This is a genomic window from Streptomyces sp. NPDC006430, from assembly GCF_040612395.1.
In the GTDB taxonomy this organism is placed as follows: domain Bacteria; phylum Actinomycetota; class Actinomycetes; order Streptomycetales; family Streptomycetaceae; genus Streptomyces.
Genome location: NZ_JBEXQA010000013.1, coordinates 24,187 through 81,857, shown reverse-complemented (window position 1 = coordinate 81,857; position 57,671 = coordinate 24,187). Strand labels below are relative to the sequence as shown.

42 protein-coding genes and 3 pseudogenes (1 of these 45 running past the window's edge) are annotated in these 57,671 nt (G+C 73.7%); 27 read left to right on the top strand and 18 right to left on the bottom strand.

Going from position 1 to position 57,671, the window contains the following annotated elements; all coding sequences use genetic code 11:
* The 4 genes from ABZZ20_RS20430 to ABZZ20_RS20415 all read right to left on the bottom strand — a co-directional run.
* Positions 1-297: the 5' portion of an acyltransferase gene (locus ABZZ20_RS20430; RefSeq protein ID WP_356871417.1), read on the bottom strand. 915 nt of this gene lie to the left of the window's left edge; the window shows 297 of its 1,212 coding nt (coding positions 1-297); its start codon is at positions 295-297; the stop codon falls past the left edge of the window.
* Positions 294-1,337 (bottom strand): alpha/beta hydrolase, encoded by a 1,044-nt coding sequence (locus tag ABZZ20_RS20425; RefSeq protein ID WP_356871415.1) that lies wholly within the window; start codon positions 1,335-1,337, stop codon positions 294-296. Before ABZZ20_RS20425 ends, ABZZ20_RS20430 begins: the two co-directional genes overlap by 4 nt.
* A gap of 122 nt (positions 1,338-1,459) precedes the next feature.
* Positions 1,460-2,140 (bottom strand): response regulator transcription factor, encoded by a 681-nt coding sequence (locus tag ABZZ20_RS20420; RefSeq protein ID WP_356871413.1) that lies wholly within the window; start codon positions 2,138-2,140, stop codon positions 1,460-1,462.
* Positions 2,137-3,492 (bottom strand): histidine kinase, encoded by a 1,356-nt coding sequence (locus ABZZ20_RS20415; protein WP_356871411.1) that lies wholly within the window; start codon positions 3,490-3,492, stop codon positions 2,137-2,139. Before ABZZ20_RS20415 ends, ABZZ20_RS20420 begins: the two co-directional genes overlap by 4 nt.
* Before the next feature lie 82 nt (positions 3,493-3,574).
* Here ABZZ20_RS20415 and ABZZ20_RS20410 point away from each other — a divergent pair, with 82 nt between their 5' ends.
* Genes ABZZ20_RS20410 through ABZZ20_RS20400 form a run of 3 tightly spaced genes read left to right on the top strand, consistent with a single transcriptional unit; the run spans position 3,575 to position 5,483 of the window.
* A complete protein-coding gene (locus ABZZ20_RS20410; RefSeq protein WP_356871409.1) occupies positions 3,575-4,522 on the top strand; it encodes an AEC family transporter in 948 nt (315 codons plus the stop codon).
* Positions 4,519-5,043, top strand: coding sequence for an HXXEE domain-containing protein (locus ABZZ20_RS20405; protein WP_356871407.1), 525 nt, complete (start codon positions 4,519-4,521; stop codon positions 5,041-5,043). The genes ABZZ20_RS20410 and ABZZ20_RS20405 overlap by 4 nt, the downstream gene beginning before the upstream one ends.
* A gap of 44 nt (positions 5,044-5,087) precedes the next feature.
* The gene (locus ABZZ20_RS20400) at positions 5,088-5,483 is read left to right on the top strand and encodes a hypothetical protein (protein WP_356871405.1); all 396 of its coding nucleotides are present in this window, start codon (positions 5,088-5,090) and stop codon (positions 5,481-5,483) included.
* Here ABZZ20_RS20400 and ABZZ20_RS20395 read toward each other — a convergent pair.
* Positions 5,437-6,354: a trypsin-like peptidase domain-containing protein gene (locus ABZZ20_RS20395; protein WP_356871403.1), complete on the bottom strand. Its 918-nt coding sequence runs from the start codon at positions 6,352-6,354 to the stop codon at positions 5,437-5,439. The genes ABZZ20_RS20400 and ABZZ20_RS20395 overlap by 47 nt on opposite strands.
* Before the next feature lie 11 nt (positions 6,355-6,365).
* Positions 6,366-7,880 (bottom strand): FAD-binding oxidoreductase, encoded by a 1,515-nt coding sequence (locus tag ABZZ20_RS20390; protein ID WP_356871401.1) that lies wholly within the window; start codon positions 7,878-7,880, stop codon positions 6,366-6,368.
* A gap of 301 nt (positions 7,881-8,181) precedes the next feature.
* Here ABZZ20_RS20390 and ABZZ20_RS20385 point away from each other — a divergent pair, with 301 nt between their 5' ends.
* Complete coding sequence (locus ABZZ20_RS20385; RefSeq protein ID WP_356871399.1) at positions 8,182-9,378, top strand: hypothetical protein; 1,197 nt, start codon at positions 8,182-8,184, stop codon at positions 9,376-9,378.
* Here ABZZ20_RS20385 and ABZZ20_RS20380 read toward each other — a convergent pair.
* Both ABZZ20_RS20380 and ABZZ20_RS20375 read right to left on the bottom strand, forming a co-directional pair.
* Positions 9,375-10,031, bottom strand: a complete 657-nt coding sequence (locus ABZZ20_RS20380) for a methyltransferase domain-containing protein (protein ID WP_356871397.1) — start codon at positions 10,029-10,031, stop codon at positions 9,375-9,377. The two genes, ABZZ20_RS20385 and ABZZ20_RS20380, sit on opposite strands and share 4 nt — an antisense overlap.
* A gap of 11 nt (positions 10,032-10,042) precedes the next feature.
* Positions 10,043-11,590 carry an IucA/IucC family protein gene (locus ABZZ20_RS20375; protein WP_356871395.1) on the bottom strand — a complete coding sequence of 516 codons (1,548 nt, stop codon included), beginning with the start codon at positions 11,588-11,590 and terminating at the stop codon, positions 10,043-10,045.
* Positions 11,591-11,701: 111 nt separating this feature from the next.
* Here ABZZ20_RS20375 and ABZZ20_RS20370 point away from each other — a divergent pair, with 111 nt between their 5' ends.
* The 6 genes and pseudogenes from ABZZ20_RS20370 to ABZZ20_RS20345 form a co-directional block, all read left to right on the top strand.
* Positions 11,702-13,273 (top strand): IucA/IucC family protein, encoded by a 1,572-nt coding sequence (locus ABZZ20_RS20370; protein WP_356871393.1) that lies wholly within the window; start codon positions 11,702-11,704, stop codon positions 13,271-13,273.
* Positions 13,274-13,541: 268 nt separating this feature from the next.
* The gene (locus ABZZ20_RS20365; protein WP_356871391.1) at positions 13,542-14,348 is read left to right on the top strand and encodes a GntR family transcriptional regulator; all 807 of its coding nucleotides are present in this window, start codon (positions 13,542-13,544) and stop codon (positions 14,346-14,348) included.
* A gap of 116 nt (positions 14,349-14,464) precedes the next feature.
* On the top strand, positions 14,465-14,671 hold the full coding sequence (locus tag ABZZ20_RS20360) for a hypothetical protein (RefSeq protein WP_356871389.1): 207 nt from the start codon (positions 14,465-14,467) through the stop codon (positions 14,669-14,671).
* Between the two features lie 127 nt (positions 14,672-14,798).
* Entirely contained in the window at positions 14,799-15,338 is a 540-nt protein-coding gene (locus ABZZ20_RS20355) for an NUDIX hydrolase (protein WP_356871387.1), read from the top strand.
* 731 nt (positions 15,339-16,069) lie between these two features.
* A complete protein-coding gene (locus ABZZ20_RS20350; protein WP_356871385.1) occupies positions 16,070-17,020 on the top strand; it encodes a SigB/SigF/SigG family RNA polymerase sigma factor in 951 nt (316 codons plus the stop codon).
* Between the two features lie 246 nt (positions 17,021-17,266).
* Positions 17,267-17,707, top strand: a pseudogene (locus ABZZ20_RS20345) (ATP-binding cassette domain-containing protein); the annotation flags it as partial.
* A 29-nt stretch (positions 17,708-17,736) separates the two neighbouring features.
* Here the strand turns inward: ABZZ20_RS20345 and ABZZ20_RS20340 are convergent.
* The gene (locus tag ABZZ20_RS20340) at positions 17,737-19,977 is read right to left on the bottom strand and encodes an MMPL family transporter (RefSeq protein ID WP_356871383.1); all 2,241 of its coding nucleotides are present in this window, start codon (positions 19,975-19,977) and stop codon (positions 17,737-17,739) included.
* 284 nt (positions 19,978-20,261) lie between these two features.
* Here ABZZ20_RS20340 and ABZZ20_RS20335 point away from each other — a divergent pair, with 284 nt between their 5' ends.
* Both ABZZ20_RS20335 and ABZZ20_RS20330 read left to right on the top strand, forming a co-directional pair.
* Positions 20,262-21,497: a sensor histidine kinase gene (locus ABZZ20_RS20335; RefSeq protein WP_356871381.1), complete on the top strand. Its 1,236-nt coding sequence runs from the start codon at positions 20,262-20,264 to the stop codon at positions 21,495-21,497.
* Positions 21,494-22,183: a response regulator transcription factor gene (locus ABZZ20_RS20330; protein WP_356871379.1), complete on the top strand. Its 690-nt coding sequence runs from the start codon at positions 21,494-21,496 to the stop codon at positions 22,181-22,183. Before ABZZ20_RS20335 ends, ABZZ20_RS20330 begins: the two co-directional genes overlap by 4 nt.
* A 159-nt stretch (positions 22,184-22,342) precedes the next feature.
* Here the strand turns inward: ABZZ20_RS20330 and ligA are convergent, their stop codons facing one another.
* Positions 22,343-24,412, bottom strand: coding sequence for an NAD-dependent DNA ligase LigA (gene ligA, locus ABZZ20_RS20325; protein ID WP_356871377.1), 2,070 nt, complete (start codon positions 24,410-24,412; stop codon positions 22,343-22,345).
* Between the two features lie 387 nt (positions 24,413-24,799).
* Between ligA and ABZZ20_RS20320 the strand changes: the two genes are divergently transcribed.
* Positions 24,800-28,003, top strand: coding sequence for a TIM-barrel domain-containing protein (locus ABZZ20_RS20320; protein WP_356871375.1), 3,204 nt, complete (start codon positions 24,800-24,802; stop codon positions 28,001-28,003).
* Positions 28,004-28,018: 15 nt separating this feature from the next.
* On the opposite strand, the gene ABZZ20_RS20315 is transcribed toward ABZZ20_RS20320, so the two are convergent.
* Positions 28,019-28,582, bottom strand: a complete 564-nt coding sequence (locus ABZZ20_RS20315) for a DUF6817 domain-containing protein (protein WP_356871374.1) — start codon at positions 28,580-28,582, stop codon at positions 28,019-28,021.
* A gap of 218 nt (positions 28,583-28,800) precedes the next feature.
* Between ABZZ20_RS20315 and ABZZ20_RS20310 the strand changes: the two genes are divergently transcribed.
* Positions 28,801-29,706, top strand: coding sequence for a LysR family transcriptional regulator (locus ABZZ20_RS20310; RefSeq protein ID WP_356871372.1), 906 nt, complete (start codon positions 28,801-28,803; stop codon positions 29,704-29,706).
* Between the two features lie 6 nt (positions 29,707-29,712).
* On the opposite strand, the pseudogene ABZZ20_RS20305 reads toward ABZZ20_RS20310, so the two are convergent.
* Positions 29,713-30,975, bottom strand: a pseudogene (locus ABZZ20_RS20305) (MFS transporter); the annotation flags it as partial.
* Between the two features lie 47 nt (positions 30,976-31,022).
* On the bottom strand, positions 31,023-31,739 hold the full coding sequence (locus ABZZ20_RS20300; RefSeq protein ID WP_356871370.1) for a TetR/AcrR family transcriptional regulator: 717 nt from the start codon (positions 31,737-31,739) through the stop codon (positions 31,023-31,025).
* Between the two features lie 407 nt (positions 31,740-32,146).
* Here ABZZ20_RS20300 and ABZZ20_RS20295 point away from each other — a divergent pair, with 407 nt between their 5' ends.
* A complete protein-coding gene (locus ABZZ20_RS20295; RefSeq protein WP_356871368.1) occupies positions 32,147-32,389 on the top strand; it encodes a DUF6158 family protein in 243 nt (80 codons plus the stop codon).
* Positions 32,390-32,465: 76 nt separating this feature from the next.
* Here the strand turns inward: ABZZ20_RS20295 and ABZZ20_RS20290 are convergent, their stop codons facing one another.
* Complete coding sequence (locus ABZZ20_RS20290; RefSeq protein ID WP_356871366.1) at positions 32,466-33,800, bottom strand: tetratricopeptide repeat protein; 1,335 nt, start codon at positions 33,798-33,800, stop codon at positions 32,466-32,468.
* Positions 33,801-33,946: 146 nt separating this feature from the next.
* Between ABZZ20_RS20290 and ABZZ20_RS20285 the strand changes: the two genes are divergently transcribed.
* On the top strand, positions 33,947-35,320 hold the full coding sequence (locus tag ABZZ20_RS20285) for a M64 family metallopeptidase (protein WP_356871364.1): 1,374 nt from the start codon (positions 33,947-33,949) through the stop codon (positions 35,318-35,320).
* A gap of 152 nt (positions 35,321-35,472) precedes the next feature.
* On the top strand, positions 35,473-37,074 hold the full coding sequence (locus ABZZ20_RS20280; RefSeq protein ID WP_356871362.1) for an IS1634 family transposase: 1,602 nt from the start codon (positions 35,473-35,475) through the stop codon (positions 37,072-37,074).
* 134 nt (positions 37,075-37,208) lie between these two features.
* On the opposite strand, the gene ABZZ20_RS20275 is transcribed toward ABZZ20_RS20280, so the two are convergent.
* Positions 37,209-38,360, bottom strand: a complete 1,152-nt coding sequence (locus ABZZ20_RS20275) for a serine hydrolase domain-containing protein (RefSeq protein WP_356871360.1) — start codon at positions 38,358-38,360, stop codon at positions 37,209-37,211.
* A 525-nt stretch (positions 38,361-38,885) separates the two neighbouring features.
* Between ABZZ20_RS20275 and ABZZ20_RS20270 the strand changes: the two genes are divergently transcribed.
* The 4 genes from ABZZ20_RS20270 to ABZZ20_RS20255 all read left to right on the top strand — a co-directional run bounded on the left by ABZZ20_RS20270 (position 38,886) and on the right by ABZZ20_RS20255 (position 42,181).
* Positions 38,886-39,092 carry a hypothetical protein gene (locus ABZZ20_RS20270; RefSeq protein WP_356871358.1) on the top strand — a complete coding sequence of 69 codons (207 nt, stop codon included), beginning with the start codon at positions 38,886-38,888 and terminating at the stop codon, positions 39,090-39,092.
* Positions 39,093-39,292: 200 nt separating this feature from the next.
* On the top strand, positions 39,293-40,267 hold the full coding sequence (locus tag ABZZ20_RS20265; RefSeq protein WP_356871356.1) for a 2-oxoglutarate and iron-dependent oxygenase domain-containing protein: 975 nt from the start codon (positions 39,293-39,295) through the stop codon (positions 40,265-40,267).
* A gap of 118 nt (positions 40,268-40,385) precedes the next feature.
* Positions 40,386-41,579 carry an alpha/beta hydrolase gene (locus ABZZ20_RS20260; protein WP_356871354.1) on the top strand — a complete coding sequence of 398 codons (1,194 nt, stop codon included), beginning with the start codon at positions 40,386-40,388 and terminating at the stop codon, positions 41,577-41,579.
* 68 nt (positions 41,580-41,647) lie between these two features.
* Positions 41,648-42,181, top strand: a complete 534-nt coding sequence (locus ABZZ20_RS20255; protein ID WP_356871352.1) for a GNAT family N-acetyltransferase — start codon at positions 41,648-41,650, stop codon at positions 42,179-42,181.
* A gap of 99 nt (positions 42,182-42,280) precedes the next feature.
* On the opposite strand, the gene ABZZ20_RS20250 is transcribed toward ABZZ20_RS20255, so the two are convergent.
* Positions 42,281-42,562, bottom strand: a complete 282-nt coding sequence (locus ABZZ20_RS20250; RefSeq protein WP_356871350.1) for a hypothetical protein — start codon at positions 42,560-42,562, stop codon at positions 42,281-42,283.
* Entirely contained in the window at positions 42,559-43,293 is a 735-nt protein-coding gene (locus ABZZ20_RS20245) for an HNH endonuclease family protein (protein WP_356871348.1), read from the bottom strand. Before ABZZ20_RS20245 ends, ABZZ20_RS20250 begins: the two co-directional genes overlap by 4 nt.
* Positions 43,294-43,536: 243 nt before the next feature.
* Here ABZZ20_RS20245 and ABZZ20_RS20240 point away from each other — a divergent pair, with 243 nt between their 5' ends.
* From ABZZ20_RS20240 to ABZZ20_RS20220, 5 genes are all read left to right on the top strand, one after another.
* A complete protein-coding gene (locus ABZZ20_RS20240) occupies positions 43,537-44,409 on the top strand; it encodes a DUF4132 domain-containing protein (RefSeq protein ID WP_356871346.1) in 873 nt (290 codons plus the stop codon).
* Entirely contained in the window at positions 44,406-49,370 is a 4,965-nt protein-coding gene (locus ABZZ20_RS20235) for a DNA-binding protein (protein WP_356871344.1), read from the top strand. The genes ABZZ20_RS20240 and ABZZ20_RS20235 overlap by 4 nt, the downstream gene beginning before the upstream one ends.
* 166 nt (positions 49,371-49,536) lie before the next feature.
* A complete protein-coding gene (locus tag ABZZ20_RS20230) occupies positions 49,537-50,703 on the top strand; it encodes an AAA family ATPase (RefSeq protein ID WP_356871342.1) in 1,167 nt (388 codons plus the stop codon).
* Positions 50,700-54,704 (top strand): DUF5682 family protein, encoded by a 4,005-nt coding sequence (locus tag ABZZ20_RS20225; protein ID WP_356871340.1) that lies wholly within the window; start codon positions 50,700-50,702, stop codon positions 54,702-54,704. Before ABZZ20_RS20230 ends, ABZZ20_RS20225 begins: the two co-directional genes overlap by 4 nt.
* On the top strand, positions 54,701-56,635 hold the full coding sequence (locus ABZZ20_RS20220) for a hypothetical protein (RefSeq protein WP_356871338.1): 1,935 nt from the start codon (positions 54,701-54,703) through the stop codon (positions 56,633-56,635). Before ABZZ20_RS20225 ends, ABZZ20_RS20220 begins: the two co-directional genes overlap by 4 nt.
* A gap of 111 nt (positions 56,636-56,746) precedes the next feature.
* Here the strand turns inward: ABZZ20_RS20220 and ABZZ20_RS20215 are convergent, their stop codons facing one another.
* Positions 56,747-57,286, bottom strand: a complete 540-nt coding sequence (locus ABZZ20_RS20215) for an HAD domain-containing protein (protein ID WP_356871336.1) — start codon at positions 57,284-57,286, stop codon at positions 56,747-56,749.
* A 75-nt stretch (positions 57,287-57,361) separates the two neighbouring features.
* On the opposite strand from ABZZ20_RS20215, the pseudogene ABZZ20_RS20210 reads away from it, so the two are divergent.
* Positions 57,362-57,671 (top strand): annotated as a pseudogene (locus ABZZ20_RS20210) (hypothetical protein); the annotation flags it as partial.

The following is a 57,671-nucleotide window of genomic DNA, read 5'->3' as shown; positions in this document are numbered from 1 at the left end:
GACCGATCCCGTGCGGCGTCGGTAGGAGAGCACCGAGGCGTACCCGCCGACCAGGAAGAAGATACCGAGCATCTGGAGCACCCAACTGGCCGGGGCGAGTGCGCCGAAAGCGGAGAGCGGGCTGGCGTTGTGCAGGCCCCCCTCCGCGTCCAGGGTGAACCCGCCGAGCAGCCAGTGCCCGGTCGGCACGGCCAGCAGCGCGAGGGCGCGCAGCCCGTCGACGGCCCGGTCGCGGTGCGCGGGGGTCCGCCGCTCGATCCGGTCCGCCGCGTCCTTCAACAGGGTCGGTGTGCTCATCGGACTTCCCCCTTGGCGATCGCGGCGAAAGCGGCCAGGGACCGGGTGCCCGGTACGAGATAACCGGTGTGGCCCTGCACGTCGGCGGCGGGCACCGGGCGGGCACCGAAGGCGGCGGAGGCCGGATCGGTGCCGTGGCCGATCCCGGCGAACCGCACGTTCGGTACGTCGGCGATCCAGTCGGAGGGGCCGCGGGCGGCCCAGACACGGGCCCGGGTGTGCAGGTCGGCGGCCGTGTCGGCGCGCATGCCGGGGGAGCCGAACACGACGAGGTCGGTGGCGTCCGTGCGGCGGGCCGCCAGGCCGCCGACCACCGACCCGTAGCTGTGGCAGAACAGCACCGGGTCGGGTGCGCCGATCGCGTCGAGGCCTGCGGTCAGCCGGGCCAGCCGGTCCGCCCCCGCTGCGGCGAGCCGCCCGGCGGCCGCGTCCAGACCGACGCCGACGGGGGTGGTGTAGCCGGCCCACGCCACGACCGCGATGTCCTCGCCGGCCGCGGCGCGCAGCGAACGGGCCATACCGGCCGGCCCGGTGTGCGGCGCGCGCTTCGCGTCGTACGTGGTGGCGTCGCTGTCCGAACCGGGCACGATCACCGAGACGTGCGAGGCGCCCTCCAGGTCCCCGAACACCTCGGCCACCTGGCCGCGACCGCGCGGATCGAACGCGAGGACCTGCCGGTGCGGCGAGGCGAGCGAGGCGTAGCGCGCCTCACCGGTGGCGAGGACGGCCAGCCGGTTGGCTTCGTACCGCAGGGCGACCGGTGCTCCGTCGAGATTTCCCACCACCAGCGGGTGGCTGTGCACGAGTTCCCGACGCCCCCGGTCGTCGAGCCCGGCGAAGAATCGGGCCACGTCGTACGGCGACGCGCTCGCCGGGTCGGGAAGCGGCCGGCCGGACGCGGCGTCGGCCCGCCAGGCCGCAGTACCCGGCGGCGGCCCGGTCACCGCCTGCTGGCTGTCGCCGGAGGCCCATCCGGCGGTCCCGGCGGTCACGGTCACCGTCAGTGCGGCCGTGACCAGCGTCCTTCCGAAGCGGCGCATGCCCCTTCTCCTCTCCTCGTGTCGAGGAGGAAGGTAGGAAGGAGGTCCCGGGCCGTACGTCGAACCCTGGAGCCAAGTCGTAGTTCATACCCCAGTAGGGGGTGGAGGAGATCTGCCGGGCGTCAGCCGCTGTCGCCCGGCCGCACCAGCCCGGCCTCGTACGCGAAGATCACGGCCTGGGCCCGGTCCCGCAGGTCGAGTTTGGCCAGCACCCGTCCGATGTGCGTCTTGACCGTCTGCTCCGCCAGCACCAGGTGCCCGGCGATCTCCTGGTTCGACATCCCGCGCGCGATGAGCTCCAACACCTCGGTTTCCCGTGGGGTCAGCCCGTTCAGCCGCAACGACGGGTCCTTGCGCGGGGCCGGCCGCTGCTGGACGAAGTCCGCGATCAACCGCCGGGTCACCGAGGGCGCCAGCAGCGCCTCGCCCGACGCGACCACCCGGACCGCCGCGATCAGGTCGGCCGGCGGCGCGTCCTTGAGGAGGAATCCGGACGCGCCGGCGCGCAGCGCCTCGTACACGTAGTCGTCGATGTCGAAGGTGGTCAGCATCAGCACCCTCGGCCGGTGGACGACTCCCGGCGGCGGGCTGAGGATCTCCCGGGCCGCCGTGAGCCCGTCCATCTCCGGCATCCGTACGTCCATCAGCACCACGTCCGGGTGCACGGTGCGGGACACCTGCACCCCCTGACGCCCGTCCGGTGCCTCGCCCACCACGTCTATGTCCGCCTGCGCGGACAGCAGGGCGGCGAACCCCGCCCGCACCATGGCCTGGTCGTCGACGATGATCACGCGGATGGTCAACTGGGGTCCTCTGTGAGTGCGTTCAGGGGAAGACGGGCGGCGACCCGGAAGCCGCCGTCGGGCAGCGGGCCGGTGTCCAGCGTTCCGCCGGTCAACCGTACGCGCTCCCGCATCCCCACCAGGCCGTGCCCGGTGCCCGAACTCTCCAGCGGCACGACGGCGTCCCGGGCCGGGCCGTTGACCACGAGGACGAGGACCTCCCGGGCGTCGTGCGTCACCGAGACCTGCGTCCGGGCACCCGGCGCATGCCGCACCACGTTCGCGAGGGCCTCCTGCACGATCCGGTACGCCGAAAGGTCCACGGCCGGCGGAGCCGCCTGAGCCGCCCCGGCGGCGAGGGACAACTCGACCGGCTGCCCGGCCCGTACGGTCGCCTCCACCAACTGCTGGAGCCTGCCGATACCGGGCTGCGGGGCCCGCTCGCCGCCCGCCCCGCCCGTCCCGTACTCGCCGTCCGTCCCGTACCCGCTGTTCGACCGGTCACCGCGCAGCACGGTCAGCAGCCGCCGCATCTCGCCCAGCGACTCGCGTGCACTGGCCGCGATCGCCGCGAACTCCTCCTGGACCGGCTCCGGCATGCCCGGCAGCCGGTACGGCGCGGAATCCGCCTGCACGGTGATCACCGACATGTGGTGGGCCACCACATCGTGCAGTTCCCGGGCGATCCGCGCCCGCTCCTCCAGCAGGGTGCGCCGGGCCCGTTCGGCCTCGCTGATGCTCTCCTGCTCGGCGATCCGCTGCTGGGCGTCGCCGAGTCCGCGCACCGCCCCGGTCAGGGCGAGGAAGGCCCCGCTGAGCACGAAGAGCAGGGCGATCGTGGTGGTCACGCCGTCGGGCTCGTAGAAGCCCAACACCACCCCGACCGCACCGGTCACCAGCCAGACGCCGACCAGCGTCCGGATGGACTCGCGCAGCCCCAGGCAGACCATCAGCAGCAGGTAGCCGACGATGCTCATCGGGGTCCACGGCCAGGTGTGCCCGGCCACCTGGTCGGCTTGGGTCAGCACGACCGCACCAACCGTGTCCGCGATCAGGACCAGGCCCCACGCGGGCAGCGGCCGTGTCACGGCCAGCAGCAGCGGAACGGTCTGCGCCACCCCCAGCGCTCCCGCCCAGCCGCCGCCCGCCTTGTAACCGTTGGTCAACACGGTGATGGTCGACGGCAGCAGCGCCAGCACGAAGGCGGTGACCACGGCGTAGGGCAGCACGCGCTGCCATCGCTTCGGCGCCCGTGCGAACAGCGGCTGCGCCGCCCGGGCGGGCGTGCGCAACACCACGGTGAACCGGATCGGTGCACGGGACCCCCGCGCGGCAGCGGACGTACGGGTGCGGGTCTCGGCGCGATCGCTCATGATCGGTCCAGCCTATGCGCCAGCGGCCCGCGAGTCGGGTACGAGTACGCTGCTCGCGGTCGATCACGGGGGAGCGGTACGCATGGGCGGGGCAGCCGCAGTCGAGAAGCTCGTGCCGGTGCTCCTGGCCTTCGGCGGCGGGGTGCTACTCGCCCGCCGCAAGACCGTCCCGGCCGAGGCCTCCAAGGCCTTCGCCGACTACGCCTTCCTCTTCGCCGTCCCCTGCTACCTCTTCGGCAACATCTACGCGAGCGACCTCGGAGCCCTGTTCAACTGGCGGGCCATCGGAGCCTACGCCGCAGCTGCCGGCCTCGCGGTGCTCGCCGTCTCCCTCACCGCGGGCGCCTACGGCATGCGGGAGCCCCGCGCCGTGGCGCTGCGCGTGATGGCCGGAGTCCAGGTGAACACGGCCTACTTCGCCGTCCCCGTGTTCATCACCTTCTTCGGGACGGCCGCGCCCATCTTCCCCGTGCTGCTGTTCCAGGTCTGCGTGCTCTCCCTCGTCATCATCTCCATCATGGAACTGGGCCGTGCCGGCCCGGCCGCCGGCGGTCCCGGGCAGCGGCTCGCACGGGCCGTCGCAGCCTCCCTCGCCACCCCGCTCGTCCTCGCCTGCAACGCCGGGATCCTGCTCAACCTGCTCGCCGTGCACGTCCCGAAGGCGGTGCTCGGCGGGGCCGCGTTCGTCGGGGACAGCGCCTCGCCGATCGCCCTCTTCGCCCTCGGCCTCCACCTCGGCGGACTGGGGCTGGACGTCCGGGGCACCAGCCGCGAGGAGCTCGCCCTCATCGCCTTCAAGTGCCTCGCCTTCCCGCTGCTGGCCTGGGCGGTGTGCGGGCTGCTGTTCGGCGTACGGGGGCAGTGGCTGACGTACCTCGTTCTGATCGCCGCGATGCCCACTCCGCAGAACCTGTTCGTCTTCGCCCAGCGCTACGATGTCGGCGTGGACCTCTCCGCCTCGCTCGTGATCAAGAGTTCGGTGGTCTCCCTGCTCCTGCTCCCCGTCTGGTGGCAGGCGGTGGCCCCATGAGCGCGCCGCCCCGAGCCACCGCCGCCGTCACCCTCGGACTCCTGGTCGCCTGGACCGTGCACGACCTGGAAGAGGTGGCGACGATGGCGCGCTGGTCCCGCACCCGGGTCCCCGTGCTGCGCGAGCGTCACCGCAGGGTCCCCGACCGGCTCTGGGACCGCCTGGGAACCGTCGACGGCCGGGAGTTCGCGACCGCCGTCGGGGTCATGGGGCTGGTGGTGGCCGCGGCGGCCGTCGACGGGTACCGCAGCGGCGGCCGGTCCGCCTTCTACCAGGCCAGCCTGAACGCCTTCGGCCTGCACGGCCTCGTCCACCTCGCGCAGTCCGTCGCCACCCGCGGCTACACCCCGGGCGTGGCCACCTCGCCTGTGGCCGTCGTCCCCTTCACCCTGTGGGCCCGCAGCCGGCTGCGGCGCGCCGGAGTGCTGCGGCCGGCGCGGGCGCGGGACGCGGTCCAGGGGCTGGCCCTGGCCGCCGCAGCCACCGTCGGGGCGCGCGCCGTGGCCCGGCGGATCCGGTGACGTCCGCTTTCGTTCCTCCCGGGGACTTCGGTCGTTGACCCTGCATGGAGCTGTTGCCGACCATCGCGGCGCCGGGCGTCGGTGAACGGGCCGACGCCGCGGCCGATGCCGCCTGCCACCTCTACGACGCCGTCGCCCCCTGGAGCTCCGCCGAGCCCGGCGGGTGGAGCCGTACGGCGGCCGAGGACGCCGCCGAGACCATCGAGACGACCGCGCACGCGCTGGCGTACGCCCATCCGCGGGCCGAGGTCATCCTGGCCCCGGTGCACGCCGCCCTCGCCGACCTGCGCCGCCAACTCGGACTCCCGCGCGCCGAGCAGCTGACCGTCGAAGGGCTCTCGGCGACCCCGCGCACGGTGGGCAACCCGCGGCGGACCCGCTGGGCGCGGGTGCTCACACCGCGCCTGCCCCGGCAACCGCCTGCGCGTACAACTTCCTGATGTCCGCGCCGAAGTAGGAGCTGTACGAGGTGTCGGCGGTGTCCCCGCCCGTCTTCCAGCCGCCGATGACCCCCACGACGTCCCCAGTCTCGGTCACCTTGTCATAGTTCTTCAGGAAGGGGCCCCCGCTGGTCCCGCCGGGGTATCCGGTGCAGTCGATCCGCAGGAACGATCCTGGGATGCCCGGATCACTGCTGGTGAACTTGGTCGTGCGGTTCACGCACAGGCGCGGGCGCGCGGCGGATGCCGGGTAGCCGATCAGCGACACCTTCGCGTGCTCGTAACCGGCGCCGGTGACCAGACGGTTCCCACCGACCACCTCCTCGACGGGGAAGCCGTCGGCGTCCGGCCCCACCTGCGCGAACGCGACGTCGAGGGTGGCCCCCTTGTCGGCGCCCAGGCTCTTGTAGCGCGGGTCGATCCACACCTTCGACCGCCCGTCGGCGGCGCGCAGCACCGGGAACATGCCGTACGGCTGCGGGTTCGCCGCGGTGTACAGCGGCACGAAGGCCACCTGCCGGGCATCCGTACCGAGCAGGCAGTGCGCCGCACTGAGCACCAGGTTGTGGCCGGGGGAGGCGACCACGCTCGCGGTGCAGAAGTAGGCGCCGCCGCCCTTCATCACGAACATCCGGCCCACGACCGGAATCCCGTCGAAGTCCTGGCCGGTGCCGGGGCCGGTGGCCGCAGCCGCCGTGGGCGTCACGGGGACGGCGGAGGCCATCCGGTCGGCCGTCCAGAAGGTCTCCGCCTCACGGGCGGACCACTTGCCGGGCGGCGGCATGGCGCTTCCGGCCTCGGCTACGGGCAGTGGCCCGGCCGGCAGTAGCAGGGCGGCCGCCACCGTCGCCACGGTCAACGTACGTCGCATGTCGAGCTCCTCTAGATGGCCTGCGGGAAGCGGAACAGCCGGCCCGGGTCATAGGTGCGCCGGACCTCTTCGAGGCGTGCGAGATTCGGCCCGTAGTAGGCCTCGCGCCAGGTGGACAGTCGGGGATCGATGTAGTTCTGGTAGGCACGGCCGCTCGCCCAGGGGCGCAGGTCCCGCCACAGCCCGTCCAGCCAGCCCTGGTGCCGGGCCACTTCGGCGGGTGTCGCGGACTCGGGCCAGTAGGCGAGGTACTGGGTGAGGAAGGCACAGTCGCGGTGCACGAACGCGGTGTCGGCGGCGGCCGGCCGGTTCACCGCCCCGCCGCAGTCCCCCGTGAACTGCACGACACCGAACCCGCCGGCCGGCACGCCCTGCCCGTACCGACGGACGGCGGACAGCACCGCGGCGACCGCCGCGTCCGGCAACCCCGCCCCGGTCCAGAAGTCGCAGCGCCCGCCGTACCCGTCCCGGCCGATGCGTCCCTGGGGGGTCCGGCCGGGCAGCGAGCCCGGCAGATGGCACTGCGCGGCGCTCTCCTCCAGGCACCCCGACATGGCCCGCAGGGTCTCCTCGTAACCCCGTACGACGATCCAGCTGTCCCGCGGGGGCTTCCCGACCAGGTCGGACAACCGGGTCAGCTCCCGGTCGAGCTCCGTGCGCCCGTCGAAGCAGAGCACCCGGACGGCGGGGGCCGGCACCGGTCCGGCCCCGAAGACGAACTCGACCTGGCTCCAGAAGGGCTCCGGCAGCGCCCCGAGCCAGCGCTGCCAGCCGCGCAGCACGGCGGCGGAGTCGGCTTCGGACCAGTGCAGTTCGGCCTGGGCGCAGCCGTCTGCCGGGTGGGTGCGGAAGCGGAACTCGGTGACCACCCCGAAGTTGCCGCCACCACCGCCGCGCAGCGCCCAGAACAGCTCCGGGTCCCGCGTCGCGTCGACCTCGCGCACCACCCCGTCGGGGGTGACCACGGTCGCGCCGGTGAGCCGGTCGGAGGTGGTTCCGTACGCCCGGGACACCAGGCCCAGTCCACCGCCGAGGGTGAGTCCGGCGATCCCTACAGTGGGGCACAGCCCGGTGGGGATGCCCAGGCCACCGGCGGCGAGGGTCCGGTTGACGTCGCCGAGCCGCGCCCCGGCGCCGATCCGCACACCGGCCCCCTCGACCGTCAGCCGGTCCATGGCGCCGACGTCCACGACGAGCCCGCCGTCCCGGGTGGACCAGCCGGCGTAGCTGTGGCCGCCGCTGCGCGGCACCACGGGGACGGCGGAGCGGCGGGCGAACTCCAGACAGACGGCAACGTCGGCGGCGTGCGCGGGATAGGCCACCGCACCCGGGGCGATGGCGTCGTACCGGGGTTGGAACAGCTGCCGGGCCTCGGGGTAGTCGTGGTCGCCCGGCACCACCACCCGCCCGTCGATCCCACGGGCGAGCGCGGCGTAGTCCGGGCCCCGGGCGGGCGCCCCCGCTCCGATGGCTGCGAGGACGACCGCGGGCGCGCTGCCCAGCAGCCGGCGGCGGTGGAGGCTCATCCCTCCTTCCTGCCATCGCCCGGGCCGATCGGGGCGAAGGCGGGCCCACGGAGTCCCGGTTGCCGCCCGAACGGCCCAGGGGTCGCCGGCCGTCCACGGTCGTACCTCGGTCGTACCTCGGCCGCCCGCGCCAAGTCGTCCGGGCCGGGCCCCTCTCGCCCGCCGGCCCGTGCCCGGCGGTGGCCGGCCCCCGTGGTGCGCCGGCGCACCGGCGGTCCGTTTCCCACCCGGAGGCGGTCCGTCCGGGTCCGGTTCGATCACCGGGGCTGCGATGGGCCCGGGAGATGAGTACGGTCTGCCCATGCAGATCGACGGAGCCGGCAGGCAGCAACGAGGGCATGTTCTTCTCATAGCGGGCGATGCCGCCGTGCGGCGGCGGACCGTTCAGCTCGCGCCCAGCGCCAATCTGGCCGCGCTCGGAGTGCTGCCCGTACCGGTGCTGCTGGGCAGCGAGGTCCCCAGCGACACCACCTACCTCGACGGGGCCCGCGATCCGAACACCGTGCTGATGAGGCTGCGCACGGCCGCGGCCACGCCCGGACCGCTCCTCGTCTACCTGTCGGGCCGGCTCACCCTCGACCGCCGCGGGAACCGCCTCCACCTCGCGCTCGCGGGGACCACGTCCTCCAGCGTCCGCTACACGGCGCTTCCCTGGGACTGGCTCGGGACCGAACTCGGGGCCCGGCCGTCCGGGCCGACCACGGTGGTGCTCGACCTCGTCGCCGACAAATCCGCGTGGCCGCTGCTCCAGGAGTACGGGAGCCTGCCCGCCCCGCCCTCCGCCGAGGTGTACGGGGTGGTCGTCCCGCCCGCCTTCGCAGGCGGCGAGGACCGGGTGAGCTCGTACACCCGCCACTGGATCGACCAGCTGCGGCGCAGCCCCACCCGTCCCACCCACCTGCAATTGCACGCCTTCGCCGTCGGGGCCGCCGCGCTGCCGCCCGGCACCCTCGTCCTCCCGGCGACGCACGAGATCGGCGCACCGGCCCCGCAGGCGCACCGGGAACAGACGCCGGACCCGCGGCCGCACATCCACGCCCTCGCCGCCGGTGGGCAGCACCAGGAGGCGTCCGCGCTCGCCCAGGCGTGGCAGCAGCACGTCGTGCAGACCCACGGGAACGCCTCGCCCGAGGCCACCCACTGGGCCGAGATCCGCGCCGACCTCGCCCGCATGGCCGGCAACTACCGGTCGGCGACCCAACTGTGGATCGATGCCGGGCGCACCCGCCTGGAACACCAGCACCCGGACGCTCCCGAAGTCCTCGCAGCCGCCGCCGGCGCCCTCTACTGCTGGACCCAACTCAAGGACCGGGCGGCGGCCCGCGACACCGGCCCCGAACTCGTCCACCTGCTGCGCGCCCTGCCGAGCATCGAGCCGCGCCTCCTGCGGCTGACCCAGCAACGGTTGGAGGTGTTGGAGGGTACAGCCGCCCCGGCCGTGTCCGCGCACGCGGGCCCGCACCCGCAGGCCGGCCTGGACTACGCGGACACGCGCTAGGGGGTTTTACGGGCCAGGAGGAAGCCCTGGGGGGACTTCTCCTGGCCCGCGGGCTGCCGGACCAGGCGGGCCACCTCGACCAGACCCGCCCCGGACAGCAGTTCGGCGATCAGCTCCGGTGGGGTCCAGTAGACGTCCAGGTCGACCGGATGGCCGTACGCGTGCTCCAGCCGGACCCGCTCGTCGCCCACCTTGAACGCGATCAGCAGGTGGCCGCCCGGCGCGAGAACCCGGGCGAACTCCTCGAACAGCGGTCGCAGTTCCCCCGGCGGGGTGTGCACCGTCGAGTACCAGACCAGGACCCCGCCCAGCACCGCGTCCGCCACGTCCAGCGCCGCCATCGAGCCCACCTCGAAGCGCAGACCCGGATAGGTCTTGCGGGCCACGGCCACCATCGCCGGGGACAGGTCGACACCGAAGGCCCGGACCCCGAGTCCGTCCAGATGGGCCGTCACACGCCCCGGGCCGCAGCCCAGGTCCGCGACCACCCGCGCCGCGCCGCCCTCGCCACCGCGCACGCACTCGGCGAAGGCCGCCAGCATGGCCCGGTCGAGCGGCCTCTCGACCAGTGTCGTGCCGAGCAGCCGGGCGTAGTCGACGGCGACGGCGTCGTAGGACGCCCGAACGGAGTTCAGGTACGAGGTCTCCTTCATGCTCCGTGACCCTAGCCCGCCCGACCCCGCCGCTCACCCCCAGCCAGCGGATTGTCGAGTTCCGCCCATTGGTCGCCCGGGATTCCGGGGCTCAGTCGCATCAGCGTCAGAGCCTTGGTCGGCAGTGGCGCGCTGAGCAGGGCCTCGGTGTCGGCGCTCGCCGGAAGGCGGACCGCCTGGGACAGCGCCTCACCGAAGGCCGCGGCCGAGCCCGCCGTGGCCCCCAGCGTCCCGGTCAACAGGGAGCCGAAGAGCTTGCGCCGCAGCAGGGTCACGTCATCGGTGACCAGCCGGCCCGAGAGGGGCGGCACCGGCAGGCCGTGCCGGGCGAGCCGGTCCGGGCTGATGCGGATGTCGGCGAGGTCGCGGTAGACCAGCCGCAGCGGGTCGCCGGTCGCGGACAGGACGACGAGGAGGTTCTGACCGTGTGCCTCCAGGGCGACTCCGAGGTCCAGCACCCGCAGGCACACGGAGAGCGCGAGGCGGGCGAAGGCGGCCCGCCAGGACGCCGCGCGTGCGAACGGCGCCCCGGCCAGGGACGCCACGGGTACGACCCGCTCGCCGGCGGCGGCGTCCGCGTACACCTCCGGGGGCTCGCGGAGCACCGCTGCAAGATCCGGGCCGTGCGCGGTGGCGGCGCCGAGGGTGCGCGTGATGTGCAGCCGCCCGTCGAGCCGCTCGGACAGGGCCTGCGCGAAGGCGGAGACCGCGGCCGCCGTTTCGATCGAATAGCCGGAGATGTCCCGTACGGAGGAGGTCAGTCGGGTGCTCAGCGCCGTCTTGACGTGGGGGCCGCCGGCCACCGGGGCGAGGGTGCGCAGGGCCATCAGAGGATGCGCGCGGAGCCCCGGGCCCGCCACCAGCGGCCCCGGGCCCGCCTGTCTCAGGACGTGTTCCGCCTGCCACGGGTGCACCGGCAGCAGGAGCCGGTCACCGTCCCGCAGCTCGGTCGGCCACGCCCCCCTGACCAGGCATTCCTCGGCCCGTACGGCGACCAGTGCGAGCTCGACGACCGGCCGGTGCTCGGGCGCGTACGCCAGTTGCTCGGCCACCGAGAAACCGGGCCGCGAACGACAGTTCGGGTGGTACGGATGTCCGTCGACCACCCGTTGCTCCCACTCCCGGGTGGTGTGCGGAGCCGGTTGTCCCGTTGTCGGCTGCCCGGCCCGGGACAGCGCCAGCGAGGCGGTGCTGTCGTCGAGCTCGGCGGCGAAGGCGGCCCCGTTCGGCACCCCCAGCGCCGCCACCAGCCGCCCGGCCTGCCGGTACGGGACGCCGTCGAGCAGCACCTCGGTCACGTAGGGGGCGGTCGCGTACGGGTCCGGCAGGGGGCCCTCCAGCCGTCGCCCCCCGGGCAGCAGGAGCCTCAAGCCGTCCGGCCCGCGTTCGCGGCGTTGCACCCACGGCAGAGGTTCGAAGGCCAGTGCCCGCCACAGCCGGGTGAGCACGGCGGCCCTGGCGCCGCCGAGCGCGGCGCCGTACGCGGCGTGGAGGCAGGGGCGCACCTCGGCCAGTTCGGCGGATGCGGCCTCTTCGGCCGGCGAGGCGGGGAGGTTCATGCTGGGGTCCAGGGCCCTGTTCCTCTCACGGGTGACTCGGTGATCACTTCATCATCGCGGATACTGAAGATCACGGCCGGCGGTACGTCCCGCGAACCTCCGGCGCACTGGATGGACCGAATGGAATTCGTGGACCTCAACGCCGCAGCCGACGCGTACGCCGCAACCCCCCTGCTGAACTGTCTGCTACGGGAAGCGGCGGACCCCGCCGAGGAGTTCGCCGAAGGCGTCCACCGACTGCGCGGCAGCGGCAGACTGCTGCGGGTGCGGGGCGGACGCCGGCCCGTACGCCCCGAACTGCGCACCGCGGACGGCTGGCATCCGCTCACCCACACCGAGCTCGTCAAACTGACCGCCGACGAACTGCACCGTTACACGGGCGCGCCGAACGACGAACTCCCGGTCGAGATCGCCGACAGCCGTGCGGCCGTCGCCGCGCTGCTCGCCACCCGCGCCGCGGCCACGCCCCCGCAGGACCCGTACGTCCTCTCCGAACAGTCCCTGGTCATGGGGCACCCGCACCACCCCGCGCCCAAGGCCCGGGGCGGCGCGCCCGCCGCGAGCTGGCTGCCGTACGCACCGGAGGCCCACGCCCGCTTCCCGCTCGTCTTCCTCGGACTGCGCGAGGACCAGGTCGCCGAGGAGGGCGGGGCGCCCGCCGCCGAGGCGATCGACGCACTGGCCGATCTGCTCGACGGCCCGCGCCCGCCGGCCGGCTACCAGCTGCTCCCCGCCCATCCCTGGCAGTTGGACCTGGTGGCCGGCTCGGACGCGGTCTGCGCGGCCTTCGCCGACGGGCGACTCGTGCGGCTCGGCCGGGGACGGCGGCCGACCTGGCCCACCGCCTCGATCCGAACGCTGTACGTGCCCGGCGGCGCGGGACGCACCGCCGACCTCTTCGCGAAGTTCAGCCTGGACGTTCGGATCACCAACGACGTGCGCCGGCTCTGGCGGCACGACCTGCTGAAACTGCGCCGCACGGACGCCGCCGTCGAGGCCGGCTTCGCCGAGCTGCGGCGCTGCGGTTCCACCGCGGCCTGGCTCGCCGACCGCGGGTACCGGACCGCCTCCTTCGCCTTCGAGGAGCTCGCCGTTCTCGTCCGCGACGGCCTGCACGGGCACGTGGCGCCGGGGGCCACGCCGCTGGCGGCGGCGGCGCTCGCCGAGGGTTTCGCCGGCAGCCCGCTGGCCGCGACCGCGGACCCGGCCGGCTGGTGGCGGGCGTACCTGCGCCAGGTCGTGCCGCCCGTGCTGGACCTGTTCGCCCGGCACGGCGTCGTACTGGAGGCCCACCTGCAGAACAGCCTCGTCGCCGTCGACGCGCAGGGCATGCCGGTGCAGGCCCTGTTCCGGGACGCGGAGGGCGTCAAACTCCTGCCCGAACTGGACCGTGCGGTTGCCTGGCAGCGGCTGGTCTACTGCCTGGTGGTCAACCACCTGACCGAGGTCGCGGGGGCCCTCGCCGAGGAGCACCCGGAAGTGGCGGCCCTGGTGTGGCCGGCGGTGCGCGAGGAGTTCCTCCGCTACGACGCCCGACGCGGCCTCCCCGAGATCGGCGAGCTGCTCCGCGCCCCCGCCCTGCCGGCCAAGACGAACCTGCTGCTGCGCTGGACCCGGGCGGACGGCGCGGATGCGCGCTACCTGCCGTTGGCGAACCCGCTGCGTGGTGAGGCGGTCGTCTGAGGACGGTGGCGGCCCAGCCGTACCGCGCGGGCCGCGGCGGGCCCGCGGTGCGGCGGGTCCGCCGCGGCCGGGTCCGCCCGCCTGACCTGGCCGCCTGACCTGGCCGCCTGACCTGGCCGCCGCCGGGCCCGTCGGGGGCGCTGCGGGCTCGACGGGATCCGGCCAACGTGGTCCGGGCCGGACCGATCCCTCCACCCACAGGTATAGACCAATGCTACGTTGGTTGGGTAGACCGCGCAGTTCTTGATCGCCCGTCAGAGGAGAAGCCATGCCCTCCCCTTCGTGGGACGGCGGCCCGACCGCCGTGCCCAAGTACCAGCGGATCGCCGCTTCGCTGCGGCGCGACCTTGAGCGCGCCGCGCAAACCCCCGGCGGCAGACTGCCCTCCGAACGCACCCTGGCCGCCCGCTACCAGGTCAACCGACAGACGGTGCGGGCCGCACTCCAACGCCTGCGCGAGGACGGCCTCATCGTCACCGAACGCCGGGGCACCCGGCCGGCCGTCGAAGCCCTCGCGGCCCCCCGCCGGACAGGCGTACCCGCTGCCTCGCCCACGCCGCCGCCCGCACCGCCCACCCCACCCGCCACCAAGGGCGCCTCCACCGCCGCGCCCACCCAGAGCTGGCTCACGCTGGTCACCGTGCCGCCCTTGCTCGCCGTGCTGCTCGGCATGCGGGGCGGGGACCGGACCCTGGTTCACCACCGCCGCGTGCGCGGCCCGTCGGGGGAGACCCTCCAGCACGCCGTCACGTACCTCTGCCCGCGGGTGACCGTCGAGGCCCCCGAACTCGCGCGCTACCGCGACCGCGCGGCGGCGCGCGACGAGGACCTCGGCCCCCTGCACCGGTGGCTCGACCGGGCAGGTGAGCAGGGGCGGGTCGTCGAGACGCTGACCATGACCCGCAGCACGCCCGCGCCGGCCGCAGCTGCGGCTGCCGCCTGCGGTCTGACCGTACGCCGCACCCTGCGCGACGACACCGGCCGGCTGCTCGCCGTCACCGACCTCTCGTTCCCCACCTGGGACCGGCTGACCTTCCACCGGGACCGTGCGGTGGGCGAGTTCCGCGTCAGCTGACGGTGGGCGGGCTGGACGGTGGCAGGCGGCCGGGCGGGCCGGGGTGGGCCGGGCGCGCGAGTGGGCCGGGGCCCGGTTGGGGGGCGCTCAGGTGCCGGCGTGGATGTCCCCGGTCGGTGGGGACAACGAAACTGGCGTACCTGATCGACCTGAACGGACAGACCGGAACGGCTGCCCGCCCGTGCGACCAGAAGATGGACTACGTCCTTCACGCCAAGGACCAGGTGCTGATGCCGGCCCAGGTGTCCGCGCGGGTCAACGCCCACCGTGCGACCGGCACCGCCTTCGAGGCCACCGTCCGTCCCGAACAGCTGACCCCCTGAGACGGGAGCGCTCCCCTCCGCCCCGGAGCCTCCCGTCGCCTTTGACCGAGGAGGGACCGGCAATGGGAATCGCCTCCGCGCAGCCGCGGAGGAGTGCGGGGGTCCTCCGGCAGTGATACTGGCTGTCATGACAGGCACCTCCGGCGCGCTCGCCCCGTTCGCACGGATCAAGATTCGGGTCGGGGCGCTGGTGTTCTGCGGCGGCGACGTCGCACTCATCCGCCGAGACCGCGCCGATTCCACGCATTACACCCCGCCCGGCGGTAACGTCGAGGGCAGCGAAGACCTCTTCGCCGCCCTGCGCCGCGAACTCGCCGAGGAACTCGACCTGGACATCGATCAGGCCGATGGCGGTGAACTCCTGTGGGTCATCGACCAGCGTGTCACCCGCCCCGGCCCCACCCCACCGCCGCGAAAGCTCCACCTGATCTACCGCTTCCACGTCACCCCCGAAGTCCGCGCCACCCTCGCGGAACAGGAGCTGGACGAACTGCCCGACGGTAGCCACGAAGTCGGCGCGATCGAGTGGATCGACTACCGTGCGACCGACGAGCTGCCGATGTTTCCGCCGATCGGACCTGCCCTGGCGGCCCTGGCCCACCCGCGCGCCACCCCCACCGACGCCGCCCTCGCGGCCGTCACCGACGAGAACTACACCTGGGTTTGAGCCCGGCCCGTCCCGCCACGGGCCCTCCGGGCCGGCGGGTGGTTGTCGGGCCGCACGCCGAGTCGAGCGAGGAGTCGGTTGTCTGCGGGGCCGTGATCGAGGCGGTCAACGGGGCGGTCGGCGCCTATCGTGCGCGGATCCACTCCCAACCCGGCAAGGCGGCCCCGGACGCGGCACTGATCGGGCAGTGGCGTGAGCGGAGGGCAGCGTCTGCCCGGGCGCGCGAGCAGCTGCCGGACCTACGAGCAGGCCTTCGGTCGGCCACCTCGCCGTCCTCCGCCGCGTCGGGGGCGAGCCGTGGTACGCCAACCGCCGTGATGGCGCCAGCCGGTGGCAACAGCCGCCCGCGTCGTCGGCGGTCGAGACCGAACGCGTCCCGAACGGGCTGGTGTGCCGCACCGCATCGACTGGTCGGCCCGGCTGAAGCCGGCCCCCTCGGAGGCGTCCAGCCCCGGGACGCGTCCAGCGGCTGCACCGCCGTGTGACGAGGCGAACATTCGAGGGTTCGATCCTGCCGGGTGTCCGCTCGGAACAGACGCTTCAGGGGCCCCGTACAAGGGTGTTCAGGGTGGGGAGCGCGTCCGGCGGGTTCGCGCGCGTGCGTATGCGCCCGCGCGTATAAGTGGACTCCCTCATTTCCGGCAATTATTGACGTATAACCTGAAAGAGGCCACCATCTACGGCAGTCAAGGACCCGCACCGCAAGCCGACAAGCCCAAGGAGCGAACCCCATGCCCGCCCCTGCCCCGTCCGCCACTTCCGAAACCGCCGCAGTCGTACCCCATCCCCGCCGCGGCGTCCAGGCCGCCTCCAGGATCGCGGACCTGCCCCGGATCGAGGAGCCGAGGGAGGTGGCCCCCGCGGATGCCAGGGAGCTTTCGCGGGTGTTCTTCCGGCGGCTGCGCCAACTGGCCGAGGGTACGCCGGAGCACCAGTACGTCCGCAACGCGCTCATCGAGATGAACGCCTCGCTCGTCCAGTACGCCGTCCGCCGCTTCCGCGGCCGAGGTGACGGAGGCGACATCGAGGACATCGTCCAGGTCGGCACCATCGGCCTGATCAAGGCGATCGACCGGTTCGATCCGGCCCGCGAGAACGAATTCGCCACCCTGGCCATGCCGTACATCACCGGCGAGATCAAACGGCACTTCCGCGACACTTCCTGGGCCGTCCGCGTCCCGCGCAGGCTCCAGGAGCTGCGCATCGACATCGCCAAGGCGAAGGAGGAGCTGACGACCGCGCTCGACCGCTCGCCCACGGTCGCGGACCTGGCGCGCCACCTCTCCCTCACGGAGGAGGAGGTCATAGACGGGCTCGTCGCGGCCAACGGCCACACCAGTGGCTCCCTCGACGCCCCGCACACGGTGCACGCGGAGCGCGGCGACGGCTCGGGCGACGGTCACACCCTGGCCGACGTCATGGGTGCGGAGGAACCGGCCCTGGAGCGCGTCGAGGACATCCAGACCCTCGCACCCCTCCTCGAACAACTCACCGACCGTGAGCGCCGCATGCTGCAGATGCGGTTCGGCGAGGAGCTGACCCAGGCGCAGATCGGCGCCGCCCTGGGGATCTCGCAGATGCAGGTCTCGCGCCTGCTGACCCGTCTGCTCGCCCATCTGCGCGCCTCCATGCTGGAGGACCCGCAGGCCGAACCGGATCCGCAGGGCACGCACCGGTCCTGAGGGGGCCGCTGCCGGCCGGCGCGCCCCGCCCGTGAGGTGGGTCACCTGTGCGTCGATGCCGTCGTGAGGTGGGTCACCTGCGCGTTTACCTCGAAGGGGTCCGGGCAGTCGCGGATCCGGAGCGGCCCCTTCCGTCGATCCTGGAGCGGCCGGCGGAAGGGTGCGGCAGATCCCGCACCGCTCCACGGCCCCGCCCGGCCCCACCGGCCGGCGCGGGCCGTATCCGGTACGACCCGCGAGGTGTATGTGTTCACGCTCCACGCCGAGCACGTGTACAAGGTGTTAGGAAGATGACCCGGCGACGCGGTCCGCGACGCGCTCCGAGACGGGACGGGCCGCGAGGAGCTCCGCGCCGACGGCACGACCGCCGCTGTGATCGACGCCTCGTTCCTCGTCGAGCCCGGCGAGATCTTCGTCGTCATGGGTCCGTCGGGATCGGGCAAGTCCACCCTGCTGCGCATGCTCATCGGACTGCTGGAACCCACTGCGGGGCGCATCCTGTTCGACGGCCAGGACCTCACTTCGCTCTCCCGGCGTGAGCTGCGCCACGTGCGATCCACGAAGATCAGCATGGTCTTCCAGCACTTCGCCCTCTTCCCGCACCGCAGCGTGCTGGAGAACGCCGCCTACGGGCTGGAGGTGCAGGGCGTCGCCCGCGCCGAGCGCGAGCGCCGCGCCACTGAGGCACCGGCGCCCACGTGTACCCGGCCCGCGACTCAGCCGGTCAGGACCCGATCGGGTGTCCCGGCCCCGGCCGTCCCGCCCGTCCCGGCATCCCCGACGTCCCCCGCCGGCCCGGTTGCCGCACGGCTGCCGCGCGGCCGGACCGGCCACCACAGGGACCGGCCCAGCAACGCGGCCAGCGCGGGCACCAGCACGATCGACAGCACGAACGCGGAGAGCAGGATCCCGAGCGCCGTCGCGAAGCCGATCTGCTGGGTCGACGGGGCCGGGTTGACGGCGAGGCTCCCGAAGGAGGCGGCCAGTACGAGGCCGGCCGTGGCGACGGCCGGCGCGGTGTGCCGGACGGCACGGGCCACCGCGGCGCGCGCCGGACCAGGGCGTTCCATCTCCTCCCGGATCCGGTCGGTCACCAGGATGTTGTAGTCGGTGCCCAGCGCCACCACGAACAGGAACAGCACCAAGGGCAGCGAGAAGTCCACGCCCGGCCGCCCCAGCGCGTGCTGGAAGACGAGGGTGGAGGCGCCCAGCGTGGCGGCGAAGCCCAGCCCGACCGCGATCATCAGGACCACCGGCGCGAGCAGGCTGCGCAGCAGGAGGAGCAGGATCAACGCGATCAGCGCCGCCGCCACCGGGAAGACCACCTTCAGATCCTTGCCGACCGCGGTCGAGATGTCGGCGAAGATCGCCGCCGTTCCTCCGACGTGCGCCTCGGTGCCGGCCGGCCGGTGCGCCGCGACCGCTGCCCGGATCGGCCCGGAGACCAGGTCACGGGCCTCCTGGCGCTGCGGGTCGGCCGTCGGGAACAGATCTATCCGCGCCGCCCGTCGGTCCTCGCTCAGCACCGTCGCGGCCACCTTGCCCACCCCGTCCACCGCGGCCAGCGCCGTGGACAGCCCGCCGAGCCGGTCGACGGTGAGCGTGCCTCCGTCGGTGGCCGTCACGAACACGCTGGTCGGATCCGACACACCGGCGGGCAGGGCGCGGGAGATCTCGGCGGCGGTGCCGGCCGCGGCGGTGTGCCCGGAGCCCGGTCCGGTCTGGCCGTAGTCGATCCGCATGCCCGCCAGGCCCGCGGCCAGCGCCCCGAGCAGGGCCACGGCGGCGAGGATCCGGGCGAGCGGCCGGCGCGCCACCCCCTCGCCCGTCCGCGCCGCCGCATCCGCACGGGGTTCCCGGTTCATGGCGCGCGAGGGCCAGAACATCTTGCGTCCGCAGACGGCGAGGAGGGCCGGCAACAGCGTCAGACTGCCGAGCAGCATGACCAGTACGGCGATCGCGATCGCCGGGCCCAGCACCCGGAACTGGCCGAAGGTGGCCACGCCCAGGGTGGCGAAGGCCGCGACGATGGTCAGCGCCGCCGAGGTGATCGCCGTACCGACCCGGCCGGCCACCTCGGCGGCAGCCGCCCGGCCGGACTGCTCGGGCCGCGTCCGCAGCTGCTCGCGGAAGCGGAACAGCAGGAAGAGGAAGTAGTCGATGCCGATTCCCACCAGGACCACGCTGATCAACCCGGGTGTGGACGGGGAGAGTTCTATCCCGGTGAGGAGCGCCGCGCAGACGACCACCCCGGCCGCGGCGCCGCCGATGATGCTGACGGCGAGCAGCGGCAGCAGCGCCGCCAGGAAACTGCGGAACACCAGCACGTGCAGGAGCACGATCACGCCGAGCATCACGATGCCGACCACCGTCGACCGGGTCTTCTCGGCGTCATCGGAGTCCACCGTGTCCGCCAGCCCGCCGGTGAAGCCGGTCCGTAGGCCGGCCTCCTTGAACTCGGTCCGGGTGTGGTCCCGGAAGGCCCGGTAGGTGTTCTGGAGCCCGGGGTCCGTCGGGTTGCCCTTCAACTCGACGGACAACAGCCGGAAACTGTGGTCCGGAGCCGTCATGGCGGGGCTCACCCGGGGTGTTTGGGAGTGGTCCTGGACGAACGGCGGGTCGTCCTTCGTCGTAGGCATGACGATCCGCCGCCCGGCCAGCTTCGCGGCCTCGGCGTCGATCCGCCGTTCGTCGGCCTCGGTGAGCGGGGCACCGTCGGTCCGGGCCACCAGGACGGTCAACGGATTGGCATCTGGCCGCACGCCGAAGTGCTCCTCGGCAACCTTCAGCGCGGCGGCCGAATCGTAGGTGGCGGGCAGGAATTCCCCGGTACTGGGCTGCGTGGCGCGGAAGACGAGTACCTGACCGAGAACGGTCAGCGCCATGCCGACCACCGCCCAGAGCGCGATCACCTTCCACGGATTTCGGGTCGCGAACCCGGTCAGAGCGCGAATCACAGGGGCCTCCGTACGTGTCACTGGTCCGGGGATTCCCGGATGCCTTCCAGCCCACCACTTGCCGGGCCCCGAAACGTCGTGGCACGGGAGGACCTCGACCCAGGACCACGGTCCGGTCCGCCCGCCGGACCGGGACCGTGGTCCTGGTCCGCGGTCCACCCCCGGGCCCGCAGCGCGGGTGGCCGCCGCTGGGAGAATGGATCACGTACGCGACCTGCGAGAAGCATCCGTCCGGGCTCGGGCCCGGGCCCGGGCTCCGGCGACGAGGGGGAGGACCAGTGCGCATGCCCATGCGTAACGGCGGAGGAAGGGGCGGCGGGGCGCGCGGCCCGCGTCCTGGCGCCGACGCCTTCACGTGGACGCGTAACGACGCGCTCGTCTCCATCGGGACGGCTGCCGTGGACCTCAGCGGATACTCCATCGTCACCGCGGGCGAGGGGCGTCCGCTCACCGTGGGCGCCCTGGTGATCCTGGTCATGGCCGCGTTGTGCCTGCTCACCCGGCGTCGCCACCCGATGGCGACGCTGGCCGCAGTCGTCGCCTCCAGCGTGCTGCTGAACCTGGCCGTCCCTCTGGACCACCACTTCAGCGCGAGCCTTGCCGTCGCCCTGTACTCGGTGGGGCGGGTCCGTCGTCCGGTCGTCACGGCCGTGGCCGGCGCCGCTTGCGTACCGCTGTCCCTGATCGGGCAGAACGGGACGGCCGCCGCGTGGGTCGCCGCCGCCCTCGCCAACGCGATCGCGGTCCTCCTCACCGCGGGCGCCGGAGTGGCGATGGGCCGCTGGCACCGGGAGGTCGAGGCCAACCGCACCCTGCTCGCCGATCGCGCCGTCGCCGAGGAACGCCGCAGGATCGCCCGGGAGCTGCACGACATCGTCGCCCACCACATCACGACGATGCAGCTGATGGCGGGCGGGGCCCGGGCCAATCTTGTGCACGATCCCGCGGCGGCCCGAGAGGCCCTGATCACCCTCGAAGGGTCCGGCCGGATGGCGCTGGGCGAGATGCGGCAACTGCTCGACGTGCTGCGGGCCGGGGAGGAGCCGGAGTCGAGCCCGCCGGCGCCGCAGCCCGGGACCGAAGACCTCGCCCGAATCATCACCGAGTCCCGGCTGGCCGGAACGGAAACCGAGTTCACCGTGGACGGTCCGGTGCGCGTACTGCCGCCGATCGTGGGCCTGACCGTGTTCCGGATCGTGCAGGAGGCCCTGACCAACACCCGCAAGCACGCGGGGCAGGCACGGGCCCGGGTTCGGCTGACGTACCGTCCGGACGAGGTGGCCGTGGAGGTGTGCGACGACGGCGCCGGGGCCCGTAAGGCAGCTCCGCCGCCGGCGCCTTCTCGGTCGGGGACGCGCTCCGGCTACGGTCTGATAGGAATGCGTGAACGTGTCGCCCTGCAGGGCGGAACCCTGGAAGCCGCCACTGTCGACGGGGGCGGCTTCAGGGTCGTGGCCCGCCTGCCGCTGGCCGCCGGTGCGGGCGCTGCCGGGGCAGAGGGAGGGGAACACCACCGATGATCCGTGTGCTCATAGCCGACGACCAGCCGTTGGTGCGGAGGGGCCTGGCCCTGATCATGGCCCCCGACCCGGGGTTCGAGGTCGTCGGCGAGGCCGAGGACGGCGCCCGGGCGGTCGCCCTCGCCCAGGAGCTGAGGCCCGACGTGGTGGTCATGGACATCCGGATGCCGGTGTGGGACGGGGTCAAGGCCACCGAGGAGCTGGCGCGGACCCTGCCGGAGGCCCGGGTGCTGGCGCTCAGCACCTTCGACATGGACGAGTACGTCGTTGCGGCCCTGCGCGCCGGCGCATACGGCTTCCTCCCCAAGGACATCTCCCCCGAGGAGCTGATCGCGGCGGTCCGCGTCGTCCACACCGGAGAGGCCGCGGTGGCGCCGCGGTTGCTCACCCGTCTGATCTCCACCTACGTCCGGACCCCGCAGCAGTCGCGTACGACGACCGTGCCCCCGGCCGAGCTCACCCCGCGCGAGCTCGAAATCTGGCAGCTCATCGCGACCGGCCTGGACAATGCCGAGATCGCCCGGGACCTGGACATCAGCATCTCCACGGTCAAGAACCACATCACCGGCATCTTCGGCAAGTTGGGCGTCCGCGACCGCGCCCAGGCGGTGATCGCCGCGTACGAATCGGGCCTGGTGGTCGCCGCCGTCGGGAACGCGGTTCCGGCCGGGCCCGACGCCGGTTGATCGGCCGGTGCGTCCGGGGGCCGGCCCGTGGCACCGCGCCGGTCCGAGTGGGCCGGGTCCGAGCCGCGTGGTCACCGGTTCGCCCTGCCCGCCCCACCGATCCCGGCGGTCACCCCGCCGCCCCGCCCCCGTCATCGCCGCGGCGGCCACCGAGAGGGATCAGCGGGCGAGGAAAGCGGCGATCCGGTCGGCGAACGCCTCCTCGTCGAGGATCTCGATGCCCGCTTCCTCGGCCTTGGCCACCTTGCTGCCGGCTCTCGCCCCGGCCACGAGGAGGGTCGTCCGCCCGGACATGCCGCTCGCCGACTTCCCACCCGCCCGCTCGATCAGTTCGCGCACCTTGTCGCGCGTGTCGTACTCCGCCAGCGCTCCGGTCATCTTCCCGGTGACCACCACGGTCTGACCGGACAGCGGCCCCTCCGCCTCCGCGCCGTCGGCGGGTCGCTGCACCTGCGGCTCGGTGAGGTTGACCCCGGCCGCGGCCAGCTTGTCGATGACCGGACCGAGTTCCGCGAGCCGGGCGACGATCCCGGCCGCCTTGGCCTCCCCGACCAGTTCGACCTCCGTCATGGCGGCCGTGCCGGCGGCCAAGATCGCCTCCATCGTCCCGAAGTGGCGGGCTATCCGCCGGGACATGCCCCGCCCGGTGCCGATGACCCCGAGCGCGCAGAACACCCGGGCCAGCGGCCGTCCCTTGGCGGCCTCGATCTGCTCCAGTAGCTTCGCGGCCCGCTTCTCGCTCCCCGAGGCCTCCGCCAGCGCGGCGTGGTCCAGGGCGAACAGATCGGCCACGTCCCTGACCCGACCGGCCTCGACCAACGCCCGTACGTACGTCTCGCCCAGGCCGTCGATGTCCAGCTGGTCGCGCCCTGCGGCGTACAGGATGGCGGCGATCCGCCCGCAGTCGGCCGGCTGTGCACACCGCCACCGCTCCTGGCTCCGGTCGATGTCCCCCCGGCAACCGGGGCAGACGGCCGGGAGTGCGATCGGCCGCTCCTCGCCGGTACGCAGCTCCACCACCGGTGCCTCGATGCGCGGGATGATGTCGCCCGCCTTGTAGACCGTCACGGTGTCGCCGAGCCGCAGGCCGCGGCGCTCGATGTCGGCGGGATTGTGCAGGGTGGCGTGCCGCACCACCGAGCCGTCTATCTCCACCGGCTCCAGCACAGCGGTCGGTGCCAGCACCCCGGTGCGGCCCACCGCCCAGGTCACGTCGAGGAGCCGGGTGCGCCGCTCCACGGCCGCCAGCTTGTACGCCGTCGCCCAGTGCGGGTGGCGCGAGCCGGTCCCGGCCGCGGACTGCTCGGTCAGGGAGTTCAGCTTGATGACGACTCCGTCGATCCCGAAGGGCAGCCCGGCGCGCAGCGCAGCGATCCGCTCGACCTGCTCCTGCGCTTCGGGCGCCGTGGCCACCACCGTCAACCCGGCAGGGGTGGCCGCAGCCGTCTGTACGCCCGTCGCCGCGACGAAGCCCATCACCTCCGCATGCGTGGTCCCCGGCAGGACCGGGCCGCTCGCACCGCCGTCGAGCTCGACCGCACCGAAGGCCCAGAACGTCATCTCCACCGTGTACGGGCGGTCCTTGGCCCGCAGCGTGCCGGCCGCCCCGTTGCGGGCATTGGAGAACGCCCTGGCGCCGTGCGCGGCCCGAACCTCATTGGCGCGGTCGAACTGGGAAGTGGTCAACAGGACTTCGCCGCGCACCTCGAACGAGACGTCCGCCGCCAGTCGCTCCGGCAGCCCGACCACGGTCCCGATCGCGTGGGACACGTCCTCACCGCTCGTCCCGTTGCCCCGGGTGACGAGCTGGACCAGCCGGCCGTCGCGGTAGCGGGCGGCCAGCGAGGCCCCGTCCAGCTTCGGCTCCACCACGTAACCACCCGCGACCGGCGCGCCCAGCCGGCGCACCACGGACGCCTCCCAGTCGAGCAGGTCCTGCGGGCCGAAGGCGTTCGCCAGTGAGAGCATCGGCGCGGTGTGCGCCACCTCCCCGGTGGGCACCGCGCCCCCGGCCACCTTCCCGGTCGGCGAGGCCGGGTCGACGTGCTCCGGGTACTGCTCCTCGTACGCCTGGATCAGGGAGACGAGGAGGTCGAACGAGGCGTCGTCGAGCGGCGATTCCCCCGACCCGTAGTAGGCGGCGGAGGCCCTGATGGCCGTACCGATCGCGTCGGCGTACTCGTCTCGGTCGGTGAGGGCGGCAGCGGCAGGAGGGGTGGTGATCGTCATGCGTCGATCTTCGCGCAGGGGTCTGACAACGACCCCGGGCCGCGGGAGCACCACGGTCCGGACCGTGAACGACCCGGCCGTGTCACCACCGTCACCCGCGTGTGTCGGAGCCGGTCCCGGATGGGGTGGGGTAAGGAGGCGGCACGCCACTACGACGAGCGTCAGTCGGCCGGCCCGACGCTGGTGGTCGCAGTGACGAACCTCTTCAACCGCCTCTGCGGGGGAGGGCTCGTCGCGCGTTGCCGTCTGACCTGTAAGTTGCTCAAAGATGCTTGATTGAAGACCACTTCGAGCAGCATCCTTCAAGTGATCTCCGTGGGCCGCTATGTTGCCAGGAGCATGCCAAAGCGGTGTGTCCGCCATCCGGACCGCACGAGGAGCTGCCCCATGAGACTCATCCGTATCCCCAGCCGCACCCGCAAGAGGTCGAGGCAGCGGAGCACCCCCCTGGCCGCGCTGCTCGCCGGCGCACTCGCCCTGGCGGGCCTGGCCGCCGTCGGGCCGATGACCTCGCCGGCCGCCGCGGCTGCGGCCCCCGCCACGGCAGGAAGCGCCACCGGCCTGACCCGGTCCGGGAGCACCTTCACCATCACCACGTCCAGCGGCGCCAAGGCCCGCGTCGTCGTGGCCCGCTCCGACATCTTCCGGCTCTGGCTCTCGCCCGACGGTTCCTTCACCAACGACCCGGCCGGCTCCGACCTCGCCCCCACCACCGACTTCGGCTCCGTCGACACCGGCTTCACCGACGCCGGCGCGTACTACCGCATCACCACCGGAGCCCTGAACATCCACGTCAACAAGAACCCGCTGCGGTTCTCCGTCTACCGGGCCGACGACTCCACCCTCGTCTGGCAGGAGACCCAGCCCACCTCCTGGACCTCCGCCCAGACCACCCAGTACCTGGCCCGCGGCGCCGACGAACAGTTCTACGGCACCGGCCTGCGCCTCGGCGAATGGGCGCTGCGCGGCAAGACCGTTCCGGTGGCCGTCGACAACAAGTGGCGCGAGAACAACAACGCCAGTCCGGCCCCCTTCTACATGTCCACCAACGGCTACGGCGTCATGCGCAACACCTGGGCCCCGGGCTCGTACGGCTTCAACGCGCCCACCACCCTCACCCACGACGAGAAGCGCTTCGACGCCTGGTACTTCACCGGCGGCTCCCTCAAGTCCGTACTCGATGCCTACACCGACGTGAGCGGCAAGCCCTTCATGGCCCCGATGTGGGGCCTGGAACTCGGCAACGCCGACTGTTTCAACGCCTCCAATCCCGACTACCAGGGCGACCACGGCCGTCTGCGCCACCAGACCACCCCGGACGTGACGGGGTACGCCGCCGACGCCCGCGCGGCCGACATGCCCTCGGGCTGGTTCCTGCCCAACGACGGTTACGGCTGCGGCTACACCGCGCCCCTCACCTCGACGGTCGACGCCCTCAAGGCCAAGGGCTTCCAGACCGGACTGTGGACTTCCACAGGCCTCGGCTCCATCGCCGACGAGGTCGGCACTGCCGGCACCCGGGGCGTGAAGACCGACGTGGCCTGGATCGGCGGCGGCTACAAGACCGCCTTCACCGGTGTCCAGCAAGCCGTGGACGGCATCGAGAAGAACTCCGACGCGCGCCGCTACGTCTGGACCGTAGACGGCTGGGCCGGCACCCAGCGCAATGCCGTCGTCTGGACCGGCGACACCAACGGCACCTGGGACGACATGCGGTGGCACGTGCCCGCGATCACCGGTGCCGGCCTGTCCGCCCTCAACTACGCTTCCGGCGACATCGACGGGATCTTCGGCGGCAGCCCCAAGACGTACACCCGGGACCTCCAGTGGAAGGCCTTCACCCCGGCCTTCATGACCATGTCGGGCTGGGGGGCGACCAACCCGTCCGCGGGCTACCAGGACAAGCAGCCCTGGCGCTTCACCGAGCCGTACCTCTCCATCAACCGCAAGTACCTCCAGCTGAAGATGCGGCTGATGCCGTACCTGTACACGATGAGCCGGGTCGCCCACGAGAGCGGCGTGCCCAGCACCCGCGCCCTGGTCCTGGAGTACCCGGACGATCCGGTGGCCCGCGGCAACCTCACCAGTGGCCAGTTCATGGCCGGCGACTCCTTCCTCGTCGCCCCGGTCGTCTCCGACAGTTCCGTCCGTGACGGCATCTACCTTCCCGCCGGGAGCTGGACGGACTACTGGACCGGGAAGACGTACGCCGGTCCGGGCTGGCTGAACGGCTACCAGGCGCCGCTCGACACCCTGCCGCTCTTCGTCAAGGGCGGCGCGATCGTGCCGATGTGGCCGCAGATGAACTACACGGGGGAGAAGCCCGTCTCCACCCTCACCTACGACATCCACCCCCGCGGCAACTCCTCCTTCAGCCTGTACGAGGACGACGGGCTCACCCGCGCCCACCAGTCGGGCGCGTACGCGCGCCAGCAGGTGGACGTCACCGCCCCGGCCGCCGGCTCCGGCACGGTCACCGTGTCCGTCGGCGCCCCCACCGGCAGCTACACCGGCAAACCGGCCGCGCGCGGCTACGAGTTCAGCCTCCACGTAGCCTCCCCGCCCGCCGCCATGACCGTGGACGGCGCGGTCCTGGCACGTCAGACGTCCAAGGCCGCGTTCGACGCGGCCGTCTCGGGGTGGTTCTTCGACTCCGCGGACCGCGGCGGCATCTTGTGGGTCAAGTCCGGGACGAAGGCCGGCGCGTTCAGCGTCACGGCCACCGGCACCTCCGTTCCGGCGGCCGACCCCGTCCCGGCCACTTCCGCGCCGCTCCCGCAGTCGGCCTGGACCCTGGTATCCGCCGACAGTCAGGAGACCGCCGCCGAGAACGGCGCCGCCACCAACGCCTTCGACGGCAACCCGGCCACGATCTGGCACACCGCCTGGTCCTCGGGCACGGCGGCCCCGCTCCCGCACGAGATCCGGATCGACCTCGGCGCCCGCTACGTGGTCGACGGCCTCGGCTACCTGCCCCGCCAGGACGGCGGCGTGAACGGCCGGATCGGCGGCTACGAGGTCTACGTCTGCGACACCACCGCGGACTGGGGATCTCCGGTCGCCACCGGCACCTTCGCCGACACCGCCGCCGCCAAGTCCGTGTCGCTGTCTGCGAAGACGGGCCGGTACCTCCGGCTCAAGGCCCTGTCCGAAGCCGGTGGCCGCGGTCCCTGGACCAGCGCCGCCGAGATCACCCTGACCGGGCGCGCCGCCCCGCTACCGGCCGACGCCACCCTCGTCAACGCCGCCTCCGCCCGGTGCGTGGACCTGCCGTACAGCGCCACCACGCCCGGCACCGAACCCACTCTGTACACCTGCCACGGCGGACCCAACCAGCGCTGGAACCTCCGGGGCGACGGCAGTGTCACCGGCCTGGGCGGGGTCTGCCTCGACGCTACGAACGCCTCCCGGGTCACCGTCCAGACGTGCAACGGAGCCGCCGGCCAGACCTGGCAGCCGGGGCCGGACGGCACCCTCCGTACGCTCGGCCAGTGCTTGGCACCGGTTGGCGCCGGCACCGCCAACGGCACCGGACTCACCAGCGCCGCCTGCGACGACAGCGCCGCCCAACGCTGGGCCTTCACCCCGTGATCGCGATGACGGAACTCAGCCGACACCGTCGAGGACGGCCCGGCAGTCCCGCCAGGCCGGCTCGCTCAGCAAGCCCCGCGACCGGGTGAACAGCGCGAGGAGGTCGGGTCCCCACGCAGTACGGAACGCGGGATCGATCCGTGCGAGGTCCAACTCGTTCGCACAGGACAGTTCGGCGAAGTCCCGCCTGCACTGCCGGTCGGGGGAGTGGACCTGCCCCGTGAACCGGTCGTGGAACGCCGGCGCTTCGGCGTCGAGCGACGGATAGGAGGCGCCGCGGTCGCAACTGGCGTAGACGTAGGTGATCTCCTCGGCCTCGGCCCCGATCACCGCCGCCAGTTCGGCCCGCCGCCCCACCGGCAGCAGCGTGGTGGCGAAGCCGTCCGTCCCGTAGAACGCGTGGCACAGGCCGGCGAGTTGCAGCGCGGGCCTGGCTCCCCAGGCAGCCAGCTGTTCTTGTACGCGCCGCAGGTGTGCGAGCAAGGTGCCGCCGGGATGGTCGAGGTCCGCGGCGCCGAACGCGTGCAGCAGCGCGAGGGCGTGCGCCTCGCGGCGCGCGGGATCCGTCGGTGCGGGCATGGGGTGGCCCTTCCTCGTGGGGTGCGTCGGCGGTTCGGTGCATCGTGCACGGTGCATAGGTGAGTGGGTCGACACCCGTCCCCGCTCGCGCCGGGGTCCGGACCGTGGCGCGAGCGGGGACGGGTTGCCGCCCGGGCCCTGCATCGATCGTTGTGGATGCTGAAACCCAAGTCAATCCTCTGATTACCTATCAAGATCCAAGCGGTAGCTTGGATCTCATGACTCTCGACGATCTCCGCGTCTTCGTGGCCGTCTGCCGGGCGGGTAGCCTCAGCGCCGTGGCCCGCGATCTCGGCTGCACCCAGTCGGCCGTCAGCCAGCACGTCCGCAGGCTCGAAAAGCAGACCGGCACCGGCCTGTTGGAGCGTCATGCCCGGGGAGTCGTCCCCACCGAGGCCGGGCGCATCCTGCACTCGGCCGCCGCCGACGGCATCGCCGGCCTCGACGGCGCACTGCGCCGCCTGGACGAACTCGTCCGCGGGGACATTGGCTCGGTGCGCATCACCACGGGCGCCACGACCGTACGACACTTCATGTCCGAGGCGGTCGTCGACTTCCGCCGCCAGCACCCCAAGGTGAGCCTGGAGTTCCAGACCGAGAACTCCAGCCGCAGTTGCTTCGACGCGCTCGCCGCCGACGACCTCGACCTCGCCTGGATCACCATCGGCAAGCCCGTTCGCGGAATCGAACAGCGCCCGGTGATGGAGCTGCCCTGGGTCCTGGCGGTCCGCGCCGACGATCCCCTCGCCTCCCGACCCCGGATCGCCCTGGCCGACCTTGCCGGCATCCGCCACATCCGGCTCCCGGAGAACTCCGCATCCCGCGCGCACCTGGATGCGGCCCTCTCGGAAGCGGGCATCCGGATACGGTCCGACACCAGCGTGGCCGACTGGGACACGGCTTTGCTGCTGGCCGAACTGGGGCTGGGCCACGCCGTCGTGCCCGCCCTCCCCGGCTGGCGGGTGCCGGGATCAGACGGACCGCTGCGCCTCGTGCCGATTCCGGACCTGCCGCCGCTCCCCGTCGGCTGGGCCGTCCGCCGCTGGGCGGCCCTCGCCCCGCTCGCCCGGGTCTTCGCGGACGACGTGGCCCGCAGTTGCACCGCCCGCGCCGTGCGGCAGTAGTGAGGCGGGCAGTAGTGCGGCCGGCAGCAGCCCGACGGCGGCCAGCGCGGCCAGCGCGACCAAGGCCGTCGGCGAGGCGCCCACCCCCGCGCCCGCGCCCGCGGCGATGGCGATGCCGAGGGTCGGCCCGACGTTCATCGCGGTCTGCTTGAGCCCGCCGACGATCCCGGCGTACCCGGGCGGGGCGTCGCCGACCACCGTCCCGGTGGCGGTGACCATCACGGTGGCGAACCCGGCGCCGAGCACCGCGAACGCGGCCGTGACCGCCGGGCCGGACCAGGCACCCAGCCCGAGGACCCCGAGGACGACCAGGCCCGTACCGGCCAGCGCGGTCCGGCGGGGTCCGTACCGGCGTAGTGCCGCTCCGGCTGGTGGCGCGCCGGCGATCATGCATCCGGTCAGCGGGAGCACCAGCAGGCCGGTGGCGAGCGGATCGAGGCCCCGCACGTCCTGAAGCAGGAAGGTCATCACGAACAGCGCCCCGAACATGCCGCCGGAGACGGCCAGCAGCAGCGCCATCGAGGCCGCCACGGGCAGCGAGCGCGCCACGGCGGGCGGTACGAGGGGCTGCGCGGCGCGCCGTTCGTACCGTACGAGCGCCAGCGCGAGGGCGGCGGCCCCGCCGAGCCCGAGCAGCGTCGCAGGCCCGGCCCAGCCGTGGGCCGGTACGCCGACCAGCGCGTGCACGAGCACGGCCAGGGCCGCTGCGAGCAGTGCCGAGCCGATGAGCGCGGGCCGGCCCGCGCCGCCGGTCCGGGTCGGCACGGGGACGCGCACGGTGAGGGTGAGCGCGGCGATCGCGAGGGCGATCGGCACGTTGAGCACGAATACGGACCGCCAGCCCGCCTGCGCGACCAGCACGCCCCCGAGCAGCGGACCGGCCGCGGCTGCCACCCCGATGGCGCTGGTCCGGACGGCCACGGGCGTGGAGAGCCGGTCCGGCGGGTACGCGAGCCGCAGCAGGGCGAGCGTCGCCGGTTGCAGCAGGGCCCCGAACAACCCCTGGGCGGCGCGCAGGGCGATGACCCAGCCGATCCCGGGCGCGACGGCGATGCTCGCGGAGGTCGCGGCGAAGCCGAGGACGCCGACGAGCAGCAGCCGGGGGTGCCCGTACCGGTCGCCGAGGCGGCCGGCGATGACGAGGAAGGCGGCCACCGTGAGCAGGTAGCCGGTGCTGGTCCACTGGACCTGGGCCGTGCTCGCGCCGAGTTCGTGGCGCAGACTGGGCTGGGCCACGCTCAGTACCGTGCCGTCGAGGGCGACGAGCATCGCGCCGCCGACGCTGACCAGGAGCGCGATCCGCCGCCTCGGGCGGGTCACGAGGCGACCGGGCCGAGGTGGGCGTCGAGGGCCGCGTCGACGAGCCGACCGAGGTCGGGAATCCGGGCGGGGGCGCGGCCTGGAGCACCGTCGGCCCCGCGGGCCGGTCCGTGGTCGGCTTCGTGGTCAGCGGTGCCGAGGGCCAGGGGCAGGCTGCCCCAGGTCCACAGCTGGGCCACACCGTGCAGATTGGCCCACAGGGCGGCTGCCGTGACCTCCGGGTCCCTGCCGGTCCCCCCCGTCCCGCAGTCACGGACGAGCCCGACGAGCAGCCGGAACAGCGGCAGGGTGGATTCGCGCAGCATCGGTTGCTGTTGCTGTTGCTGTTGCTGTTGCTGTTGCGGCTGCTGCTGTTGCCCACCGCTCTGCTGTCCCTCGCTGTCCAGCAGGTCGTGGCGGAACATCAGCGCGAACATCCCGGGGTGCTCCAGCGCGTAGTCGACGTACGCCGTGCCGAGGGCCCGTACCTGCTCGCGCGGCGAGGTGGCGGGTGCGGTGGCGGCGGCGAACCGGCCGGCGAGGTCCGCGAACCCGCGCCGTGCGATCGCCGACAGCAGGGAGTGGTGCGTGGGGAAGTAGCGCCGGGGCGCGCCGTGCGACACCCCGGCCCGACGGGCGATCTCGCGCAGGCCGAGGGCGCCCGCACCCTCCGCCTGAAGCAGTTCGACGCCGGCATCGACCAGCCGCTCCCGGAGCGGGCTCTCCTTTTCCATGGCCCCTGTCTACCAGTCGGTAGTAGACACTGTCTACTCGCTGCGGTCGCTCAGTCGACGGTGTCGATGAACCGCACCATCCGGGCGTTGCCCTGCTCGGCGTGGTCGATCTGGGGTCCGTACCCGGTGTTCGCGATGATCTCGGCCCCGCGGGCACCGATTCCCGCCCGGAGGTCATCAGCCTCCTGGCCACCTCGGCGGCCTCGACACGAGTGTCCTGGCCGGTCAGCGCACTCCGGAGTCGGCGGCATCGGCACTCCGCCACCACCGGGACCGCCTCTTGCCGCCGGCCGCCGCCCGGTACCCGCTGACCGGCTCGACCGCCCGGCTCGCCACCCACCGTGCCCTCCCCGGGGTCGAGGAGCACCATGGAATGGAATGAAGGGGTCGGAGGAGGTGTGCGGGCCATGACGGAGCACGATGGCGGTCCATCGGCGCGGAAACTTGAGGAAGGCCGGCTGCTCAAGGAGTTGGAGGCCATCCACCGGACCCGCCACGAGACCCTGCTGTACGGGTCGGACGAGGCGCTGGTCACCCACACGCAGCGGATGAACGAGCTGGAGCACGAGTACGTACGCCGGCACCCGCAGCGCGCCCAGACGGCGGCGCGGACCCGGTCCGGAGCACGTGCCCGGGCCGGAGAGGGGTGAGGGCCTCACTTGGGTGATCCCGGCGCGACCTGCGCCTCGCCCCACCCCCCTCGACCACTGACCCGGGCGGTCCGCGTCACCGCCGCGGGGGGCCGGCGGGCGCGGGGCCCAAAGTGGTGGTGCCGGGGGCCGCACGGTGCCCCAGCCCGGTGCGGTAGGCGTCCAGCGCAGCCTCGATCCGGCCGGTACGCCGCAGCAGGTCGCCCAGTAGCCGGCACAGGTCCGCGAGGTCGCCGCAGGCTCCGCTGCGTTCCAGCAGGGTCAACGCCTTGACGTAGTGCTCCTCCGCGGACTCGGCCTCCCCGCGCTCCTCGGCCATCAGGCCGAGGAGCCGGTGCGCGCCGCCCGCGTGCACGGCGCCGTGGCTGTCGCCCAGATCGAGGAGCCCGGAGAGCAGTTCCGCCGCTTCCTCGTACCGGCCGAGCCGGCGCAGGACATCGGCGAGTTCCACCTCGACCTGCGCGGTGTACAGGGCGGCCCGCCGGGCGGAGAGCATGTCCCGGGCCGTGCGCAACTCGGCCTCCGCGGCCGGAAGGTCGCCGTTCTGCGCCTGTACGTAGCCGCGCATCCAGTGGCAGTGCGCCAGGTCGGTCCGCAGCCGCAGTTGCCGGTAGATCGCCTGGGCTTTGGCGAGGGAGGCGTCGGCGTCGGCCGGGCGCCCCGCGGTGAGGAACGTCCGTGCGACCTGCCGGTGCATGCCTGCCACCAGCGCCGGATCGTCCACCTGCGGAGCCAGCGCCAGAGCGAGTTCGGCTGCGTGCGCGGCCCGGGCATGCGCGCCCATGTCGATGTAGGGCCCGATCACGGCGGCGTACAGCAGCACCAGGGCCTCGGGATCGGCCAGTCCACTGGCGTTGAGCTCGTCGATGGTGGATTCCAGCAGGTAGCAGGCGTAACGGAGCTCCCCGGCGAGCAGGTGTGCGACGGCCCGGCCGCGGATCGGTCGGGCGCGGCGGGGGAGCGGCTCGTCGGCCAACACGCGCTCGGCCGCCTCGAAGTGGTCGATGGCTTCGCGTAGTTCGCCCGCCTCCAGGGCGCAGTCGCCGAGACCGAGCAGCGCCTCCGCCCGCTCGGCGTCGAGGCCCAGCCGTTCCGCGTCCGCCAGGAGTTGCCGGTAGCGTGCGGCGGCCTCGGCAGCGGCGCCCGTGGCCAAGGTCTGCTGGGCGTCGGTGAGGGCCAGGCGCAGCTCGGTGGCCAGATGGGCCGGGCGCCCGGTGGCCAGTTCCTCGTACGAGGTGCCGAGCCGTCCGGCGAGGAAACGCAGCGCCCTCTCGGAGGGTCGGACCTTGCCCGACTCCAGGGTCGAGATGTAGGCAGGAGTGTACGAGGGCTCCGCCAACGCCCGCTGTGTCAAACCGCGTTCGGCGCGCATGCGCTGAACCCTGCGGCCGATCGCGGCCGGTTCGTCCATGAAGACCCCCTGGTTGTTCCAACTCCCCCATTTTCAGGGGCGGCAGACCATTGCGCACCTCTCGTGCGCCACCTAATTTAAGCAACTGGTTCAGCAGATTTACCAGCCTGCTTAACTTCCGGCTTCCGTACCCCGGGGAGAACTCCATGGACTCGTCCCTCCGTTCAGCGCTGCGCGCTGCCGTCGCCGCGGCCTGTACGACGGCCGTGCTGCTGGCTGCCGGCCCCGTCGGCACGGCAGCCGCTGCTCCGGCACCGACACCCGCAACACCCGCCTCCGGCGTGAAGACCGGGACGGAGGTGGAGATACCGGGGCCGGAGAACGGCGCGACCGCCGGATCCGGCCACACCCGAGTCCCCACCGCAGGACGGGCGAAAGCGGCCCCGCACCTGTCCGAAGCCGAACGGGCGGCCGACGGTGAGGTCACCAAGCTGGTCGACAACGGTTCCACTGCCGACCGCCTCGACATCGTGGTGGTGGGGGACGGCTACACCGCAGCCGAGCTGGACCGGTTCCACGCCGACGCCCGTGCCAAATGGGCCGAGATCACCGCCGTCGAGCCGTACTCCACGTACCGCAACCTCTTCAACGTCTGGACGGTGGACGCGGTCTCCCGCGAATCCGGTGTCTCCGGGGACCCGACGCCGGCCACGGTCCGCGACACCGCCCTCGGCGCGTACTTCTGGTGCGAGGACATCGAACGGCTGCTCTGCATAGACCAGCCGAAGGTGGACGGGTACGTGGCGAAGGCGCCCGCGGCCGACCTCGTCCTCGTCCTCGCCAACAGCGCCAAGTACGGTGGTGCGGGCTACAACGAGCCCAGCGCCACCCTCGGCTACGAGGGCATCTCGACTGCCTCGGCGGGCAACGCGAAGTCCGGACAGGTCGCCATCCACGAGACCGGCCACTCCCTGGGCAAGCTCGCCGACGAATACTTCTACCCCGACACCCCGGGCTACGAGAAGTACGAGGGCCCCGAGCCCGCCGACTCCAACAGCTCCACGCTGCCGGCCGACCGGATGGCCGCCGAGCGGGCCAAGTGGTACCGCTGGCTCGGCGCGCCGTCGCCCGACGGCGGCACCGTCGGCGCGTACGAGGGCGGTGGCTACTACGTCACCGGCCTGTACCGGCCCACCGACAGCTCGATCATGCGCGTGCTCGGCAAGCCCTTCAACCTGCCCGGCACCGAGGCGATGATCGCCGGCTTCTACCAGCACGCGAAGCCCGCCACCCCGCTCACGGCGACCGACCGCACCCTGCGGCTGCGCCACGCGGCGAAGGTCTCGGTGCCCCGGCTCGCCGGTGCGGACGGCCAGCAGCTCGACGTCCGCTGGTACCTCGACGGCCGTGAGCTGAAGCGGTTCGCGGGCCGGACCGAGGTCGCGGTGTCCGAGCTGTGGCTGTTCGACCTGCACACGCACAAGCTGTCGGTGACGGCCGAGGACCGGACGCAATCGGTCCGCGACCCGAAGGTCGCCCGTACCCTGCGGTCCACGGTCGAGTGGAAGGTCCGCCTCTAGTCCCGTACTTCGCGGGTCGTTGATTCGTATGGTGTGACCGGTCCGGGAGTGTCCCGGACCGGTCGTGTGGCGTTGGTCCGGATGTGTCGATGACTTCCCGGTCCCCGCGGCCACGGTCCCAGCGCCAGCGCCTTGAAGTTGTGGTGACGTCCGTGGTGGAGAAGCGTCTGGGCGCTCTGCCTGTCGCTGCCGAGTTTCTGCGCCGGCTGGATGTGGCCGGGATCGTCGATGAGGTGTGTCCGGGCGGCGCGAGCGCCCATCTGACGCACGGGCAGGTGATCGAGGCGTTGGTGGCCAACCGGCTGACCTCGCCCGCACCGTTGGTGCGGGTCGGGGACTGGGCCCGCACCTGGGCGGTGGAGGAGGTCTTCGGCATCACACCGGACCTCCTCAACGATGACCGCCTGGCCCGTGCGCTGGACGCGATCGCCCCGAAGCTGGAGGCCATCGCGGGCACCGTCGGTGCCCGGGCGATCACCGAGTTCGCCATCGACGTCTCCCGGCTGCACTGGGACATGACCAGCATGTCCGTCCATGGCGCCTTCCCCGCCGGGGACCAGGACGAGCAGTACCCGCTCATCGGCTGCAACGGGCATCCCAAGGACCGGCGGGTGGATTTGAAACAGGTCCAGGCTGGGCTCGCGGTGTCCGCCGACGGCGGTATCCCCGTGCACTCCCGGGTCTTCGACGGCGCCGCGGCCGAGGTCAGCCAGGTCGTCGGGGCGATGAAAGATCTGCGGGCGATGGCCGGCACCCACGAGTTCTTGATGGTCGCCGACTCCAAGCTGGTGTCCTACTCCAACATCACCGCCCTGCTTCAGGCCGGGGTGGAATTCATCGCGCCCGTCCCGGCCGCTCAGATCAAGGACGACGTCTACGCGGCCCTGGATCTTCAGCGGGCCGGGCCCGTCGACTGGATGCCCGAACGGGATGTGAGGAAACCGGAGACGGAACGGGAAACCTACCGGGTCCTGGAGGACACCCACACGCTGACCGGCCGCCACAAGAGCGACCCGCGGCTCACGGTGCGCCGGATCCTGGTCCACTCCACTGCCGTCGCGGCCGGCCAGCAGGCGGCCCGTGCCAAACGACTGGCCAAGGCCGCCGAAGACCTCGACAGGCTCACCGCCGCGGCGGGCGGACGGCACTACAAGACCCGCGAGAAGATCGCCGCCCGGATCGGCGTCGTCACGGCCAGCCGTCGCATCGGCTCCTGCCTGCGCTGGCACATCACCGCCGACGAGAAGGGCACCCCCGGCCTCACCTGGTACTTCGACCAGGACGTGCTGGACGCCGAAGCAGCCGTCGACGGCTGGTGGGCGCTCATCACCAGCGTCCCGGCCGAGAAGGCCGGCCCGGCCCAGGTGCTGATCCATTACAAGGGCCAGGGCGCGGTCGAACGGCGTTACCACGACTTCAAGGGCCCCCTCGCGGTCGCACCGGTCTTCGTCCAGCACAACCGGCGCGTCGCCGCGCTGATCCAGGTGATCTCACTGGCCCTGCTGGTCTTCTGCCTGATCGAAAGGCAGGTCAGACGCGCCCTGGGCCCCGAAGAGACCATGGCCGGCCTCTACCCGGACAACCGCCGGGTCCGCCCCACCGGCCGGATGATCCTCTACCACCTCGGCGAACTCACCCTGCGGATCGGCAACGTCACCGACCCGCCAACCGTCCAGATCAACCGCGGCGTCCAACTCCACCTCCTCGACCTCCTCGACACCGACATCACACAAACCCGCTGGCCACAGACCTGAAACAACGACCCGCGAAGTACGGGTCTAGTGCTGTGACCGGACGGGTTTGCCGGTCGGTGAACCCTTCCGGTCACAGCACGAGCGCGGTCCCCGGCCCGGCCCGATGCATGCCGGCCCGACGCGGCCCGACGGGCTCATGCGCCGGCCGCGTACGTCCAGAAGTGCCGCATCAGGACGGGCGGGGTCGGGCCGGTCATCTCCCGCTGGGTCAACAGGACGGTGACGGCGCCGGTGGACGGGACGACGTGGGCCGCGGTCCCGGTGCCGCCCATCCAGCCGTACCGCCCCGGCACGTTCCACGGATCGCGGGGCGTGACGTCCACGGAGCCGCCGAACCCCCAGCCCTGGCCCTCCAGGAACAGCTCACCGCCGGCACGTTGGACCGGGGTCAGCCAGTCCGTCGTCATCTGCTGCACCGACTCCTCCGACAGCAGCCGGCCCCGGCCCCCGTCCAGCGCCCCGCCGGCGAGGACCATCCGGCCGAAGGCGTACAAGTCATCGACGGTCGAGACGAGGCCCCCGGCGGCGGAGGGGAAGGCCGGAATGCTGCTCCACTGCCCGTCGGGGGCGTCGACCAGTTCGAGGCCGTCCTCGGCGGGGCGGTAGTAGCTCGTGAACCGGCCCAGGTCGGGGGCCGGGACCGCGAACCCCGTGTCGACCATGCCCAGCGGCTCGAAGATCCGCTCGGCCAGGAACTCGGGCAGCGGCTGCCCCGAGACGCGGGCGATCAACACACCCAGGATGTCGGAGCAGGTGTTGTACAGCCAGGCCTCGCCCGGCTGGTACAGCAGCGGAATCCGCGCCAGCGCCTTCATCCAAGCGTCCGGCGCCGCGATCCGCTGCGGCTGCGGAGGTCCCTGCTTCAGCTCGTCGACCAGCAGGCCGACCGCGGGCAGCGAGAAGTCCGACGGGAACCCGTACCCGGCACGGAAGGTGAGCAGGTCGGCCAGGGTGATCGCACGGTCCGCCGGCATGACGTCGTCGACCGGGCTCCCGGGCGTGCGGACGACGACGGGCGAGCCCAGTTCCGGCAGCCAGGGCGCTACCAGGTCCTCCAGCGCCAACCGGCCCTCCTCGACCAGCATCATGACCGCCGCGGCGGTGACGGGCTTGGTGAGCGAGGCGATGCGGAAGATCGAGTCCCGGACCACCGGAACAGTGCCCTCGATGTCCGCCGAGCCGACGGCCTCGACCTCCACCCGGTCGCCACGGGCCACGAGACCCACCGCTCCCGGCAGCGATCCGTTGCTCACGTGCGGCTCCAGGATGTCGCGCAGGCTGGTCATCACTCCACCTCTCCGGACGTACGGCCGACGGGCCGGCCCCTCGGAAGTACAGACTCGCGCAGCGGTGCGGATTCATCGGTCGGACGCGCGCGACCGCCCCGGTCACCACCAGTACGCGGGGTACCGCGGCGCCTTCCGGCGGACGCGCGAGCCGGCGTACCCCGCCAGCACGAGTAGCACTGTCGCGCCGAACAGCAGCGGCACGAACCGTGTCGGGCCCGGCGGCGAACGCTGTGGTGGTGGAGGGGGCGGTGGTGGACGAGGGCTGCAGGGCGGTGCTCATGTGCTGTTTCCGGGGCAGGACGACGGGTGAGGATGAGGTCGAGACGGCACGAAGCAGGTGATCGACCGTGGCCCCGGCCCCGCGCCTGTCCCTGGTACGGCCGACGCAGACCAGCCACGACCCTATCCGTCGGGCGTGCGTCGGCCGCCTCGGGGTGTGCCGGCCGGGGACGCGAACGCGATGCGGACCAGGGATAGGGATACGGATGCGCGGAGGGACCGTGGATCCGGGAAGGACATCGCATGACGACGCACTCCCACGACACGGACGACACGGACGGCCCGGCCGACCCCGCCGCGGCGAACACCCCCACCCCTGCCTGCGACGAAGGCGGTGAGTCCGCCTGTCTGCTCCACCGCGTCTGCCCGGAGTGCGGAGGGCTCGCCACGGAACCGGGCGCCCGGACCTGCTGGCGCTGCGGCGGCCCGCTCCCCGACACGAGTGCGTGAGGGTGCGGGAGCCGCGCCCGATGTCCTCCCGGGCCCAGGGCGCCCGGGAGTGTCAGCCGGAGCCCGGGCCCGGGCCCGAGCCGTCGCCCACGCGCCGCCGTGCAGGGTTGCAGCCGGCCGGAGCGTTCTCGGACGCGAGCGGTGGGCCGGGCGATAGCCTCGGACGCGGACGCCCGACACCGCTCGGAAGGCAGGTTCCGATGGAGAGTTCCGCCCGTTCCCAGGTCCCGGTCATCGATCTCGGGCCGTGGCGGTCCGGTGAACCCGAGGCACGTGCGCGGATCGCCGCCCGCGTCGACGAGGCCCTCCAGGCCGCCGGGTTCCTGCTGATCACCGGGCACGGGGTCGACCCGGCGCTGCCCGAGCGGATCAGGGCTGCTGCCAAGGCGTTCTTCCGGTTGCCCGCGAAGGCGAAGGAGCCGTACGCGGTCTCCGTCGGCGAGCGCGGGTGGCTCGGCCCGGGCGCCGAGGCCAACAGTTACGCGGAGGGGGCGGCCTCGCCGCCCGACCTGAAGGAGTCCTGGTCCTGCGCGGCGGACGAACCGACCGGGAACCCGTCGGTGGACGCCGAGTGGTTCCGTCCCAACGCCTGGCCGACCGAGGTACCGTCGCTCCAGCCGCTGGTGGTCGAGTACATCGCCCGGATGCGGGCCCTGTCCGACGAGCTGCTGGAGCTCCTGGCCACCGCCCTCGGCCTCGCCGAGGACCACTTCACCCGTCACACCGGACACCCCACCTGGGGGTTCAACCTCAACTGGTACCCGGGCACGGAGGTGTTCGGAGAGCCCCTCCCCGGCCAGTTCCGCATCGGGGCGCACACCGACTTCGGCACGGTCACGGTCCTCGACCGCCAGCCGGGCTCGGGCGGGCTCCAGATCCACACCGATGCCGACGGTTGGCAGGACGCCCCGTACGACCCGGCCGCCCTCACCGTGAACATCGGCGACCTGATGGCCCGCTGGACCGGGGACCGCTGGCGGGCGGGCCGCCACCGGGTGCTGCCCCCGCCCGCCGACGAGCCCACCGAGGAGCTGGTCTCGCTGGTCTACTTCTACGAATGTGACCCGCATACCCGGGTGGAGTCCCTCCCCGCACCGGTCGGCCGGGTGGTGCACGACCCCGTGGACTCCCACACGTACCTGCGGGCGAAGCTGGACGCGATCAGCGTCTCCTGACGCCACGACGACGGGGCCGCCTCCCCCGGAAGACGGAGGCGGCCACCTCCTCCGACGGACCCGCGGCTCCTCCTGCGAGGTGACGATCAAGCCGTTCGGTTCGCATAGCTTCGACCTCATGAATCGACGCCGAACCGCCGCATCCGCCGTCTTACTCGCCCTCCTCCTGCCGCTGCCGCTCGCCGCCGCGGGCACGGCCGTGGCTGCCGGTTCCGAGGCCGCCGGATCCACGGTCGCGGCCACGGGCACCCGCGTGGTGCTGCCGCAGCTCCCGCGCCCCACCGGCCGCTTCGCGGTCGGTCAGGAGACCCTGCACCTCGTGGACCGCAGCAGGACCGACCCCTGGGCGGGGTCAGGTCCGCGCGAGCTGATGGTGACCGTGCGCTATCCGGCTCACCCCGGCACGGGCGGCCCCGTGCGCCCCTACCTGACGAACGAGGAAGCCCGGCTGCTGCTGGCCGACCGGAAGCTGGACGAGGCCGTCGCGGTCGAGAGCCTGGCCGGCACCAAGGCGTACGCCCGCTCCGAGGCCCGCCCCGTGGCCGGCCGGTACCCGCTGATCGTCCTGTCGCCCGGATTCACCGTCCCGCGCGCCACCCTCACCTCCCTCGCCGAGGAGCTGGCCTCCCGGGGCTATGTGGTCGCCGCCGTGGACCACGCGTACGAGACCTCCGGGACGGCCTTCCCCGGCGGGCGCGTCCTGACCTGCCTGGCCTGTGAGAAGGCCGACAACGAGGCGGGCCGTAAACAGGTCACCGACAACCGGGCCCGTGACGTGTCCTTCCTGTTGGACCGGCTCACCGGCCGCCGCCCGGCCTGGCGGCACGCCGGCCTGATCGACCAGAGCCGCATCGCCATGGCCGGCCATTCCATCGGCGGCTCCGCCGCGCTCGCCACGATGGCGACCGACCCGCGGGTCCGTGCCGGGATCGACATGGACGGCGGGCTGTTCTCACCGGTGCCCCCGGACGGGCTCGGCGGCCGTCCCTTCATGCTGCTCGGCGCGCAGGACACCCGCCCCGGCGGGACGGGGACCGGCGAAGAGAACTGGGACACGAACTGGACCCGGCTCGACGGCTGGAAGCGTTGGATCACCCTCGACGGTTCGAACCACTTCACCTTCACCGACTGGCCCACCATGAGCGACCAGCTGGGGCTGCCCGCGCTGTCGCCGCTGCCCGGCGACCGCTCGGTCGAGCTGACCCGGCGCTACGTCGGAGCCTTCTTCGACCAGCACCTCAAGGGGCTGCCGCAGCCGCTGCTCGACGGCCCGAGCCGCGAGACGCCGGAGGTCCGCTTCCACACGCCGTGACCCTTGGCACGGGGGGCGGGGTCCGACCCGATTACCGCTGGTCGGCCGTGTTCGGCAGGATGGGGGGCATGACCGAGATCCGTACCCCCCGACTCCTCCTCCGCCGCTGGACCGACGACGACCTCGTCCCCCTGTCGGAGATCAATGCCGACCCGGAGGTGATGCGCTGGATCGGGGACGGCTCCACCCTCGACCTGGAGCAGACCGCCGAGTGGATCGAGCGCTCGGAGGACGAGTGGGACGAGGAGGGCTTCGGTCTCCTCGCCGTCGAGCTGCTGGCCTCGGGGGAGCTGATCGGGGCCGTCGGGCTGTCCGTGCCGGAGTTCCTGCCGGAGGTGCTGCCGGCCGTACAGATCAGCTGGCGCCTCGGCCGGCAGTTCTGGGGCCAGGGCTACGCGTCCGAGGCGGCCCACGCCACCTTGGAGTTCGCCCTCCAGGACCGTGGCCTGGACCGGGTGATCGCCATCAACCGGGCGGGCAACGAAGACTCCGAGAACGTGATCCGCAAGCTCGGGATGGAACAGCACCTGAACACGACGGACCCGGAGCACGGCCACCTCCTCCAGGTCCACAGCATCGACCTGACGGAATACGAGGCCTGACGTCACGGTCCGAGCGCCGGACCACGGCCTCCCCGGGGGGTCACGGACGGCGGGGCCGACCGGGTCCGCCTCGCCCGGCGCCGCCCGGCACCGCCCGGATCAGGCGGGGGTCGCGCCCGGGGCCCGGGCGCCGTGGCCGGCGCGGACCGAGGCGAGCGCAGCCGCGTGGACGGCGGCGGGGTCGCCGCGGTGGGGGACCGGACTGCCGGTCAGCGTGTACCACTCCTCCGCGTCCGTGTACTGGATGTCCATCCTGAGCAGGCCGCCCGCCACCGCCGTCGTCCGCAGGGTCAGCGGGCCCGTGATCACGCCGACCTCGTCGGTCATCGCCCCACCGGGCCCGGCGAGGACCTGGTCCTGCCACTGGCGTCCGTCGTTCATGCCGCGCAGGTGTCCAGCATCGTCGAGAGCATCTTCTTCTCCGCTTCCGTCACGGTCAGACCGTAGGTGGACTTCACGGTCGTCCAGGCCCGCCCGTACTGGCACCAGCTCGACTTGTCCGGCGGCTGCCACAGGTCCGGGCTCTGATCGCCCTTCGACCGGTTCGTGGCCGCGGTCACCGACAGCAGCTGAGGGTGGGTCAGGTCGTTCGCGAAGGCCTTGCGTCGTGCTGCGTCCCAGCCGGCCGCGCCGGAGCGCCACCCCTCGGCGAGCGGCACGATGTGGTCGATGTCCATCTTCGAGGCCTCGGTGACCACCACCCCGTCGTACAGGCTCTTCCACGTGCCGGACACCGCCTTGCACTCCGAGTCCTGGGTGACGTCCGTGCCGTCGCGTTTGAGGACGACTTCGCGGGTATCGCACTTGTTGCCCTGCTCGGCCCAGTGCGTGAACTTGGCCCGGCTGTAGCCGGCCATCGTCCCGGGCGGCGCCACCTTCAGCGAGGCCAACTGGGTGCGGGCCAATTCCGCGCCGACCATGCCGGGCAGCACGTCCCCGGCCGTGGGCTTGGCGTCGTCGCGCCGGGGCGCCGAGGGCGATGTGCCGGCCGGTGCCGAAGGTGCCGAAGGCCTCGCGTCCCCGTCCGTCGCGCCGGTTCCCGAGCACCCGGACACGGCCAACAGCACCGAAGCCGCCAGGACCGCACCACGCACACGTATCTGACGTCCCATGAACCCACCCCGCGCCGGCTCCCGCACACTGTTGCGCAAAGACTACCCAGAACCGGACATTCAACTGGCCCCGCGCACGCCGCTGCCGAGGCGGACCACAGGGGCCGCCGCCGGGGCGGGCCCCCTCGACGGGCGTTGTCAGTGGCCCTCGCTAGTCTCCCGGCATACCGCAGCTCAGGGGGTCTCTTCCCCCTGGTCGACGCTGCGCGCATTCGGACCGGGCAGGCGGAGGGGCACGTACTGATGGCATGGCTGGCGGCGGGCGAGGGGTACGAGATCGCCCTGGTGGAAGGGAAGGTGGCGGCGAGGTCCGCCACCGGCCGCACGGCGGGACGGCAGTTGAAGTCACTGCCCAAGGCGCTGCGCGACCATCCCGAGGTGGACCGGCTCCGCCGGCTCGGCGCATGGCTCGATCGGCACGCCGAGGCCTGCATAGCCCAAGTGGACACCTGGATGGTGTCCTCGTTGCCGGTGCCGACGGCGCTCATCGCCCGGGTCTGGCCGGACGAGGCCTGGCAGAACGCCCTGCGCGACACGGCCGTCGTCGGCGAGGACCCGGACGAGGTCGGATTCCTGCGGGACGCCACCGCCTCCGGTGAGCTCAAGGTGGTCAACCTCGACGGCGAGACCGTACGGCTCTCCCCGCGCACGGTGACGCTGCCGCACCCGGTGCTGCTGCCCGACCTGGACGACGTACGGGACTTCGCGGCCGAACTCGGCATCGTCCAGCGCGTCGAGCAGATCCACCGGCCGACCTGGGAGAAGCCCGAAGGACTCGCGGCCACCGCGACCGAGGTGCGGGACTACGCCGGAGGGGTCTTCTCGAGCCGCTTCGGCCTGGCCGCCCGGGCGACCGGCCTCGGTTACCGGGTCTCCGGCGGCTACGCCACCTGCAAGGTCCGTGACGCGGGTGGCCGGGGCACGGAGGCGGCGGTGTGGATCGGTGAGCCCTACTACGAGGACGAGACGACCACCGGCGCCCTGAGCTGGCATGACGAGAACGGCCGGGCGGTGCGCCTGGCGGAGGTCGGGCCGGTGGCCTGGTCCGAGGGGATGCGGATGGCCGCGGCGCTGTACGCCGGGCGCAAGATCGAAGAGGGCGGGGACGCACGATGACCAACACCACCACTGCAACGGGAACCGGGACCGCTGACGCCGCCCCGTCCGTGCACGAGGCCGAACTGCTGCTCAGGGCCGGCGCCGTGCTGCCCTGCGACACCGAGGGCGCGGGCCCCTCCGCCGTCGACCTGACCGCGCGCACCTACCGTCACCCCGCCCTCGCCGACGACCGCGTCGTCGTCCGGCTGGCCGCCGCCGAACTGGGGCCGGCCGAGGACCTGGCCGCAGGCTTCCTGGGACTCGTGCTCGACGCGGGCGAGCCGCCCGTCGTCGGCCTCGGCCAGCGACAGGCCCTCGGCTTCCCGGAATGGGTCCTCGTCCACCACCCCGAGGACGGCCACCACGCCCTCGCCGTCGTCCCCGAACTCGACCGCCTCGCCCGCCAGGCCAAGACCAAGCCCAAGGCCGCCCTCGACGCCTGCCACGAACTGGCCGGCCGCCTCGCCGCCGCGGTCCCGCACTTCCTGCCCGTCTTCTACGAGCAGGCCGCCCGCATCTTCCTCGCCGTCGAGAACACCACGTACGCCGCCCAGCTGTTCGGCCGCGCCCGTGCCAGCGAAGCCCAGTACGGCCTCGCCGTCGACGAGGACCGCCTCGACGCCGTCTTCCTCGAATTCGCCCTGGTCGGCGCCCTGCCGGTGAAGGTGCTCACCGGCTACGCCAAGGAACTGTCCGGCCGGGTCGGCCCCGTCGAGGCCCACGAGCGCTTCCGCCGCCTGTGCGTGCGCCGAACCGCCGGCGGACTGCCGCCTTCCGCGCAGGCCGCCACCGAACTGCGCCGCCTCGCCCGCAACGCCGGCCTGACCGGTACCGAAGCCGAGCAGGACTACCTCGCCGAACTGCTCCCGCTGCCCGCCACCCTGCGCGCCGCGTTCGGCTGGTGGAAGGCGCACCGCACCGCCCTGGTCGCCCTCGCCCGCCGCGAGCCGGCCGTACGGGGCACCCTGCTCGGCCTGATGCCGCCGGGTGGCGGCGACGGCGAACTCAGCACGCTCTGGCTGGACCTCCTGGAGGAATCCGGCGCCACCGCCGGCCTGGTCCACGCCGAACTGCCCGCCGAACAGCGCTGCCCCGACGGCGCCGCCGGCTGGCTCGAACGCTTCCACGCCGCCCGCCACGCCGGCTGGGGCGCCCGCCCGGCCTCGCCCGCCCTGCTCGCCCTCGTCGCCCGCGCGGCCGACCGACTGCGCACCGAACTCGCCCAGCCGGGCCGCGAAGCGGGCCTGAAGGTGGGGGTCGAGGACGCCGACCTGCTCGATCTGCTGCTCTCCCTGAACATCCCGGTCGCCGACCCCGACGAGGCCCCCACGTCCCGCCGGCGCCACGACCAGCTGAACCTGGCCGGCTGGGCACTCGGCGACCAGCGCCGGGACCTCCGCGCCCTCGCGGCCGACGAGCGCTTCCGCCCCGCCTTCCGCCGCGCCGCATACGGATTCGGCGGTGACAGCACCTCCGTGGACGTCATGCGCAAGCTCGCCGCCTCGCCCGGCGGACGTCCGATGCTCACCGAGTGGATGCACGAGGTGGCCCGCGCCTCCACGGCCGTAGGCCTGCCCGGCCTGCCCGACGCCGTCCGCCGGCTGACCTGGCTGCCCGCCGAGGCCCTCGAACTCGCCCGCGAGGAGGTGGCCGACGCAGCCGCCGCCGACCTCGGCGAAACCCTCGCCCGCACCCTGCGGGCCGGCCTCTTCGAGGAACTGACCTGGCCCGCCTGGGAGACCGCGATAGCCGAGCTGACGCCGCAGCAGGGCGGGCACGGGCTGACCGTCGTCGAGGCCTGGCCCTACCTGATCGTCGCCAACTCCACCCAGGTCCGCGTCATCGACGCCGACTCCACCGTCCTCACGCACGACCTGCGGGCGCCGAGCGGCAACGCGTACCGCTACGGATTCCACTACGTCGACGGCGAACTGCTCGTCTTCTGGTCCCACTGGGGCAACGGGGGGATCGAGGGCTACTGGCACACCGCGCCCGGCACCGTCTTCACGGTGGACTTCGAAGGCAACCACTGGAACCTGCGCTCCGACGACATCAGCCTGCCGCTGCCCGGCGGCGGCCGCACCACCGGCGGCGGCGTCCTGCACGCCGGGGACACCAAGCTGCCGAGCGCGCGCCCCCTCCTGTCCGACGGAACCTCGTACTGGGTGTGGCAGCACCGCGACCAGGAGAACGACGGCGGTTGGCGCGAGTACGACCCCACCGACGGCGCCTTCGGCCGGCTGTCCCAGCCCGGCTTCCTCGCCGACGCGCTGCGCGCACACCCCGGCAGCGGCGGCGTCGTACCCGCCCACTCCTGCTGGCTGCGCCCCGCGCCCACCGTCGAAGGCTCGGTCCTCGGCGCTCCCGTGGACGGCCTGCTCGGCTGGCGCGCCGTGCGCGTACCGGACCGGGGCTGGCAGGGCTGCGACACAGCCGGCCGCACCGTCAGCGTCCCCGAAGGCACCGAGATGCCCGTCGCCGCGCTCACCTTCCCCGGTGACGAGCGGCCCCGCGCACTGACGCACCGCTGGCGCGAGCTGAGCATCAGCGACCCGGACGGCGTGGTCACCACCCAGTCGCGCAGCGACCACCGCAACGCGGCGTTCGCCACCGGCAGCGTGGACCTTCCGCCGCTGCCGTTCTGGTACGCACTGCGCCCCCGCGACCCCGAGGGCTCGGCCGCCCTGCGCGCGGCCGACCGCGCACCGGTCGCCACCCTGCTCAAGGCCGCCGCCGCGGCCGAGACGGTCACCGACCTTCCCGACCTGGTACGCGCGGCGCTGCCCCAGGTCACCGCCCCGAAGCTGATCGGCGGCATCGTCGAGGTGCTCCGCTTCGCCCTCACCCAGCAGAAGGCGCTGGACGGCGTCGCCGCCCGCCTGGACCCCAACACCGAGGCCCTGAACGACACGGAGCCGGAGGGCCCCACCGACCACCTGGTCGCCGACGCGCTGCACGGCCTCGTCGGCACCGGGTACTACCGCTGGGGCGCCCAGACCGACGCCGCCCACCGCTACCTGCGCGGGCTGGCCCGGGCTGCCGCCGACACCGAAGCCGTCGAGGTGCCGGGCCGGCTCCACTTCGACCTGCCCGCACTGCCGTACTCCGCGTTCCCGTTCACGCCCCTGCTGGACCAGCCCGCCGCCATCGCGTACCGCGCCGTCGTCATCGGGACCACCGACGAACAGCGCGCCGCTCTGCTCGGCCTCCTCGGCCAGGTGGACGCCCTCGGGCTGGCCTCGGCCGAAGGTTCCGCGGACCACTGGCGCCGGGTCCTGGTCCACCTCGACCAGCGGCACCTGCGCACGCCCGACGGCATCGAACGCAACACCTCCCACCGCAGCCTGCTCCCGCTCGGCGGCGGAGCCGTCCTGGGCCTCACCGAGCACGGTGCGTCCGTCGCCGACGGGCACGAGTTCGGGGCGCTGCTGTACGACCCCACGGGCCGTTTCACGGTGCCCGGCCCCTACACCGTGCGCGGCGACGCCCCGCTCGGCGACCGGGAGCGCGGCGCGGGCTGGCTGACGGCCTTCCTGACCGAGGCGGCCGACCGCGGTCCGGCCCCGTTCTTCCCCGGAGCCGCCGACGAGTTCGCCCGGCTCACCGGCGTGTCCACCACCCTGGCACGGCTGCTGCTGGCCGGCCTCCCGAACATCGACAGCTACGAGCACCACTTCCTGCCGGCCGACCTACGCACAGCCCTGGGAGTCAAGGCGACCGACGCGAAGCACGCCCGCACCGAGTTGGCGAGCCTCGACGTCGAGGTGCGGCGCGCCGTCGTCGGGGCGCTGCTGCCCGCCGACCCGGCACTGCTGTGGACCGGGGGCCCGGACGTGGCCGCCGCCGCGCAGGAGTGGAACCGTCGCGTGGGCCGCCGTACGCCCCTGCCCGAATGGCTGCTGGCCGAGGCCACGCGGGCCGCCAGGACCGGCTGGCCCGCGCACCGGGCCCTGGCAGCGGTCCTCGCCCCCGCGGAGTCCCGGCCGTTGAGCATCGACGTCGCCTGGCAGGTGAAGGGGGACCGCGTCGAGCCCCGTGAACCGGCCACCGAGCCGTTCGACTCGACCGTCCTCACCGGCGCGCTGACCATGACGGCCTGGCTGGCGCACCGGCTGCCCGCCGGCGATCCCGTGCGGTCGGCGCTGCCGCCCGCGCTCACGGCCGTCCGGCAGCGGCTCGCCGCGCCCGAACTCATGCTCAGCATGGGCCACTTCACCAGCCTCCCCGACTTCCGCAAGGCGGCTGGTACGCCCACCGAGACGGGCGAGGGCTACGAGCGGTACGGAGCGGTGGTCATGGCCACCCACGACGACCAGCCCAAGCCGGCACTGCGCACGGCACTGCTCGACTCCACCGGCTCCGACCCGTATCTCGGGGCCCTGCGCGGCAGCGACCAGCATCCCTCCGCGGTGGAGGTGGCGCTGCGGACCGCCCACCACCCGCGCTTCGCCGCGCTGCTCGCCGACCCGGGCGCCCCGGCGGCCGGCGTCCCCGACCGGGACGGCACGTGGTGGCCGCAGGACCCGAGCCGGTCCGTGCCCGAGCTGGTCGCGGAGGTGGCGCATACGCACGGCCTGGGAGCGGACGCCGCCGCCGTCTACCTGGCGCTGCTCGCCATGCCCGATCCCACCGACCGCAACGTGGCGCGCTGGACGGGCTGGAAGCCGGCCCGACTGAAGGCCGCCCGCGCGGAACTGTCCGCCACCGAGCTGGTGGTGTCGGCCTCCCGGACCCGGGCCGGGCGCTCGCTGTTCCTGCCCGGTGGCTGGGCGGAGATGCCCTCCCCGGTACTGCCGGTGGAGCTGTGGAAGCTCCCGATGTACGGACTGGCGTCCGGCGGACGGCCGGTGCTGGGCGTCCTGGCGCCGGACGAGCCGGCCGCGGACCTCTACCGGCGGGCCTGGCAGCGGATCCGCGAGGGCGACGCACCGCGCTTCGAGGAACTCAAGGTCAAGCGCACCCGTCCGCGCCGCCGCTGACCCCGGGCTGCCCCTGCCTTGGGGCGGCGCCGATCCCGGCCGTTTCCGATCCCGGCCGTTTCCGATCCCGGCCGTTTCCGATCCCGGCCGTTTCCGATCCCGGCGCGGCGCACCCCTCCGGGCGGTGCGCCGCGCCCCTCCCCCTTCCCGTTCGAGAGGACAACCGATGACCGTGACCGCCACCGAAGGGTCCGCCGCCCCGGCCCGACAGGCGCTGCCCGCCGAGGAGCGGTACGCCGCCGAACTGGCCTTCCTCGCCGCCCAGGACACCGGCCCCCGACCGCCCGGATGGGCGCTCACCCCGCGCGCCGTCGTCACCTTCGTGTGCGGCAGCGAGGGCGTGGAACTGTCCTTGCCCGGGCGCCGCGGCGCCGGGCTGCCGGCGAAGCTGGCCATCGCCCCGAAGTTCGTCGGCGAACGCGCCCTGGTCGAACGCTGCGTCGTGACCCTCGCCGGAGAGCGCGGCCTGCTGCTGACCGGCGAGCCGGGCACCGCGAAGTCGATGCTCTCCGAGCTGCTGGCCGCCGCCGTCTGCGGAACCAGCGCACTGACCGTGCAGGGCACCGCCGGTACCACGGAGGACGCCTTCCGCTACGGCTGGAACTACGCCCTGCTGCTCGCCCAGGGCCCCACCTCACAGGCGCTCGTGGACTCCCCGGTGCTCTCCGCCATGCGGACCGGACGGGTGGTGCGCGTCGAGGAGATCACCCGCTGCCTGCCCGAGGTGCAGGACGCGCTGGTGTCGATCCTGTCCGACCGGCGGGTCAGCGTGCCCGAACTGACCGCCACCGAGGACGCGGTGGTCTCCGCAGCACCCGGTTTCACCGTCATCGCCACCGCCAACCTGCGGGACCGCGGGGTCTCCGAGATGTCCGCCGCCCTCAAACGACGGTTCAACTTCGAAACGGTCGCGCCGATCGCGGACGCGGACGCGGAGGCCACGTTGATCCGCCGCCAGGCGGTGGCCGCGGTGCAACGGGCGGGCGCGGCCTTCGGCGTGGACGACGCGGTCCTGGACGCACTGGTCACGGTGTTCCGGGACCTGCGCTCCGGGCGCTCGGCCGAGGGCTGGGACGTGGAACGCCCCGGTACGGTCATGTCCACCGCGGAGGCGGTCCAGGTGGCGGCCTCGCTGGGCGTCGCCGCGGCGTACCTGCCGGGCGGCGACGTACTGGACCTGCTGCCCGGTCACCTGCTGGGCGTGGTCCGCAAGGACGACCCGGCCGACCACGGCCGCCTGCTGGGCTACTGGGACGGGCCGGTCCGTCGCCGCGCGGAAGACGGCTCCGCGATGTGGCGCCGCCTGTGGGACCTCCGCGGGAGCCTGCGATGACCCCGTCGACGCTGGGCGCCACGGCTGCACCCGCCGGTCCGGCCGCGGGCGCGGTGCCGTCGGAGCCGCCCGCGGCAGGCGAGACAACCCGCACGCTCGCCCTGAACACCCCCACGCCCGGGTCCGGGTCCGGGTCCGGGTCCGGGTCTGCGTCTGGGGTCGCGGTTGAACTCCGGCCTGGGCCCGAGGCCCTTGGCGGGCCGGCCCCGGCCGGCGACCCGCGGGTCGCCGTCGATGCGCTCGCCGCGTCCCGCGCGCCGTACCTGCTCGGGGTGCGCCACCACAGCCCGGCGCTGGCGGCGGTGGTCCCGGCGCTGCTGGACGCCTCGGAGGCGGAGGTGGTGTGCGTCGAGCTGCCGGCCGACTTCCAGCCCTGGCTGGAGCACTTGGCGGACCCCGAGACCGCGGCCCCCGTCGCCCTGGCGGGCACGGGCCTGGATGGCCGACTGGCCTTCTACCCGTTCGCGGACTTCTCCCCGGAGCTGGCGGCGATCCGCTGGGCCCGGGCACGCGGTGCGGAGGTGCGCTGCTGCGACCTCCCGTTGGCCGACCCGGGCTGGACCCTGCGGACTGCGCACCCGGACGTGCCCCAGGACCCGAGCCCGGCCGAGGCCCCGGGGCGCCGCTCCTTCGCGGACGCGCTCGCCGCATCCGGTACCGGCCGCGAAGGCGAGGACCTGTGGGACCGGGCCGTGGAGGTACTGGCTCCCGGATGCACGCCGGAGGCCGTCCGCCGGGCCGCCCTCGGCGTCGGCTGGGCCCTGCGTCAGGACGGCCCCGTCCCCGCGACGGACCTGGCCCGCGAGGCCCACATGCGCCGCGCCGTCGATGCCGCCGCCTCCGGAGGCCGTCGGGTGGCCGCCCTCGTCGGCGCCTTCCACGCACCGGCCCTGCTGGGCGACGCACCGGCGGGGGAGGGCGGCGCCGCCAGCTCTGCCCTCCCGGCCAGCTCTGCCCAGCCCTCCGCCCTGCCGCCGGACGCCGACACGGCCCCGGCGTCCGTCGTAGCGGGTGCAGACGCAGGGCGTGCCCCGGGCACGTCCGCGGCCGGATCCGCGGCGCTCGATACGGACCGTGCGTCGGCCGACGCCCCCGCGACCCCGATCCCGGCACCGACGTCGGACGCGGGTCCTTGCGCGGTGACCGGCGCAGCGCCTGCGGACGGGGCCGCCTCGGCCTCCGTTGCCGGGCCGAGGGCCGGTGCAGACCCCGGCGCCGCCGCGGAACTCGTGACCTCCCTCGTCCCCTACTCATTCGACCTGCTCGACTCCCGATCCGGCTACCCCGCAGGCATCCGGGATCCGTTGTGGCAGCAGGCCGTACTACGGGCCGGTGGAGACCCCGAGCGGGTGCGCGACGCCGCGTCCGTAGCCGTCACGGGAATCTGCCGGGAACTCCGCCGCGCCGGGCACACAGCCGGTACCGGTGAGGCCGCCGAGACGCTGCGGCACGCGAGCGATCTGGCCGTCCTGCGCGGGCTCCCCGCGCCCGGCCGGGGCGAACTCCTCGAAGCGATCACCACGGTGCTCGGCCAGGGTGAACCGCTGGGCCGGGGCAGGGCGTTGGCCCGCGCCCTGGAGGCCGTACTCGTCGGGACCGGGCGGGGCCGGATCACCCCGCACGCCCCCCGTTCCGGACTCGGCCCCTGCGTCGAGGCCGAGTTGGCGGAGCTGCGGCTGCCGGGGCCCGATGACCCCGCCCCGCGCGAGGTCCGCCTCTACCCGCTGCGCTCCCCCCTCGACCGGCGCCGCGAAGTGCTGCTCCAGCGGCTGGCCGTCTGTGGAGCCTCGTACGGGGAGCCCCTCGACGTGGCCGCCACCGGCGACGGCACCGCCCTCGGCACCAAGTGGCGGCTGACCTGGACCCCTTCCGTGCCTGCCCGCCTCGACCTCGCCGGCGTCCGCGGGGTCACCGCGGCGCAGGCCGCCGCCGGCACGCTGCGCGACACGGCACGCCGCGCCGCCGCGGACGGCGGTCCGACCCCGGCCCAGATCCTCGCCGGGCTGGCCGCCGCCGCGCATTGCGACCTGCCCGAGCTGGTCGACGTACGGCTGGAAGAGGCGGCCGAAATCCTTCCGCAGACCGCGATGCTGCCTGAACTCCTCCAAGCGTGCGACCTGTTGGAAGGACTGGCGCGCGGGCACTTCCCCGGGACCTCCGACGCCTCCCGTGCCAGCGCCGGTGCGCTCACCGGTCGGCTGTTGGAGGCCGCCGTACGGTCGCTGCCGGGTCTCGCGGGCAGCGAGGAACACGCCGACGCGCGCGCCCTCGTGGCCCTCGCCGACCGGGCCGCCACCCTGCACCTGGGGATGCGGATGGACGCCGCCCTGGCAGAACTCGCCTCCACGGCCTCCCCGTTGATGCAGGGCGCGGCGCTGGCCGTACGGGTCGTGCTCGACCTCGATCCGGCCGCCGCCCTCGGAGACCGGGCCGCCGGATGGGTCGACGCCGCGGGCACCGCCGAAGGCCGACGCTCCCTCGCTCGCCGTCTCGGGGGCGTCCTGGCCGCGGCCGGGCCGCTGCTCCAGTCCTCCGGTGCCGCCCTCACCCCGGTCCTCGACCGGATCGACGGTCTCGCCGACCAGGAGTTCCTGGACCGGCTCCCGGCCCTGCGCGGCGGCTTCGACGCACTCGCCCCCGCCGCCCGCGACCGGCTGCTGGACACCGTCACCGAGCGGCTCGGCGACCGCATCGACCTGTCGCTCGACGCCCCGCCCGCCCTGCTCGCCCTGTGGGCCGCCGCGGACGCCGCCGGGGCGGCAGCGCTCAAGGCCCTTCCGCTGCCCGCCCGGGAAGAGCCCGCGCCCGAGCCCGGACCCGTGCCGGAACGCCCTCTCCCGCCCGTGCCCGTGCCCCTGCCCGCGCCCCTGCGCGGAGACCGCCGGCTGGCTCCCGCCGACCGGTGGCGCCTGCTGCTCGGCCGCCAGCGCGACCGGCTCCCCGCGAGTGCCCGCCGCTACGCCCACGCCCTCGACGAGCTGTACGGCACCGGCCGCGGCGAAGGCTCCACCGGTCTCGAAGGCGGCCGGGGCAGCGGCGGCGGCCAGGAAGCCTCGTTCCCCACGGCGCGCGAATGGTCGCAGGAGCTCGAATCCCTCTTCGGCGCCGACGTACGCGAGGAGGTGCTCGCCGACGCGGCCGACGCGGGCCGCGCCGACGTCCTGAGCCAACTCGACCCGGCAGCGGTGCGCCCCTCCGTCGAACTGCTCGGCTCGGTCCTGTCGCTGGCGGGCGGGATGCCGGAAGCCCAACTCGTCCACCTGCGCCCCCTGGTCAAGCGACTGGTCGACGAACTCACCAAGGAGCTGGCCACCCGGCTGCGGCCTGCGCTCTCCGGCCTCGCCACCCCGCGCCCGACCCGCCGCCCCGGCGGCAGACTGGACCTGGCCCGGACCCTGCGGGCCAACCTCGCGCACGCCCGCCGCCTCGCGGACGGGCGTGTGGCCGTGGTCCCGGAACGGCCCGTGTTCAGCACCCGGGCGAGCCGCGAGGCCGACTGGCGACTGATCCTGGTCGTCGACGTCTCCGGCTCCATGGAGGCCTCCGTCATCTGGTCGGCCCTCACCGCCGCGGTTCTCGGCGGTGTGCCGACCTTGTCCACCCACTTCCTCGCCTTCTCCACCCAGGTCGTGGACCTCACCGACCGCGTCGAGGACCCGCTCTCGCTGCTCCTGGAGGTCCGCGTCGGCGGAGGCACCCACATCGCGGCGGGTCTGGCCCACGCCCGCTCACTGATCACCGTGCCGAGCCGCACGCTCGTCGTCGTGGTCAGCGACTTCGAGGAGGGCGCGCCGATCGGCGGGCTCCTGGGGGAGGTCCGTGCACTGGCCGCATCCGGTGCGCACCTGCTGGGCTGCGCCGCGCTCGACGACGCCGGCGCGCCCCGGTACTCGGTTCCGGTCGCCCGCCAACTCGTCGCGGCCGGCATGCCGGTGGCCGCCCTCAGCCCGCTCGCCCTCGCCCGCTGGGTGGGCGACCGCCTCCGTGGAGAATCCCGTTGAGCACAGACCTCCTGCCGCCCGTGGCCCCCGAAGTCCTTGCCGAGGCCGTCGAGAACCTCACCGCCCGGCTGCGCAAGAAGCTCGACGCGGCGATCGAGGGCTGCGCCGCGGGCGCCATCCCCGCTGCCGACGGAAGCATCACCGTCCGCTTCGGTGAGGACGCCCTCGTCACGCTCCGGCCGGGCCGCGCCGGCACGGTCACCGGCCCCGAACAGGCCGTGTGCACCTGCCTGCTGGCGCCGCGCTGCCTGCACCGGGCGGCGGTACTCGGCGCGGCGCCGATCGCCGACCCGGCACCGTTGCCCGAGCCCGAGCCCGAGCCCGAGCCCGAGCCCGAGCCCGAGCCCGAGCCCGAGCCCGAGCCCGAGCCTGACCACGAGCCCGATTCCGATGCCCGGCCCGCGCCGGACACGGGTGACAAGGCAGACGCGGGTGACGCAGGCGCAGATCCGGATCCCGCGCTGGGACCGGAGGCCCCAGGCAGTCAGCCGCAGCCCGCTGCGGCCGCCACCCCGACCACCGCTCAGCTGCGCGCCGCCGCCGCGCTCTGGCGGGCGGCAGCCGAGGCCCTCGCGGCCGGCGTCACGGCCGGCGGCGCGGTGGTCCAAGCCGAGTTGCTGCGTGCCGCCCACACCGCGCGGCTCGCCGGCCTGCCCCGGGCCGAGGCCGCCGCGCTACGGGTCGTACGGGGCTTGCGCGCGGCCCGGGAGCGCAGCGGCTCCCACCGGCTCGCCGACCTCACCGTGGCCTTCCGGGAACTCCTGCACACCGCCGGGCTGCTGGCGTCGGGCGTGGCGGACCCGGCGCTCACCGGCACCGTGCGGCGAACCTACCGACCGGGCGGCAGCCTGCGGGCGTACGGCCTGTGCCGCGAGCCGGTGCTCTCGGCCACCGGGTACGGGGGAGTGGTCACCCACCTGCTGACTTCGGACGGCGGACGCTACTCGGTCTCCGACGTTCGTCCCGGCGGCCTGGCCCGCGCCCGCGGTGCCGGCTCCGCCTCCGTGGCGCTCGGCGGAGCCGCACTCGACCATGCGGGCCTGGCCCGCGGAGGGCTTCGTATCGCCGGGGCCACGGTCTCCCCAGACGGGCGCCTCGGCGCCGGCCGCGGGGTCCAGGCGACCGCGCTGCGCGGAATCCCGTGGACCGAGGAACCGGCCGCCGCGCTCTTCGCCCGTCCGGCGGCCGAGGCCGTGGCCGCCCAGCTCGCCGAACCCGACCCGGACGGCGTCGGGCCCGCCCTGCTCGGCTGCGAGGTCACGGTCGTCGGACCGGCCGGCGAAGACCTCCTGGTGCGCGAGGCCCGGGCGGATGCGCCCCTGCTCCGGCTGCGCGCGGCCCACCCACACCCCGAGCTGTCCCACACGGCCAACTTGCGCCGCATCGCTGCCCATCCGGGCCTGGTGCTCCGGGTACTGGGCCGCCCCGACCTGGATCGCGCCGCCACCCTGCGCCCGCTCGCCGTCGGCCCGGTGCCCGGGGCGGAGTACACCCTGCGCCTGCCCGCGGAGTGGCTGGGCCGCGCCGATCTCGGCTACGACCTGCTCCAGGGCAGCCACTTCCCGCCCCGGGAGGCCGCCGTCGTGCCCGGGCCGGCCCCCGCCGCCGACGGTCCGGACCTGCTGGCCGACGCGCCGCTGTGGCGGGTGCGCAGGCTCCTCGAGAGCGGGGTCGCGGGGGGTCGGCGCGCCGTCGCCGAGGCGGGGCGTGCCGCCGAGCCCCTCACCGCGTACGGGCCGCTGCGCAAGGCGGGCTTCACGGCGGCGGCGGAGCTGGCCACGGCCCTCGCGGCCGAGGCGGACCGCCGCCCCCGCGACGCGTTCGGCCGCTTGACCGACCCCTCGCCCGAGGCCTACGCCTGGGCCTGGCTGGCCGCGGCAACCCACCTGTCCGCGGCGGAACGCTCCCTGGTGGCCGCGTCCTGGAGCTAAGCGGTCTCAGGGAAGTGGGCGGAGTGGGGGCGTGCCTCACTTCCCCGAGCCCGCTTAGTGCTGGGACCGGAACGGTTCACCGGCCGGGCGGGCCGAGAGCCCGCCGTACCCCTACGGCGTGGCCGTCCACGGGGCCGTGGCACCCGGCAGTGCGTCCAGCCATGCCGCGAGCGCGCCGAAGTCCGCGTCCGTGAGGCCGATGTGGGGGTCGACGTAGTGGAGCAGGTGCCGGCCCGGGTGGTGCGCGGCCACCCAGTCCCGGTCGGCGTCGGTGATCTCGTCGTCCACCCAGACGAACGGCCGCCCGGCGGCGGTAGCGACGAGGGACCGGGTCTTCCAGTGGGTCCGCTCCCGCTCGGCTTCGTCGGACGGTTCCGGCCAGGCCAGTACGGGCAGGTCCGGCAGCCCGATCCGCGGTGCGACGCACGTGTTCGCGTCGATCATCCAGGTCGTTGCCCAGACCAGTTCGCACGGCAGCGCCCGCAGGCGGGGGCCGAGCGCGGGATCGAGCCGGGCCAGCAGCGGATTCGCTTCGGGCTGCGTCCCGTACGTGGGATAGCCGTCCGGTAGCTCCCGGGCCGTCGCCCCGAACGGAATGAGCGTTCCATCGATGTCCAGGAAGAGGAGGGGGAGCTGCCCGTGACCGGTCATGGCGGCACGATAGCCGCCCCGTACGTGGAACCGCGGCCGGTGTGCGCTCCTCTTCCTGAGCGAGGGGGGACGACCATGGCGACGACAGCGGTACCGATGGCCGGGAGAGCGGCGGTGGCAGGACTGCTGTGCGCGGTGCTGGCGGCCTGCGGCACGCGGCCCGCCGGTGGGGTGGCCGTGCCGCCCGCGCCGGTGGAGCAGACGTGCGGCCTCGACCGGACGACGGGCGGCGGAAGCGGCGGATCCGCAGGCGAACCGACGGATCAGGAGACCGGGTCCGCCGGGCCGCCGACGGATCAGGAGACCGGGTCCGCCGGGCCGCCGACGGATCAGGAGACCGGGTCCGCCGGGCCGCCGACGGATCAGGAGACCGGGTCCGCCGGGC

Bases quoted from the DNA above. Each gene is read 5' to 3' on its own strand.
- ABZZ20_RS20425 (WP_356871415.1), bottom strand. From the start codon at position 1,337: ATGCGCCGCTTCGGAAGGACGCTGGTCACGGCCGCACTGACGGTGACC.
- ABZZ20_RS20415 (WP_356871411.1), bottom strand. From the start codon at position 3,492: ATGAGCGATCGCGCCGAGACCCGCACCCGTACGTCCGCTGCCGCGCGG.
- ABZZ20_RS20410 (WP_356871409.1), top strand. From the start codon at position 3,575: ATGGGCGGGGCAGCCGCAGTCGAGAAGCTCGTGCCGGTGCTCCTGGCC.
- ABZZ20_RS20405 (WP_356871407.1), top strand. From the start codon at position 4,519: ATGAGCGCGCCGCCCCGAGCCACCGCCGCCGTCACCCTCGGACTCCTG.
- ABZZ20_RS20400 (WP_356871405.1), top strand. From the start codon at position 5,088: ATGGAGCTGTTGCCGACCATCGCGGCGCCGGGCGTCGGTGAACGGGCC.
- ABZZ20_RS20395 (WP_356871403.1), bottom strand. From the start codon at position 6,354: ATGCGACGTACGTTGACCGTGGCGACGGTGGCGGCCGCCCTGCTACTG.
- ABZZ20_RS20390 (WP_356871401.1), bottom strand. From the start codon at position 7,880: ATGAGCCTCCACCGCCGCCGGCTGCTGGGCAGCGCGCCCGCGGTCGTC.
- ABZZ20_RS20385 (WP_356871399.1), top strand. From the start codon at position 8,182: ATGCAGATCGACGGAGCCGGCAGGCAGCAACGAGGGCATGTTCTTCTC.
- ABZZ20_RS20380 (WP_356871397.1), bottom strand. From the start codon at position 10,031: ATGAAGGAGACCTCGTACCTGAACTCCGTTCGGGCGTCCTACGACGCC.
- ABZZ20_RS20375 (WP_356871395.1), bottom strand. From the start codon at position 11,590: ATGAACCTCCCCGCCTCGCCGGCCGAAGAGGCCGCATCCGCCGAACTG.
- ABZZ20_RS20370 (WP_356871393.1), top strand. From the start codon at position 11,702: ATGGACCGAATGGAATTCGTGGACCTCAACGCCGCAGCCGACGCGTAC.
- ABZZ20_RS20365 (WP_356871391.1), top strand. From the start codon at position 13,542: ATGCCCTCCCCTTCGTGGGACGGCGGCCCGACCGCCGTGCCCAAGTAC.
- ABZZ20_RS20355 (WP_356871387.1), top strand. From the start codon at position 14,799: ATGACAGGCACCTCCGGCGCGCTCGCCCCGTTCGCACGGATCAAGATT.
- ABZZ20_RS20350 (WP_356871385.1), top strand. From the start codon at position 16,070: ATGCCCGCCCCTGCCCCGTCCGCCACTTCCGAAACCGCCGCAGTCGTA.
- ABZZ20_RS20335 (WP_356871381.1), top strand. From the start codon at position 20,262: ATGCCCATGCGTAACGGCGGAGGAAGGGGCGGCGGGGCGCGCGGCCCG.
- ABZZ20_RS20330 (WP_356871379.1), top strand. From the start codon at position 21,494: ATGATCCGTGTGCTCATAGCCGACGACCAGCCGTTGGTGCGGAGGGGC.
- ligA (WP_356871377.1), bottom strand. From the start codon at position 24,412: ATGACGATCACCACCCCTCCTGCCGCTGCCGCCCTCACCGACCGAGAC.
- ABZZ20_RS20320 (WP_356871375.1), top strand. From the start codon at position 24,800: ATGAGACTCATCCGTATCCCCAGCCGCACCCGCAAGAGGTCGAGGCAG.
- ABZZ20_RS20315 (WP_356871374.1), bottom strand. From the start codon at position 28,582: ATGCCCGCACCGACGGATCCCGCGCGCCGCGAGGCGCACGCCCTCGCG.
- ABZZ20_RS20310 (WP_356871372.1), top strand. From the start codon at position 28,801: ATGACTCTCGACGATCTCCGCGTCTTCGTGGCCGTCTGCCGGGCGGGT.
- ABZZ20_RS20300 (WP_356871370.1), bottom strand. From the start codon at position 31,739: ATGGAAAAGGAGAGCCCGCTCCGGGAGCGGCTGGTCGATGCCGGCGTC.
- ABZZ20_RS20295 (WP_356871368.1), top strand. From the start codon at position 32,147: ATGACGGAGCACGATGGCGGTCCATCGGCGCGGAAACTTGAGGAAGGC.
- ABZZ20_RS20290 (WP_356871366.1), bottom strand. From the start codon at position 33,800: ATGGACGAACCGGCCGCGATCGGCCGCAGGGTTCAGCGCATGCGCGCC.
- ABZZ20_RS20285 (WP_356871364.1), top strand. From the start codon at position 33,947: ATGGACTCGTCCCTCCGTTCAGCGCTGCGCGCTGCCGTCGCCGCGGCC.
- ABZZ20_RS20275 (WP_356871360.1), bottom strand. From the start codon at position 38,360: ATGACCAGCCTGCGCGACATCCTGGAGCCGCACGTGAGCAACGGATCG.
- ABZZ20_RS20270 (WP_356871358.1), top strand. From the start codon at position 38,886: ATGACGACGCACTCCCACGACACGGACGACACGGACGGCCCGGCCGAC.
- ABZZ20_RS20265 (WP_356871356.1), top strand. From the start codon at position 39,293: ATGGAGAGTTCCGCCCGTTCCCAGGTCCCGGTCATCGATCTCGGGCCG.
- ABZZ20_RS20260 (WP_356871354.1), top strand. From the start codon at position 40,386: ATGAATCGACGCCGAACCGCCGCATCCGCCGTCTTACTCGCCCTCCTC.
- ABZZ20_RS20255 (WP_356871352.1), top strand. From the start codon at position 41,648: ATGACCGAGATCCGTACCCCCCGACTCCTCCTCCGCCGCTGGACCGAC.
- ABZZ20_RS20250 (WP_356871350.1), bottom strand. From the start codon at position 42,562: ATGAACGACGGACGCCAGTGGCAGGACCAGGTCCTCGCCGGGCCCGGT.
- ABZZ20_RS20245 (WP_356871348.1), bottom strand. From the start codon at position 43,293: ATGGGACGTCAGATACGTGTGCGTGGTGCGGTCCTGGCGGCTTCGGTG.
- ABZZ20_RS20240 (WP_356871346.1), top strand. From the start codon at position 43,537: ATGGCATGGCTGGCGGCGGGCGAGGGGTACGAGATCGCCCTGGTGGAA.
- ABZZ20_RS20235 (WP_356871344.1), top strand. From the start codon at position 44,406: ATGACCAACACCACCACTGCAACGGGAACCGGGACCGCTGACGCCGCC.
- ABZZ20_RS20230 (WP_356871342.1), top strand. From the start codon at position 49,537: ATGACCGTGACCGCCACCGAAGGGTCCGCCGCCCCGGCCCGACAGGCG.
- ABZZ20_RS20225 (WP_356871340.1), top strand. From the start codon at position 50,700: ATGACCCCGTCGACGCTGGGCGCCACGGCTGCACCCGCCGGTCCGGCC.
- ABZZ20_RS20215 (WP_356871336.1), bottom strand. From the start codon at position 57,286: ATGACCGGTCACGGGCAGCTCCCCCTCCTCTTCCTGGACATCGATGGA.